This window comes from Bacillus sp. F19 (assembly GCA_023823795.1).
In the GTDB taxonomy this organism is placed as follows: Bacteria; Bacillota; Bacilli; order Bacillales; family Bacillaceae; genus Bacillus_P.
On sequence record CP085710.1, the window covers coordinates 1,384,115 to 1,441,785 of the forward strand.

A 57,671-nucleotide genomic window follows, 5' to 3' on the forward strand; every position below is an offset into this window, starting at 1 on the left:
TGCGTTTCCTCCTAAACTGACACTTGGCAATGAGCTTTTTGCAAATATCGGAAAGGTCCTTCTGAATGTGGACTTCTTTCAGGCTTTTTTAAACACCTTATTTGTGGCTTGCGCATCAACAGCTGGCATCTTATTCTTTTGTTCACTTGCAGGATTTACGTTCGCAAAGTTCGTGTTTCCCGGAAAAAGAATATTGTTCGGGGGCCTGCTGGTCACAATGATGATTCCTTCGCAGCTTTCATTTATTCCATCTTTTCTTATGGTTGCGGAAATTGGCTGGGCCAGTACGTTTAAAGCGCTGATCATCCCGGGCATCGCCAGTGCTTTTGGGATCTTTTGGATCAAGCAGTTTGCTGAGGAAGCTATACACGATAGTTTGCTTGATGCGGGAAGACTCGATGGCTGCAGTCCCTTCAGTCTATATTGGCACATTGCTCTGCCAATCTTGAGACCGGCGCTTGCATTTCTGGGTATTTTCTCTTTTATTGGCAGCTGGAATGACTATTTATGGCCGCTTGTGGCTTTAAATGATCCTGAGAAATTCACGCTTCAAGTTGCTTTATCGCAGTTAAATGGGATATACACAACAGATTACGGGATGGTTATGGCAGGTACATTAATGGCCACTCTACCATTAATCATCTTCTTCCTTTTTGTAAGCCGTCAATTTATCTCTGGCATAACAGCTGGTGCCCTAAAAGATTAATAGAATTGCCTTAAAGGAGGTGGGGCCTTCACTAAATGATTATTTGGAAGCTCCAGTAAAGGATGAAACCAATTAATAAGGAGGCTATTTTTATGACGTTAAAAATTGGATTTATAGGTACAGGCGGTATTGCAAAATTCCACATAAATAATCTTGCCAAGATAAATGATGTACAAGTATCAGCCTTATGCGATGTTCAAGTGGAAAGAGCGCAGGCGGAAGCACAGCAATGGTCTGATGCAAGGGCTTATGCAAATGTAAACGATATGCTTGACGATCGGAATTTAGATGCCGTTTACATATGTGTTCCGCCTATGGTGCATGGTGAAGCAGAAAAAGCTGTTATCGAGAGAGGCATTCCTTTTCTTGTGGAAAAGCCGCTTGGCATTGATCATAAACAGCCGGATGACATTTTAAAGCTTGTAGAAGCAAATAAATTGATCACATCGGTAGGTTATCATTGGCGCTATCAGGAAGGAGTTCAAAGAGCACTTTCAATGCTCACTGAACGTAAGGCGGGTATGGCGCTGGGCTACTGGATGGGAGGCATGCCCATGGTGCCATGGTGGAGACTTCAGGAAGGTTCAGGAGGACAATTTGTTGAGCAAACAACCCATATCGTTGATTTATTGCGCTATCTTTGCGGAGAGGTGAAAGAGGTTTATGCCTCCTATGGTAAACGTGTGATGCATGAAAAAGTAAAAGGAACTACCGTTGCTGATGTTGGGACTGTTACATTGACTCTCCATAACGGAATGGTTGCAACAATATCCAATACATGTATGTCTCCTGTTGGACATAAGGTTGGCCTTGACATTTATACAGAACAGGGAGTTTTGGAAATTACAGGATCAGGACTGAAAGAGATTTCTCCAGACCGTACTTTTGACTATCATGATAGGAAGAACCCTTATCTTTTGGAAGATGAGGCTTTTATTCAGGCTGTACAAACAGGTGATCCATCCAGTGTTTTATCAGATTATAGAGATGCTGTCAAAACGCACAAGGTAACATTGGCAGCGAATGAATCGGCTGAGTCTGGGAAACCGGTTTCACTTAAGGAGTTGTCAAGAATATGAAGTTTTCTCTTTGTATAGGTGCTTATAAAGGGAAGGATGCTATTTACCATTTGGAGAAGATTAAAGAACATGGCTTTCAAGGTTTGGAGTATTACAGCTGGTGGGACCTTGATCTGGAAAAGATCTCAAAGGAACAGGAACGGATTGGTGCAGGCATTATTGCTACCTGCACACGCTATTTTAATTTAGTTGATTCAAGCAGGCGTGCTGAATATTTAGCAGGTTTGAAAGAAACCATTGAAGCTTGTAAAATTCTTGGAACTCCATCTATTATTACTCAAACCGGCAATGTTCAGGATGGTGTATCCCGGGAAGTTCAGCAGCAGGCAATGATTGAAACATTAAAACAGTGTGCTGTTATGTGTGAGGATGCCGATGTCATTCTTGAAGTTGAACCTTTGAATGGACTTGTTGATCATCAGGGACATTTCCTCCAATATTCAGATGAGGCTGTGTCAATTATTGATAAAGTCGACAGTCCGAATGTTAAATTAGTATTTGATGTGTACCATCAGCAGATTACAGAGGGGAATGTCATTCGAAACGCAACGAACTATGCAGATCGAATCAACCATTACCATATTGCTGATAATCCTGGGCGGAATCAGCCTGGTTCTGGAGAACTGAATTATGTCAATATCCTTAAGGCCATTAAAGAAACGGGGTACAATGGTTTTGTAGGGTTAGAGTGCGGTTATACAAAAAATACAGATGAAGCTCTAGAAGAATTTTCACAAACCATTATTAAAAATGTATTTCCATCTGAAGCGGGTGCTAGATAACTGCATTTCTCATTCATAAAGAGTTGCTTATGTTTGTTCTGAGCTCTTTTGTGCTGCAAAATTGGTTAAAAAAAGCCGAGATGGATGAAAAAGGAATCCATCTCAATAAAGGTCTGTAAAGTAGAAGATATCTAAAAAGGCTTTGTTTATATTGTAAGTTTTATATAACACTAGTAAGTCTCTCCCGTATAAGGGAGGGGCTTTTTCTTTATTTTTGACGGTATTTTCAGCTTGAATGTAAAAATAGTATGAACATCATAACAAATTTCACTGAACCTTTACATAAAACTAAAACTCTTTTACATTGCCTTAACGATCCCAACTTGTTAATAAGGTACATTTAAACCAGTGAGTAAAGTCAGAAAGGAGAAAACAGAATGAGGGTTCAGGATGAAGCCGTTTTGCATCTGCAGATCGCAGAATCGATGATTGAAAAAATCCGCAATGGCCACTATAGGGAAAGTGAAAAAATCCCTTCGGAAAATGAGCTTTGCCGCCAATTTCATGTGAATCGGCATGTAGTAAGACAAGCCATTGCAAGAATGACCAACCTTGGCTGGGTCACACCGGTTCAGGGAAAGGGCTGCTATATTAACCGAATCATGAAGCCTGTTCAATATGTTCTGTCCTCTCAAACAAGATTCTCTGAAAATATGACAAATCAAGGCGTTCCGCATAAAAGCAAGCTGCTTCATTGGGAAGCAGGACTGCCGTCAGAAGAAGAGCGGGAGCATCTGCAGATTCAGCAGAATGAGAAAGTGTACCGTTTAGAGATTTTAAGATATGTGGATGAAATGCCGATGTCCGTCACGACAACCGTTTTTCCAGAAGCAGAGGTTCCAGGGCTTGAAAATTATTTTGAGGATTTTCATTCCTTATATGGGCTGCTAGAAAAACACTATCAGTTTCGCCCTGTGCGATGCAAATCCATTTTTCACGCAAGTCTTCCGTTTTTGAAAGATGCAAAGGTATTGCTGATTCCTGAGAGCGTGCCGATTGTGCAAATTGAAAGTCTGATGAATCATCCTGGGGGTTCCCCGGTTGAATACAGCATTGCAAGAGTCAGAAGCGACATGCATCGCTGCCTGATCGAATTTTAAGGGGGTGTTGTCTGCATTTCTTAAAGCTTTGCGTTTTCTGAATTCGATATCCACCAAACTAAAACAAGTTAAAAGGAGAATTTTCGATGAAAAAATGGTTTGTTCTTATGTTCCTGTTTAGTTTTGCTGCAATTTTGTCTGCCTGTTCATCTGAAGCACAAAGCGGAAGCGGAGGCAGTGATGATACGCTGACGATTGCCTGGTATCCTAATGAATCCGGGGCTGATTTAAAAGGTGCACGCGAGGAAATCGGTAAAGTGGTTGAAGAAGCAACTGGCAAAAAGGTTGAGCACAAAACGACGACAGATTACATTATTGCGATCGAATCGATTGCAAATGGAAATGCAGATATCGCCTTTATGGGAGCGCAAGGCTACATCGAAGCTAATGCTAAAAACGAAAAAGTACAGCCGCTGGTTGTTCCAAGCGGTGCATCAGGTACAATCGACGATGCTGTTTATCACAGCTGGCTTGCTGTACAAAAAGAAAATGCAGAGTCATATAAAGACGGCGAAGAATTCAAGATTGATGAAATCAAAGATAAAAAGTTTTCATTTGTCTCAAACAGCTCTACTTCTGGCTTTAAAGTACCTTCAGACGGCATTGTTTCCTATTTCAGCAAAATGGACGAGTACAAAGATCTTAAAGCAGAAGACTTGCTAGAAGGCGGAAAGTTTTTCAGCGAGGTTCAATATGGCGGTTCCCACCAGGGATCTGCAGTGAACTTACTGGCAGGTAAATCAGATGCAGCAGCGTTTTGTGATACTTGTGTTCAAAACTATGTTGAGCTATCTGAAGGTGATGAGAATACTGCAGGAGCGGTTTACAAAGTAAAAGAGGATGCTGCGGAGCCATTTAATACAGTCCCTGGTAAAGAGTTCACGTTAATTTCTGTCACACCGGTATTGAATGCACCATTTACAGTCAATACAGAAACAGTCAGTGAAGAAGATATTAAATCTCTTAAAGAAGCCTTTACTTCTGATGAAATGGCAAGCAATGAGAATATTTTCATTCCGGAAGATTCAGAGACTTCAGGCTTGTTCTACAAAACGGACAAAGAACGATTCCTTGAAGTAGAAGATGCATGGTTTGATCCGATCAGAGAATTATCTAAATAAATCATGAAGAAGAGGGAGATAACAATGAAAGCGTTGCTTCAGGTAACCGGAGTATCTAAGCAGTATGGGAAAGATACGAAGGCGTTATCAGATGTTACTTTCTCTGTAAACGAAGGAGAGTTTGTTTCCATTATCGGTCCATCTGGAGCGGGGAAATCAACGCTCCTTCGCTGCATCAACAGAATGATTGATGCAACAGACGGAGAAATACTATTTGATCAGACGAATTTGAATTCTTTGGGAAAGCGGGATTTACGAAAAGCGAGAACGAAAATCGGCATGATTTTTCAGCACTATAATCTTGTGAACCGTTTAAGTGTGATTGAAAATGTGCTGCATGGACGGCTTGGCTATAAGTCTGTTTTCGCTGGGATGTTTGGCATATACAAGGAAGAAGAGAAGCAGGAAGCATTAAAAATCCTTCAAGCATTGGGACTTGGCGATCAAATTTATAAGAGATGTGATCAGCTGAGCGGAGGACAGAAACAGCGCGTCGGCATTGCAAGAGCCTTGATTCAAGATCCAAGACTGCTGCTTTGTGATGAACCGATAGCGTCTCTGGATCCGAATGCATCAAAAATTATTATGGATCATTTGAAAACAATCTCGAAATCAATGGGAATTACGGTCCTTGTCAATTTGCATCAAGTAGATGTGGCTTTAGCCTATTCCGATCGCATCATTGGTGTCAGCAAGGGAAAGGTTGTATACGATGGCCCGCCGAAAAATATAACAAATGAACAAATACACAGTATTTATGGCTCAGAAGCAGGAGAATTGATTATGGATGCAGGTGGCCGCAATGCAGGGTAACTTCTTTTTTAAAAAACGTATTCAATCTGCGGTGGTTTTGGCTATTCTTTTATCAGTCACATATGGGGCCATGCTGATCACCCAGTTTAATTTGCAGGAAGGGTTTGCTTCTATCCCAAAAGCAATTGTCTGGGGATTTTCAAATTTCTATCCCACGGCTGAATCATTGGAAAATCTGCCTTCCATTTTTGATAAATTGATTGAAACATTGCTTATTTCCATTGCAGCAGCATCTGTAGCAGCAGTACTTGCTGTTTTCTTTGCCATTGCCGGTTCAAAAACAACGAAAGTAAACGGTTTGTTTGCAGGTTTGAGCAGAGGAATTGCGACCTTGTTCAGGAATATCGATGTTGCTGCCTGGGCCATGATTTTGCTTTTTTCCTTTGGCCAAAGCTCGCTGACAGGATATTTTGCTTTATTTTTTGTGTCCTTTGGTTTTTTGACAAGAGCATTCATGGAAACGATTGATGAAGTCGGTTATGGCGCGGTTGAAGCATTGCAGGCAACAGGCGCCGGTTATTTTACGGTGATTATTCACTCCGTCATTCCGGCGTGTCTTCCTCAAATGATCAGCTGGGTGCTTTTTATGATTGAGACGAATATCAGAAGTGCGACGCTCGTAGGAATTCTGACAGGGACAGGAATTGGATTTTCTTTTGACCTTTATTATAAAAGTCTTAATTACTCTTCAGCGAGTTTAGTCGTTCTTCTGATCGTTGTGTCCATTTTGCTGATTGAAGCGGCCTCAAATTACGTGAGGAGGGTGATTTTATAATGAGAATAGAAGGCTTTTCCATACCCCCGAATGCGGCAGGAAAACGGATTAAAGTAAAGCCCTTTACTAAACAGTCATTCATCATCCAGCTGACGATGACTGCTCTTGCCATTTTGACGGTTTATGGGTTCATAAGCTTTGATTATAAGGATATTACTTTGTTAGGCGGACTTGCTGCTGCTTTTGAAAATTTCAAAATAATGTTCACAGAGGCTCATTTTGTTCATTTCACTTTTTCTGAAGCGATTTATCAGGTTTTAATTACAATCAGCCTGGCAGCTCTTACGACATTGTTTGGAGCTGTAATCGCCTTATTTCTTGGTCTATTTGCAGCGCGGAATTTATCGAATGAGAAGGTTTCAGCTGTTATCAAAGGAGCAGTTGCCTTTATTCGAGCTGTTCCTACGGTGCTATGGGTGTTAATTTTTGCTGTTGCTGCTGGACTTGGCAGCGTAGCCGCTGTAATCGGGATGACGTTTCACTCTGTCGGATATTTAATTAAAGCTTACTCGGAATCCTTCGAGGAGATGGATGAAGGAGTCATTGAAGCCCTGCGGGGAAGCGGGGCAAGCTTCTGGCAAATTGTGTTTCAGGCTGTCATGCCTTCAACGATTACCTATTTGATTTCATGGACGTTTCTGCGATTTGAAATAAACTTCGGGGTAGCTGTAGCGATGGGTGCGGCTGCAGGTGCGGGCGGAATCGGATTTGATTTGTTTATGGCAAGCGGATTCTATTTTGACTTGAGAGAAGTTGGAATGATCACATATTTCATTTTAACGTTTGCTATTTTGCTTGAGATTCTGGCTATTCGAATTAAATCAGGTCTTCATGCCCGCTAATAAAACGCCGATGCTTCGGCGTTTTTTGTTTCGCCATGGATTTAAGACAACAGGTGCCATTATTTAGACCTAATCCTGATACGTGTTACAGATTAAAGTGTTCTTTTTCTAAAAAAAGCCATTCCTATTCACAAATGGAGTGCCCTTCTTAGTTAATTCCGAGACTTTCAACCATTTTCCCGAGACTTTTTCATTTAATTCCGATACTTTCAAAAATAATCCCGAGACTTTCCGAATGAATTCCGTATAAATGTGAACAAAATGAACCAGAGATATATAGTCTCACTTAACTTTACTCATTCTTTACCTTTTTTTACATTCCCTTAACCTTTGAAACTTGGCGACAAGTTAGATTGTAAGTAAGGAAAAGATGAAACGCCATTCATCTTCAAACAAACTGTTTATGAGAGGAGAACCAATGAAAAAATCTAGGTTATCAAAGATTTTAATAGAAGGAAATCCAAATCTGCTTAAGAAATTATCAGCCCAAGTTGAGGAAGCTCACACAGTTAAAGTGAACCGTTCACCAAGTACTGGTCTTGTCATGATGAAAACGCGTGATTCGGTTTCCAGGCAGCCATTTTATATGGGTGAAGTTCTCATTACAGACTGCGCCGTTGAAGTTCATGGCTCGCAAGGAGTTGGCGTGCTGATGGGCGAAGAGCCAGACCGGGCATATTCGCTTGCCGTTGTGGATGCCGCCTTTAATGCAAAGCTCCCGATTGCTGGGATTTGGCTTCATGAACTTGAAGAGGAAGAAAGGAACATAGCAAAGCTAAAGCAAAAAGAAATGTCAATACTTGCCCGTTCACAAGTAAGTTTTGACACGATGGAGGATTACAATGACAAAAGTTGAGCCGTTTGATGCTGTGAACAATACACAGCAAATTTACCGCAAGCTTCTGGATTGCATGGCAAGACCGGGTAAAGTGAATTCCATTGAGCCTTATTTATTCCAAGATGATCATGAGAGTTTATTTTCTAAGCCCCTGCTTAGTCTTGCTTATACGCTTGTCGATCGGGAAGTGAGTTTTCACGTGATATCTGATCTTAAAGAAAAGGCTGAACAATATATATATTGGCAGACTTTCAGCCAAACTGCCGAGCTGCATGAAGCCCATTATGTTTTTATCGGGAAACAGCTGAGTGATGCAGAGATTCAAAGTGTAATGAATGAAGTAAAGGCTGGAACTCTGGAAGATCCTCATTTAAGCGCAACGATTCTGATTCAAGTGAATACATTGACAGACGGTCCTGGAGATGGCATGAAGCTAAAGTTAACTGGCCCTGGCATTCAAGGCGCAAGAAAGGTATATGCAGATGGACTGCCTTCTGCCTGGATAGCCGAGAGAAAGAAAATAAACAGTGAATTTCCGCTCGGAGTTGACATGATTCTGACAACCTCTTCTGGTGAAATCATGGCGATTCCACGTACTACAGTGATTGAAAGGGAGGAGATCTGAGTGGGGTATGTAGCAGTAACTGGAGGGCAAAAAGCAATTGAGCATGCAAGTCGTCTAGTTGATTATTTTCGCTTAAAGGATAGGGGAGAAACCTTAAAAACGAATCAAATTGAAAGTCAAATGCGCCTTTTGATCGACCGGGTGATGGGAGAAGGCGGCTTATATGCACCTGAATATGCAGCTCTTGCCCTCAAGCAATCAGAAGGAGATCCTGCTGAAGCGGCATTTTTATTAAGAGCCTATCGATCTACTCTTCCAAGAAACTATTATTCTCTCACCGCCGAACCGGGGGACATGAGAGTGGTCAGAAGAATTTCCTCTTCATTTAAAGATATCCCTGGCGGACAGCTGCTTGGTCCAACCTATGATTATACCCATCGCTTATTAAATTTTCATTTAAGAAATGAAGATGAACAAGAAATTCAATCATTTTTGGAATCTATGAATCTAGGTGCAGAAGACATCAAGTTTGAACACACTTTTCAAAAGGTTGCAGACTTGCTGAGAGATCAGGGTTTTCTTTCAAACCGGGAGAAGAATGAAGAGGAGCCTTTTGATATTACCCGGGAAAAAATAACGTTTCCGGCTTCACGATCTGCTAGGCTTCAATCTCTTGCAAGGGGTGAAACTGGAGCCATGACGGCGATGGCTTACAGCAGTATGAGAGGGTATGGAGTTGTTCATCCGACAATTGGAGAATTGCGGGTTGGACACACAGATGTTCATATTCCATATCCGTTTGGAGATGAGGATGACAGTCTCTATATTGGAGAAGTGCTGCTGACTGAAGTTGAAACCATCAACTCTTTTACACAGAACGATGAGGGAGACGTCGAGTTTATGCTCGGTTACGGACTGACATTTGGTCAAAACGAAGTAAAGGCGATCGCTATGGCCATTTTGGAAAGAAGCTTGGAGACTAAGGGGACATCCCCTGCACAGGATGAAGAGTTTGTGCTGCTGCATATAGACAGCATTGAATCAAATGGCTTTGTCTCCCATTTGAAATTGCCTCATTATATTACCTTTCAATCCACTTTGGATCGAATCCGGCAGGCTCAAGCAGAAACAGCTTCTAAAACAGCCCAATTCGAAAGAGAAGGATCGTTCAGTCATACATAATTCCAGAGAGAAAGGAGTGTTAATCATGAAAAAGCAGCTAAAGCAAGCATACAATTATGCTTTTTTAGACGAAGGATCAAAAATGGAAATTCGCCGTTCCACACTGAAAGCCATTGCCATTCCAGGCTATCAGGTCCCTTTTGCATCAAGAGAGCTGCCAATCGGCAGAGGCTGGGGAACAGGTGGACTGCAGCTTACACTATCATTGATCGGAGAGAGGGACTGTGTGAAGGTTATCGATCAAGGTCATGATGACAGTGTGAATGCGGTCAGCATTAAAAAGTTGATTGAATCTTGCTCAAACGTCATAACTACCAATGATTCTGAGGAAGCCACGATAATTCAAACCAGACACAGAGTACCTGAAACACCACTGCGCGAAGATCAAATATTAGTTTTGCAGGTGCCCCTGCCTGAACCGCTGAGAAGAGTAGAAGCAAAGGAGCAGGAAACGAAAAAACTGCATGCTGAAATGGACTACAGCTCAATGTGGCTTAGATTATATGAAGATATTGTGCACTATGGAAAAATTACGATAGGCGCTGATTACCCAAGCTTGGTGAATGGCCGCTACATTTTTAATCCAAGTCCAATCCCGCGCTATGATTTGCTGAAGCTTCATCAGGCAGAAGGCCTCTATCTTTTCGGAGCAGGAAGAGAAAAGAAGATTTATGCCATTCCTCCTTATACGAATGTCGCTCCGCTTGAATTTGAGGATTATCCTTTTGAAACAGAACGGTTTGAAGGTCTTTCATGTCATATATGCGGCAGCGAAGACACGTTCCTTGATGAAATATACAACAGCGAAACAGGAGAGAAAGTGCATCAATGTTCAGATACCGGCCATTGTACAAAGGTTCAGGGAGAAAAGAGGTTAGAAGTATGATTCAGACAACGGCGGACACCCCTCTATTAAAAGTAAGAAATATGAATAAACGATTTGGGAAAGGATGCACTCATTGTCATTCACCGCAGGACCTTAAAAGCAATGACAACCGTTGTCCAAAATGCGGCAGTGTCTGGGCATGCATTGATGTGAATGTGGATTTGTATCAGGGAGAAATTTTAGGGATCGTCGGCGAAAGCGGTTCAGGGAAAAGCTCCTTCGTTAAGAGCCTCTATTTTGATGATGCTGTCACTTCAGGGGAAGCAACCATCTCCACATACCATGACGGAAAAGCTAATATTTTTTCAGTCTCTGCCCAGCAGAAACGGTATATCCGCAATTACATGATGGGAATGGTTTATCAAAATCCATGGCTCGGTCTTAAAATGTCGTTTTCAAGCGGAGGAAACATTGCAGAAAAATTAATCGCGTCAGGGAACTACCATGTCGGAAACATCCGTGAACGCGCATCAGAGCTGCTAGAGCATGTTGAAATTCCGGTCAGCCGGATGGATGAGCTTCCGAAGAATTTCAGCGGCGGCATGCAGCAGCGCGTGCAGATTTCAAAAGCGATGGCGAATAATCCTCCCATTCTTTTGCTTGATGAAGTGACAACTGGCCTGGATTTATCGGTACAGGCAAAAGTATTGGATCTTATCCGCTGTATTCAGCGTGAGTTTGGCGTATCCATGATTGTTGTTTCCCATGATCTTGGCGTGATTCGCATGCTTGCTGACCGGACGCTTGTGATGAAAAGCGGAAGAGTTGTCGAACAGGGATTAACCGACCAAATCTTAGAAGATCCAGAGCACCCTTATACTCAATTGCTTGTGCATTCTCTTTTATAAAAATTAGATGAGGTGACCTATGAAAATCTATCATGCAAAAATCGTAACGCCTGAAAACGTCATCGAGAATGGGACGATTGAAATTCTTGAAGGAAAAATCGCTTCTATTAATGAAGGAGAACCGAAAGCGATTGGATTTGAGGATATTGATGCAGCAGGAAGATGGGTTCTCCCAGGTTTGGTTGATTCCCACAGCGATGCAATTGAATTAGAGCTGGAACCTCGTCCAAGCAGTACTTTTCCAATAGAAATCTCATTTTTCGAGCTGGAAAAAAAGCTTGTTGGAGAAGGTATTACGACAATCTATCATTCTTTATCGCTTATGGAGGAAAATGCGAAAAAATGGATTCGTCAAAATGATACGGTGCTGCAGGTAATTGATGATATCAAACGGCTGTCTGCCGGAAAACAGCTGATCCGCCACAAAACACACTTAAGATATGAAATAACAAACACAGTCGCAGTTGAAGATGTGAAAAAAATGATGAAGGACGGGAAAATTGATCAGTTATCTTTTATGGATCACACGCCTGGACAAGGTCAATTTCGTGATTTAGAGGTTCATAAACGATTGTTAATGGAGCATCGTCATTTTACAGAGGAAGAAGCAAAGCAGGTCATTGAAGACAGCAAGCTGCTGCCGAAATTAAACGGTGAAATCTTAGCGGAGCTGTCAGAGCTTGCAGCAGAATATAACATCCCCCTTGCCTCTCATGATGACGATACACTTGAGAAAATTGACTTGGTTAAATCTTGGAACGCTGTCATCAGTGAGTTTCCGATTGAGCTTGATGTAGCTGTGAAGGCGAAGGAAGAAGGACTGTATGTTGTCATGGGAGCACCAAATGCCCTGCTTGGAAAATCACACAGCAATAATGTTTCTGCACTGGAAGCTGTTCAGAATGGTGCGGTTGATATTCTATGCTCTGACTATTATCCATCATCTTTATTGCATGCAGCTTTTAAATTGTATAAAGAAGGAATGCCAATCTATCAAGCTTTTAATATGGTGTCTTTAAATCCGGCGAAAGCGCTGGGCATGGAAATGGAAATAGGTTCGATTGAAGAAGGAAAGCTTGCCGATCTCATTATTATTAGTGAAGAAGGTGTGCGTCCGGTTCTTGAAATGGTGATGGTAAACGGCCAGGTTGTCTGTCAAATGAATTATCACTTCCCTGCGGCAGTCCCAATTCCAATGTAAAGGATGAAAAAAGAATGAAATTATCAGAAAAGCCAACCATTCATGAGGGTGCAAAGGTTCTTGACAGCACACTTGGCGCCTGGACAGAAATAGGAGCAAACTCCGTTATAGAAGAATCTATCATTGGTGATTACACCTATACTGCAGGAGATGCTCAAATTACGTATTCAGAGGTCGGGAAGTATTGTTCAATTGCCTCCCATGTGAGAATTCATCCGGTTAATCACCCAATGTGGAGAGTCACTCAGCATCACTTGACCTACCGCAGAGTTCAATATGACTTAGGTGAATATGACGACACGGAGTTTTTCGAATGGAGAAAAGACCATAAAGTAACGATTGGCCATGATGTCTGGATCGGCCATGGTGCCATTATCATGCCGGGTGTATCGATTGGGACAGGTGCAGTCATCGGTTCTGGGGCTGTTGTGACCAAAGACGTCCCTCCTTACATGATTGCAGCTGGAGTGCCGGCAAAGCCAATTAAAGAGCGCTTTCCAAAAGAAATCGCGGAAAAACTGCTGGAGATTGCATGGTGGAATTGGGATCGCCCTACATTGGAAGAACGCTTAGAAGAATTAAATGATGTCGAACTTTTTATCCGGAAATATGGAAAGTAATCTCCGCCCTAGAAGGAGGAAAACAATGAACGAATTATTGAAAGTAGAAAACTTGCAAAAAACGTTTAAAATGCATGAATTTAATGAAAAACAGATTATAGGCTGCAATGGCATCAGTTTTTTACTTAACGAAGGTGAATTTATCGGAATAACAGGCAAAAGCGGATCAGGAAAGTCAACTGTACTAAAAAGCATTTACCGGACGTATGCACCGACAGGCGGTTCTATGCATTACAAATCGGAGCAGTTTGGACCCATTGATTTGGTGAAAGCGACCGATCGGGAAATGATTGCCATCCGAAAACATGAGATAGGATATGTATCTCAATTTTTAAATGTTATGCCAAGGATTACAGCAATTGAGGTTGTTGCAGAAGCACTGATGGAAATGGGAAAAGGAAGCGAACATGCAGCGGCGGAGGCAAAATCAATATTGGCTCATTTCAACCTTCCATCTTCCTTATGGGATTCTTATCCCCGCACGTTCAGCGGCGGAGAAAAACTGCGGCTGAATTTGGCACAGGCCATGGTTAAACGCCCTAAATTATTGCTGCTCGATGAACCGACTGCCTCCCTTGATGATGCATCAAAGATTTCGGTAAAGGAAATGATTCTGCAGCTGAAAACAGAGGGAACGAGCATGATTGGCATTTTCCACGATCTTGATTTCATGGAGACAGTGGTGGATCGTGAATACAGCTTAATGCAAGGTGTATTAAAGGATGAAATGATCGTTTAAGAATGGAGCTGACAGAAAAAATGATCGATTTGCATTGTCATACAAAGATATCGGACTGTTCATTTACAACAGAAGAAGTTATTTCAATTGCTGAACAAAAAGGTGTTACGCATTTGGCTATCACAAATCATGACACAACTTCAGGGCTCAGTGAAGCAGCAGAAATCGGAAAGGCACTTGGCGTTTCCATTATTCCAGGCATAGAAATATCGGCATTTGATTTCACTCGAGGAAATCGTGCTCACATATTAGGACTGTATGTGACACCTGGACATGAAGCAATAAGTGAACTCTGTCAGCCTTTAATCGAACAAAGAAACAATGCATCCCAAAAGATGGTCAGGATATTAATTGAAGCAGGCTACGACCTGTCATGGAATGAAGTCGAGGAGCTTGCTGCAGGCGGAACAGGTGTCTATAAACAGCATATTATGCATGCATTATTGAAAAAGGGCTACACAACATCCATCTATGGCACGCTTTACAAAAAGCTGTTTTCAAAAGGAAGTACTGCAGAAGAGAGAGGAATGGCGTATATACCTATTGAATATGTTTCAGCAGAAGATGCGATTAAAGCCATTCGAAGGGCCGGCGGACTGCCTGTCCTTGCACACCCAGGCCAATTTCATAACTTTGATGCAGTCGAAGAATGGGCACAGCTTGGCTTAGAGGGAATTGAAGTCAACCATCCGCTGCATAATCAAACAGACAGAATGAAAGCTAGACATTTAGCAGAGCGCTTTAACTTGATTCAAACAGGAGGTTCCGATTTTCACGGGCTTTATAGTGATACACAATCTGAAATCGGGGCTTTTGCAGCAGATCAAGTGGAATTTGATAAATTGATCGCGAGAAAAGATAGTATGCTAAAGCTATGATGTGTGATAGATATCCAATGGGGTATCTTTTTTTCATAGCAGGAATAACTGTTTATTTGTAAAGCTATGTAACGAGTTGAAAAGGGTTTCTTTTTATTCAGAGGCCGGACCAAACTGAAAGAGCCGGCCTCTTACAAAGGAACTTAGCGGATAAAAAAAGGTTGTTCACAAAAAATGTTTTTAAGATTCCTCTAAATTCTACAATTTAAGGATTTTCCAATAAGTATCATTCACTTTTGAATTCCTCCTAAAATAGTTCTTATGAATTTTTGGCTTTCATCTAATAGATCGTAATTCTCTTCAAATAATAGCCAATCATATAGTGTTCCTCGCATGCAGCGAGTTATTAACATCGTTATTTCATTTGATGAAAGATCTTTTTTGATTTCACCAGCTTCCTGACCTTCTTTAACTAAAGTATAGACAATCTTATAGAGATTACGATCAGTATTGGAAAAGTAATTCACTTGCGCTGGAATTAAACCGCTCATATAAACTGTCCTCATAATATCTTTACCTAAAGAATCCCTAAGATAAATCATTTGGGATTGAGTAAACAGAAGTAATTTTTCATGAGAGGATATTCCGCTCGGGAGAGATTGAATAAAAGAAGCATAAAAGTCATCGATTTCCTTAAATTTTTCAAGGAAGATTTCGTATTTAGAATTAAAATGCACATAAAAAGCGCCTTTGGATGTTTCGCTTTTACTGACTATTTCATCAACAGTTACATGATCAAATCCCTTTTTACTAAAAAGCTCTAGTGCTGTTTCTAAAATTCTTTGTTTTGTTTGCAGAGCTTTCATTTTTCTTGGAGTCAAACGTGACATAATAATTCTCCTTTAGTTAACAAGGTAATAATATTAATAGATATTTTACCATTAAAAACTAGAATCTGATTAGTTGTAACCCTGCCATAAACATAATTTATTTTACATTTCTAAAAATTCAGAAAATAGAATTGACGATAGAAGGACGCTGCTCTACAATAAATGAAAGACTATAGTTTCTGACTGTGGTTCGTTAAATCGGATAAAATGAAAGCGTTTTAACCAGGAGGGGGTTTGTATGGATATTGTCGGGGATAAAAACTTGCGGGATTTATTTAATGAGAAAGTTGCCGCACATCGTGATAAAACGTTTCTTATTTTTGAAGATAAAGAGGTACGAAAGTATGGCTTTACTTATGGGGAATTTGCTGAGCGTGTATACCGATTGAGTCAAGTATTCGTCGATTTTGGTGTAGAAAAAGGCAATCATGTAGCATTGCACCTTCCTAATAGTTTGGATTTCATGACTTCATGGTTTGCTTTGGCCAGCATCGGAGCCATCATGGTTCCAACAAATCCTTTATCCACTTCAAACGAAATGGAATATATCTTAGAACATTCAGAATCAGTCCTAATTATTACTGAGAAGGAACACTTGGATAAAATAAATTGTATTCATAAAAACTTGCCGAAACTTAAAGAAATATTGTTGGCACGTTATGAAGGGGCGGATTTTGAAGGTCAAAATTTGAATAGGTTAATAGAGAATGCTAAACCTAATTATGAAACTGTCAAATTAGATTCAGAAGATACAGCAGCAATGTTATACACATCTGGAACGACTTCTAAACCTAAAGGGGTTCAGGTTACTCACGCAAATTACATCTTTACAGGTGAAGTGATGTCGAAGTCAATTCGGTTATCTCCGAATGATAGACAATTCATTGTTCTGCCTTTATTTCACGGAAATGCACAATACTATTCGGCAATGTCAGCCTTGGTGGTGGGAGCCAGTATTGCCATTACCGAGCGATTTAGCGCCTCTGGTTATTTCAAACAAGCAAGAAGGCTCAATGTGACAGTTGGTTCGCTGTTTGCTGCACCAATTAGGATGATTCTTGCACAAAATTACGATCCCAATGACATAAATCATTCATTAAGAATTATCTGGTTTGCTCAAATGGTCTCGGAGGAACAATTAAAGAAATTTGAAGAAAAATATAAGGTTTCATTATTACAGATGTATGGAATGACAGAAACAGTAGGAGTTCCATTAATGAATCCAATCGATGGAATACGCAAAAACATGAGTATGGGTAAACCGACGATCGGGTATGAGGTGAAAGTTGTAGATGATGATGGGAACGATGTACATATAAAGGAGACAGGTCAAATCATTGTTAAAGGAATTACAGGTCGCACGCTGATGAAAGGGTATTTTAAGAATCCTGAGGCAACTGCAGAAACAATGCGGGATGGCTGGCTATACACGGGGGATAATGCAAGGGTTGAAGATGACGGTTATTTTTATTTTGTTGATAGAAAAAAAGATATGATTAAACGGGCCGGAGAAAATGTTGCGGCCAATGAGGTTGAGAGTATTTTAGCTGAACATCAAAGTGTATACGAGGCTGCAGTAATTGGCATCCCCGATGACATTCGTGATGAAGCAATAAAAGCATATGTTATTTTAAAGGAAAATTACGAAGGATCTGAGCAAGAGTTATTATCTTACTGCCGTGAACGTTTAGCAAAATTCAAAGTTCCAGATTCAATAGAGTTTATCAAAGAATTTCCCAGAACAGCAGTTGGAAAAGTGCAAAAGCATATTTTAAGGCAAAGACATAAAGAAAGCGGGAAGGCGCACTTATAGATGTTTTCTTTTAAAACCTTATTTAAATTATCCGAATGTAAACGTTTTTGATTTGGGCAGGTAAACGTCATAAGGGGGAATTAGTATGAAAAAAAGCCGTGTTCTTTTTGCCAGCCTTGCTGGCTCGGTTATAGAGTGGTATGACTTCTATTTATATGGTACGGCAACTGGATTAGTTTTTTCAACTCTCTTTTTTCCAAATCAGGATCCCGCGATATCACTCCTTATCGCTTTTGCTACCTTTGGAGCTGGATATGCTGCACGCCCGATAGGAAGTATCATTTTTGGGCACATGGGTGATAAGATTGGGCGAAAGGCTACACTTATGCTAACACTTATCGGTATGGGAGGGAGTTCCTTTCTAATTGGTTTACTGCCAACCTATGCCCAGATCGGCTTACTCGCCCCTATCATGCTTGTGATCCTGAGGATTTTTCAAGGGATTGCCCTTGGCGGTGAATGGGGTGGAGCAGTCCTTTTGGCAACAGAGTATGCTCCTAAAGGGGTTCGCGGATTATACGGTTCCATTCCCCAATTAGGTGTTCCATTAGGATTGGTTGCGGGGTCCTTCAGTCTTACATTTATAAGTTCAATGACAACCGATGCTCAATTTTTAGCATGGGGATGGCGTATACCCTTCCTATTCAGCGCTGTGCTCATTGTTCTGGCACTGTGGATCAGGAGCGGTATAGATGAGACCCCGGCTTTTCAGCAGCAAAAAGAGCGTGGAGAACTGTCAAAGGTGCCAATTATAGAGACCTTCCGCAACAACTGGAAAAGCGTTTTTCATGTGATTGGACTTAAATTGGGTGACGGATTTTTTAATGTATTTCTCATGTCCTATGTCCTTGTCTTTGCAACGTCCTATTTGGGTTACTCACGCGATATAGCCCTAACCGCCCTGACAATAGGCTGTGCTACAATGATTATCACCATTCCTGCTGTTGGGTACCTATCTGACTTTATAGGTCGTAAAGTTATCTATATTGGCGGATTAATTCTAATGTTCCTCTTTGCGGTTCCATACTTTACGATGATCGGGGAAGGTGCCATCTGGCTCTACTATTTCCAGGCAGCAATGCTTGGCATCATCTGGGCGGCGATTTTTTCAACTCAAGGAACTTTTTTCTCTGAGTTATTCCCTGCAAAAGTTCGATACACCGGTTTGTCAGTTGGGTATCAGATTGCCGCCGCTATTGTAGGATTTGGACCAATGATTTGGACCTCAATGGCAGAATCATATGGGCCATCACCGTGGGTTTTTGGCGGATTCATGATGTCGGGGATAGCGATCTCCCTTGTCTTATGTATCTTTGCACCAGATACCAGGAAAATTTCCCGGTACGAAGATCGTGTGGATACGTTCAAATCAGACAAGACTCTTAATGTTTAATTTTATTCAGGAAACCCTAAAAAAAGGCCCGCTCTAAAACAGAGCCGGTTTTTTTCATCTAAATGGTCAAAACCAATTGAAATTGTATAGAATAAAAATAAATAACCGAACCCGTATCTTTTCATCCCTATTCATTCGTTTAAAAAGCAGAGAGGTTTAAAAGGAGTGAGATCATGCACGGTAACAGGCTGTCAGACATAAAAAAACAGGATTGGCAAGCGATTGAAATACTTGAGCACTACCCAAAATTACAGCAATATTGTCAGTTTCTGACCCAAAATAAACATGACGGGGAAGATGTAGCCCAGGATGTGATGCTAAAAGCGATTCTTAAATACGAGCAAGAAAAAATCAGTTCTGCCCTTTTGAATAAAATGGCGTATCATCATTGGGTCGATTTGATTCGAAAAAGGAAAAAAGAATCTCTTGGCGAGCTTCCTGAGCTGAGTGCAAGGGATCATGCATCACGAATGAATGAACTTTCAGAAATGATTGATCATTTAGTAGCGAAGTGTACCCCAAAGCAAGCAGTCCTTTTTCTCCTGAAAGAAGGATTTCAATATCAGGCCAAAGAGCTTGGAGAAATGCTTGAAACGTCCGAGACTTCGATTAAATCCGCTTTGTTCCGTGCAAAGAAACGATTAGCGAAGGATAAGGAAGAGGCTGATTCCTACTGGGACGAGGAAGAACGCGAGCTGCTTTCTGACTTGATGTATACCTCCCTGCAATTTCAGGACCCATCTCCCTTGCTTCAGGCATTGCCGAAAATTCTTACATTTGATGGTACTGACAGCCCTGCGCTCATGCTTACAAGTGTGCGCCATTTACCGAGCTTCTCTTCTTCGGCCTCTCTGTGCATGGCTGCATAGCCTGCTAAATCGAAACGAGGAGGAACTCCAATGAGTACGATTCCATATGTCATAGAACAGTCAGGGCGCGGAGAGCGTTCCTATGATATTTACTCCCGCCTATTGAAGGACCGCATTATCATGATCGGTGATGAAATTAATGATCATGTAGCAAACGTAGTTGTCGCCCAGCTCCTGTTTTTGGCGGCAGAAGATAACGAAAAAGACATATCCATTTATATAAACAGCCCTGGAGGATCAATTACGGCGGGGTTCGCAATTTTTGACACAATGCAATATATCAAGCCCGATGTCAGGACCATCTGCACCGGCATGGCCGCTTCATTTGGCGCGATGCTGCTACTAGCCGGAACAAAAGGAAAACGATTTGCGCTCCCAAACAGCGAAATTATGATCCATCAGCCGCTTGGCGGAGCACGCGGCCAGGCAACTGAAATTGAAATCTCCGCCCGCCGCATCCTGAAGCTTCGCGAACACATCAATGAAATCATCGCTGAACGTACAGGTCAATCCATTGAAAAAGTAGCAAAAGATTCTGACCGTGATTTTTACATGAGTGCTGCTGAAGCGAAAGAATACGGGATTATTGATGAGATTATTGTTTCGAGATGAGAAGAGAGATACATGATTGCCTGTGGGGCTCTCATGTATCTTTTTTTCCGTGTATAGATTGAACTTTACTATTGGCAATTGTAAATTAAAGATAAATCCATTTTATAGAGGTAATAACATGACGGTAAAAATAGTAAAAACAAACGGCAAGAATAGAGATTTCAGAATGCTGGTCAACCTATTAGATGCCGACCTCAACGAAAGGTATGGTGACCTGCAGCAGGAATACGACCACCAGCACAATAAACTCGGGTCATATCCATGATGTTATCGTCATTTACAAAAACGATGCTCCTGTGGCCTGCGGCGCCTTCAAAGAATACGATCGTGAAACGATTGAATTAAACGTATTTTCGCAGGAAAAGAGAGTAGAAGACTAGGGTTGTCAAAATTAATCATACGGGAGCTGGAAAAAGGGTATCCATACGCCGTGCTTGAAACGGGAACCAAGCAGCATGAGGCCATTCATTTATATAAAAATGCTGGATATTCTAAAATTCCAAATTACGCGCCTTATATAGGAAAAGAAAACAGTATTTGTATGAAAAAAACGTTATGAGGTTTTCAGCACAAAGTGGAGAAAGAGATTCTCCCTCTCTTCGCTTCTTTTAGCCAATCCATGAGAGAACTATTCGAAAAATATAATGATCAGGAGATTAAATTTCTTTTTGACTTTGTAGTCCGCAGCCGAGCTATACTTCACGAAGAGTCAAAGAAAGTAAGATAACGAGGAAATCATTCAATCGGTAACCTGACAGTTGAAGTTGGAGTAGGCATGCCATGATATGCATTTGGAAAGACATATGGGTAATCTAAAATAGCCAAAAACGATTTTCCACAATCGGGCCATATAGTAGAATAAGATTATTTTAAGTAAAGGGCAGAATTGTGGAAGAAGATATGTAGAATAGAGATTTTAATGGGTGAACTCAAAAATAAAAGGAAGTGCTATATATGGAAAACACTATACGTTATACAAGTGATCCCCCTGAAAATTTTAAGCAATTACTGTTCTTATACGAATCTTTAGGATGGAATTCACTTGAATTAACAGTTAATGATTTAAAACAAATGTGCAATCAAAGTTGGTATGCAATATATGCTTTTGACAAACAACAATTAGTGGGTATGGGACGAGTGATATCGGACGGTGTGGTTACTGGAATTATCTGCGGAGTCGGTGTGCTGCCAAAATATCAATCCAAGGGTATCGGCAAAGAAATGTTGAACCGAATCATTCAACATTGTGAGCAAAATCAAGTTATTCCTCAACTTATGTGTGTAGAAAATTTGGAGTCCTATTATGAATCTTTAGGATTTAAGAAATTTTCAATTGGAATGACAAGAAATATAAAACGATAAATGCTTAACGCCAATCTTGAGCTTCACTTAGTTAATATATAAAAGTTGTTGCTCAAAAACTCAATTTGACATTTTTAAACTATCATAGGCTTTAATTTTAGTAATCATTAACTGATATCGATCTTCAGCAATCGGGCGCGATTGAGGAATAAAAAGCAGTTGCTTTTTTACTAGGAAGATTCGAATTGTTCTATAAAAGATTGGATGTAAATATTAAGAAACCCAGCTAATCTTCTCATGTGGAGATAGATGGTTTTTTTAAAGTTGAATGTGCAAAATAACGCTTAAAACCAACGCAAATTATCATTCAAAGTGACGTCGTAAAAAATCGGGGTGCCTGAAAGATTCCCTTTATTTAAGATTTTAGGGAAGTACTCCTTATTCACCTTTTTCGGGGGATGTGCAAAAACACCCTAAATCGATTGTCGAAATTTGCTTAGCATATGTTTTCCGGATTTATCTTAACCAGTCATAATGGATGACTGGTTAAGATAACCGCATAATGTTGGTGAGACCCCATGCCCATCAACCTAAAAAATCAAAATCCCCCAATAACGAAAATTCTATCCATTGTTGACTACTGATAATGTTGCGTTATGTCAACCTGACGTGAATAGAGTATACAGCATACTTTTGCCTAATTAGACATATAAAATGGTAATAAAAAGATATTGGAGGGGTGTTATGAAACTAGTAGGGCAACAAATTTATCTTCGACTTTACAAAACTTCTGACGCCAGCGAGTTAGCTAACTTACATATTAGAAATCGCGAATTTTTTCAACGAGTTTGCCCATTAATCCCAGAAGCCTTTTATACAGAAGAACATCAAAAAATACGCATTGAACAGGCATTAAAAAAGACAGATGAAGGGCAAGTATATGCTTTTGGAATCTTTTTAAAAGCAACTGATAAACTTATCGGAGACATTTCATTAACTCAAATTGCTAGGGGAAACGTCCAAAGCTGTTATACGGGATTTACTTTAGATAAGGAGTATAATGCAAAGGGCTATACAACAGAAGCTCTTCAACTTGTTGTAGACTTTGCTTTTAGAGAATTAAAACTACATAGAATTGAAGCAGGAGCTATGCCTGACAATATAGCATCTATTCGTGTATTAGAAAAAGTAGGGTTTAAAAAAGAAGGTATAGCTAAAGAAAATGTAAAGATTAATGGCAAATGGACAGATCATCAAATATTAGCTATCATCAACAGCTTGGATATGTAAGCTCATTTCACTTCCAATAACGAAGATTATGTAAATATATAAAGGTAACAGAAATAATTATTAAACGGCTATATGAGGCACCGCTTAAACGGTTAAGTGGAATAAACGTATATATTACAAATCTTTCTGCAGAAAACGTTCCAACGGAACATATCCATGACCTCTATTCATTACGTTGGCAAATTGAAATTTTATTTAAAACATGGAAATCTTTCTTTCAAATTGACAAGTGCAAAGAAATCAAGAAAGAACGCTTAGAATACTACGTTTTTAAAAATGAACCTGATAAAAAAGGTCGAAGCATTATTAACCGAAAAAGCTAAAGAAGTGATCTTGTTTGAAGGCGATTCCGAGGTGAATTTTGAAGGAAGCAATGTTAACCTCCAATATTGAGAACTTGAAGCTTTATAAGGGTGATTCCACTGACAACCGAATACAGATTCTTGCTTCCTTCAGCAATGTTATTATGGCGAATGAGATTGCTAGCAAATCCCTCTCCTATGCAACACTTGATCTGCTTAAAGACGGCGGTACATGGAAAATTGACGATATAAACATTGCTCAATACTAATTAAGAATGATTGGTTATTTAGGGTGTTGGAGAAACGCTCTGTGTTACAATTAGAAATACATTTAATGAATAATGGTACTTAAATTGCAAGAAATAAAGAACAAAATTGTGAAAATGAAGGGTGAGTAATATGAAAAGAACAGGCATAGTCAGAAGAGCTGATGAACTTGGTAGAATTGTGATTCCGATGGAGCTTCGTAGAGTACTAGACATTGATGTAAAAGATGCTATGGAAATATTCGTTGATGAGGACTTAATCATTTTCAAGAAATATAATGCCAATATGGCTTGTGCAATTACTGGAAGGGTATTGCCTGAAAATAAAACATTTGGCAACAGTAAGATTGTTTTAAGTCCTGAAGGAGCTAAGTTATTGTTTCAGGAGTTACAAGATTATGTTGAAGTGAAAATCTAGTTGTTCGGATTTTACCAAAATAACAGCTGGCTGCAGGAACAAATTCGTCCAGGAATTTGTTTGAAAAGACGAACGTTTTTTCTTGTCCAGCTTTCCGGAATTGTTTTAAAGGCGAACAATCAAAAACCATGGACTCTGTCCAAACCTGCTTGGGAACTCTTCCCCAGACCCCCTTTAATCCAACTCCCTAACCCCTCAATCCTTGAGGGGCGCCCTCGCCGGTAGGCAGGAACAAACGGTTGTTTGTTCAATGCCAAGAGGGTTTGGGGTGTAGTGAACCTGTCAACTCCTTAAATTCCTTCTACTCCGTTTCAGTCAGACATTTACCGTTGACAGGGGCGTTTATTTGGCTCTCTAATGTATTTTAAGTGGTCCATGAATACGATATACAAAACTAGTTAACATAATTGATTGTTATCGGCACTGAAAAAGGATCTTCGGCTTGATATTATCCCCTTATAGTAGACAGTAAAAAGAAAGGATTGTACTGTCTTCTATGGGGGGATTTTTTCATGGGGAAAATTAGAACAACCTATACAAAAGAAATTAAGCTAAAAGCGATTAATTTATACCAAAAGAAAGATATGGGTATTAGATCAATTTCCAAAGAGTTAGGGATTGGATATACAACTATACAAAGATGGATAGCTCACTATAAAAGAGAAGGAATTCAGGGGTTAGAGGAAAAGAGAGGAACATCTTGTAGCCCACTTAAAGGTAGACCTAAAAAAGACTATGAAAGCGATACAGAAAAAATAAGTCGATTAGAAGCAGAGAATGCCTATTTAAAAAAGCTCTTAGATGCGAAAAGGAGGAGGATGCAGGAAAAGAAAAATCAATAGAATACAAAATCATTCATGAGCTTAAAAATCAATTTACTATCAGTATTTTATGTATAATTGCAGGCGTATCAAAGAGTGGCTATTACAAATGGCTAAAACGTCAGAGTAACCCTACTAAAAGGGATTTAGATGATCAATCGATTGTATCTAGAATTATTGAATGCCAACAAGACCCTGATATTAATTGGAGCTACGGTTATCCAAGAGTTCGAACTTGGCTAAAAAAAGAGTATGGACTGAAAGTCAACCATAAGAAAATTTATCGTTTAATGAAAACGAATGGTATTCAAGCAAAGATACGAAAAAAAAAGTGGAAGCACTTTGGGCGTAAAGAAAAATATGTCCTTTCCGATAATTACTTAAATAGAGAATTTTCAGCTAAACGCCCGAATGAAAAATGGGTAACAGATATAACCTACTTACTTTTTAATGGGAAAAAAATCTATTTATCTTCGATATTAGACCTTTATAACAATGAGATTGTCTCATATAAAATAAGTGAAAGAAATGACCTAAGGCTAGTAGCTGATACTGTAAAAGAGGCCATAAAAAAAAGAGACGTAAAAGGACTCCTATTACATAGCGATCAAGGATTCCAGTACACCTCAATAAGATATAACCAACTATTAAAAAGATACAATATTAAGCAAAGTATGTCTAGAAAAGGAAATTGTTTAGATAACGCATGTATGGAGAGTTTTTTTAGTCACTTTAAAACTGAATGTTTTTACCGATACCAATTTGAGACCTCGAAAGAGGTTAAGACAGCAGTAAAAAATTATATTAAGTTTTATAACAATAAACGTTTTCAAAAAAAATTAAATAACCTTAGCCCTACTGAATATAGGGCTAAGGCTGCCTAATAAGTGCACCTTTTAATTAAATGTCTACTTGACGGGGGTAAGACCAAGCCGAAGATCCTTTTTCAGTGCCGATAACCTTCATTATGTTAACTAGATTTGTATACAGCATTCATGTTTTCCTTAGAAACCTTGTTCAATTAAAGGGCCATTTTCTGGAATAAGGGGTACTACTTATAATTCTTTAATAGAGTAGGGATCAATAAAATCAGAAAACGGTAATGTGCATTTAATTGCTACTTCTTCTGTTTTTTCAGACATAGTACATCCTCCTTAGAATCCGAATCTATACTATATAGCAGAAGTTATTATCACCCAACAGTTTTGATATCATTTATAAATTAGAAAATTAGGTTGTTTCATTAAATTATGAATTCTTGAAACAGGTTGGCATTGGCACATTAACATAGAAATACATCTTGAAAAAGGAATTTAAAAAACATACTTGTTAGGAGAATCGAAGAGGTTAAATAAGGATAAAATAATTTTGTAGTTCAGAATTTCCTTAAAACTATCTTTATAATCCGAGGTGATAATAATGAATAAAAAAATCGTATTACTTTCAGGTGGATTAGATTCTACCGTTTTAATACATAAACTAAAAAATGATGGGAATGATATTCGGGCACTTTATATTAATTTTGGTTATTTATCTAGTTTAGGCGAATTACATTCAGTAAAATACACAACTAATACTCTTGGCATTCCCCTTGAAATTGTTAATCTTGAAGGTTTGGCTGATATGATTGCTGGTTTTTATCCACCTGATATAATTAGAAGTATAGAGTTGGATACAAAAGAACCAGAAGAACCGGGTGGTGATGATGATCCATCTTATGTGTCTGGATTTTATGTTTTAACATCAATCGCTAGTTTTTACGCTCAATTAACTGGTTATAGTTATCTTGATATAGGTGTTTTAAAAGAACAAAGTGAAAACAGAAGAAACATTATTGACTTTATTCAGCAATGGAGTAAATCAGTTAGCTCATACAGGGGGACAGTCAGGAAAATGCGGATTTACAACGTTAAGCAGATTTCAACATAAAAAAATCGCTTCCTTTACGTTTAGGAACCGATTTTTTAAATTTGGCTTATTAAGCCAAAGCACTAATTAGTGAAAGTAAAACTCTCTATTTCTTGTGACATTAAATCTATTAAGGTTATAACTCTCATTAAATGCTTTAACCTTCATTTTTTTGTTTCAAAAGTACAGCAATCACAATAACAGCGACTGCTCCAGATAAATATTTTACGGCATAAATTATCTTGTCTATAATTTCTTTTCGATTATTTGACTTAATATAATCTTTTAATGCTTCAGCTTTTATTTCGTCATCTTTGAGATCCTTGACAACCTTTATAATTTCCAGTGCTTTTTCCTTTTCATTCTTTGAAATTTCCTTATCTAAGTCAGTAAAATGTTTTAAAAAATTGAGGTGTTCATAGGTTACTTTTGCTGTTTCACTAACTTTACTTCCTATCTCAGAGGCTTTTTCGCCCACCTTATTACCAAATTGAACTATTTTACTCTTTTCTTGTTTTTCCTCCATTTACTTCACCTCTATATTTTTTCATCGTATTTATGAATAATTCTATCAAAATATTCCAAAAAAATCCTTGATAATATATTTAGTAAGGGCTTCTTCAACAAATCTTCCCAGTTAATTTAAGTGTACCACTTCACAATCTCAATAGAGTAAAGGCTATTGAGACACAGATTCATTCCACAAAAAAATAGTTTTCATAGCGTCCCATAAGACTTGTATCAAAAGTGTTAGCGTTGTAAATCCGCATTTTCCTGACTGTACCCCTACGATGGCTAGTAAATAGCCAATCGTAATCCATTGTACCATTCCTAAGTTGGTGTGAAAAAATTTTGGAGAGATGTGGAAGTGAAACATTCACAACTCCAGCTGTAAAATGGGAAATAAACGCACCCATACATATAGACACCATCATGAAGAATGGCTTGTTTTTAGTGAAAATCGATGTGATATTCATGGGATAGGCCCATCCTTTATAAATTAGTAATTAAACTAAATGAGCATTCCTCTACTACATACACAATCGGAATGCTCGATCATGAAACTAAGAAACCGGGTAGTATGGTTAAACTATTAGTTGTTTCTCTTTTCGACACGTACCCGAATCCCATTTTTTGGTCGTAGCGTGATCGAAGGTTCTGGAACCACATCATGTTGATGATCGAGTTCCATATGAATCATTTGCATAATCGAAGCGAGCAATAAAGTGGCCTCCATGATCGCGAAATTATTTCCAATACAGACACGTGGCCCTGCGCCAAACGGAAAATAGACATAGGAAGGTAAGCTTTTTTCAAATTCACGGAACCAACGTTCGGGAACAAAAGAATCGGGTTTTGAAAAATAATCCGGGTGCCGATGCATCACCCACTGACTAACGGCAACTTCACATCCTGCTGGTAAACAATATTCATCGATCCATATATCCTCAAGTGGTTCACGAGAAATAAACCAAACGGGCGGATAGAGACGCATCGATTCATTGATGATTGCTTGCGTATAGGGGAGATGTGGAATATCGGATAAAGAAGGAAGTCTTCCTTGTAGCACATTTTTTAACTCTGTAACTAACTTTTCTTCCGCATCTGCATGTTGAGCAAGTAGATAGATAGTCCACGATAAAACATTAGCCGTTGTTTCATGACCAGCAAGAAATAACGTCATCACTTCATCCCTTAATTGTGTAGAAGTCATCCCTTTTCCATCATCATCTTGTGCTGCAATCAGCATAGAAAGAAGATCACCCCGATCCCGATTCTCTTTTTTTCGGTGCTCAATGATCTCATAGATTACCTGATCCAATTGGCGAATACCTTCCTTTAGTCGTTTATTTCCAGGAGTAGGTAGAGAAAAAGGGAGCATTTCAAGCAACATACGAGTAATGCTTGTATACTGATTAACATATTCGTGAAAAACTTGATCAAGCGCTTTACCAACTTGATTTGACCCCTGATGCTCGGCTTCTTGCAGATCTATATCAAAAAGTGTTTTAGCAACAATTTCCATGGTACATTGCATCATCTCTTTATGAAGATCAAGCATTTGGCCATTTTCCCAGTTACGAAGCATTCGGCTAGCATAGTGAGTCATAGTGTCCGCATATTTCTCAATACGATGTTTATGAAACGCTGGCTGCGATAATCTCCGTTGTCTGAGCCAGAAATCTCCTTCGCTCGTGACCAGACCATTGCCTAGCACCATACTAAGAATCCGATCCCGGTGATACCCTTTTGCAAATAACTTCTGTGAATTTTTAAGGACATACTGAATATCCTGTGGACGACTTAACAGATACGTATCGCGGTCTTTTTCCAACCGTACACGAACAACCGGACCATACTTTTCTACACAAGTTTTAAAAAATTCATGCGGCTTTGAACCTACTTCCAGCAGATTACCGATAAAAGGGATCTCTTTAGGTCCAGGGACTGTTTTTCCCATTTTTCTCATCTCCATTTGTCTATACCTCCAGTATTTTTTCATCCAATGTGACCATGTCTCTTAAATCAGAAAATAAATCAGTAGGTTGGAACAGCTCTTCCATATGAAATACACCAGGTGGATGTTGCCCTGCATAGATATTTTTCGCCACATAGACCGCAACTTTTCCTGTTGCAACAAACTCTTTTTCTCCGTGAATCGAACCTTGATAGCGTACATTCTGACCGTTCAACTGCCCTGTAACATCTACCTTTGCTACATATACTTGTGATCCCCATTGCGATTTTTCAAAGAGATCCACTACCTTTTCTCGGATCAAGGGTTGCTCTAGCCACCGTACAATCCCTGTACGCTTTAAACTCACTATTAAACTTGTCATCATCGCTGAATCAAAACATAGACGAGTGGAAACAGAGGGAATACCCAACGTCTGAGGTAAAACGTGTTGGTCAGAAAAGTTGAACCGATAAGCTGTTTTTTTTCCTAATCTCGCTGGAAAATTCATCTTCTTTCCATCAGAGAAACTGGTCACTTGTTTTCTGCTTCCTTGGTGGATGACAGAATAATCAGCACTCAGATTATCCACTGTCCATTCAATCGCTGCACGTCCATGTGCCTCCCCTAAACCTAACAAAATATAAATATCTGCAGAATCGAGCTGATCCAATTGATTCTTTCCTTGTTTCACTAGCATGTTGGTTATTCCAGGTGCCAACCCGACACTTAGGACAACTGTCGATTCCGTAGGACGAATCTCTTGAATTTTTGACATCACAGAATAATCAGCCGTAATATCAATATAATCAACCTGATGCTTTACACACGCTTGAACAAAGTTGGTATTTTGTAAGTCCAAGCACATGACAACCATGGAAACATCACGGAAAAAATCGCCAGCTATCGGTTCATTCACGTCAAGTTGTAGAGGTAAAACTTTCCTCCCTGTATGATTCGAGAACTGTTCTGCCTTCTGGAAGTTACGTCCAGCAGCGTACACCTTATATGGATAAATCTTTCCTAATTCATCGCAGATCACTTTGCCAACCTGACCATACCCACCGACCACAATGATTTTTTCTCTCAATCAAATCCCACCTAACTTCTATTAGTGCCTATCTTTACATCGCTAATTTATTTAGAAACTAAACTAAAAAGGTAAAAAATTACTTTCGTAAATGGGTACACAGCTTCTCTATGCACTTCTCAAAAATCTCGATCTCCTGCTCATTTAATTGCGAACGTAACTCTCGATAGAAATGTAAGTGCACCTCTTCATGGGCTCGAAAGGCACTTTTGCCTTTTTTGGTCAAAGATACAATCACACTTCTTGAATCGGTTGGATTTGGAGTTCGTTCCACTAAGTTCTTGTCTTCCAAACGGATAATAATTTGCGTAACGGCTCCCTTGGTTACCTGAAGGCGATTGGCGAGTTCACTCATTAGCACACCTCTTTCCACGCCAATCGCATCAATAGTATGAATCTCAGTCGGTGTCAAAGGACCCGCCTCTCCAAACGTATGTGGATGTTTTTCTAAACGTTGGAGCAGCATAATTAATTGGCCTAGATGTTGGCTACCTGACTTTGTACGATCTACTTTTTTCTGTTTCATAATTCGGACACTCCAATCAAAAAAACAATGTTTATGACAAAATAATTGTAACCACCTTCAAAAATGCCAATCCAGGCAATTGAAACAACACCTGTAACGACCAAAAAGATGGAAATCAATTTTTGTAAATAAAGTATTAAGCCATTTGCGGCAAACAACAAGTACCACAAGCTATAAATAATCAAGACGATACTCACTTGGACAACATGAAGTCTCCAAGGTGATTGACAAATAGTGGGCGCACAGTAATGATGAATAGCTGATAGAATCATTTACATAACGGAATACAGAATCATTCTGGTCAAATTTCTAGATGGTATCTTCATTTCCCCATCTCCATTTTGTTTAATAACTAAACTAAATAACCAAAAAAATTTAGCCCTGTCATTCGTCTAAGCGCATTTTTAGTTTAGATAATAAACTTTCTGGAGTCAAGTTAAAAATAGTTACCAACGATTTTAAATGGACTTGTCGTATTTTATTAAAGATTATGATGAATTATGGTATTTTGGGTGATTAACTCATGGAATTCTAGTCATAATCAAATGAATGGAAAATGAAGGAGTTATGACTACCTGGTCAAAAAGGATAAGCCACTCTACCATTAATCAACATCAATCATCCATAAATCGATTCTATCGTTAGTTTATGAACTTTACCTCGGCAGCTTCTTTTATCAATAAAGAAGAAATTAGGTTAAGTTTGTGAATTATCGAACTTAAACTAACGGGTGCTTTAGTTGCACAAGAGTAAATAAAAAAGTCGATTCCTTGAGAAGATGGAAATGGGCTTTTTTTAATGAACCGAAACTTCCTTAACGTAGGTCAAAACCTAAACCTTGGGCTTTGCCCAAACCCACTGGGAAACTTTTCCCCAGACCCCCTTTATCGAACTCCCCAACCCCTCAATCCTTGAGGGGCTCCCTCGCCGGGAGGCAGGAACAAACGTGGTTTGTTCAATGCCAAGAGGGTTTGGGTGTAGTAAACCTGTCAACTCCTTAAATTCCTTCCACTCCGTTTCAGTCAGACATTTACCGTTGACAGGGACGTTTATTTGGCTCTCTAATGTTTTTTAAGTGGTCCATGAATACTATATACAAAACTAAAGATTACGAGTAAAAGTAATCAAAAATAAAAAGCCCTTTCAGGCTTTTATTTATTTTATAGGTTGGCTTCTAGGGTGAGGTTTAGTTAAATCCCAAAACGTAACCTTTACCCCGTAATCGGTCAACTCTTGGACAGAATATAGTTTTCTTCCTTTGTTCTCCATAGTCTTTAGTCTATTGAGGACTCTATCTTGCAGGGCAACTCCTACATGCTTATGTTTGTATTCTGGTAAAAGCGAATCTGGAAGAACTGAAAAAGCAGCATCAAAGTAAGAATTGTATAGTCTGATCTCTACTAGCTTACCGTTTGTATCTGTAGTGCCATGAATTGTATAGAAATTTCCATACTCATCTGTTACCAAATCAAAATGAAGCGTATCCTCTGTTGTTAAAAACTCTTTTGTCATTTTAAATACCCCCTATTATCTATCAAGCAATATCAATTATATAGCAAAAAAGGAAGTAAATAACACATCAAAGATTTCTAACCTCTTAAAATCTTTTTGTAAACTGGGGTCCCACCAATCAAAGTATTATAGCCAAAGCTCCTAAAAGACTAAATACGATAAGCGCATCGATCTCTCCATCAGTAAACCATCGATCTTTAATTAAATAAGAGTTATAACTACCCTGAATTTTTATAACTTTTCTTGGTCTATCCAATCTTGATGGTAATTCCTCCTTTATTTCTGATGATTCGTTCGGAAGAAACCTGCCTTTCTCGTCTCGTAATCTGTGGCTCACATCTATTTCCTTGCTCTTGGCATTCGGATGGTCCTGTAACTGATTTAGCAGTTCTTTCAATTTCATTTGTTGTTCGAATGTTAACATTGACGTCCTTACCTCCCTTTTGTTTCGGTGGGTTCCTATCCAACCAGAATCCATGTTGGTCAGCATTCCATTTAGGAGGAGGAAGAGAGACGTCTGCCTTTTTATATTGTTTCAGTAGTAATTCAAAGTTTGGAGAAAAGGCAGCTGCAAATAGTGCTGCCCTCATAATTTGATTACGATCTAATGTAGTTGCATGGAATAGATCGTTTACGTAATCCTTAAATTCATCTGCATAACGAACAGTAGGACGATACACCATTATTTGGATATTCCCTTTACCATTTCTTCCAGAAGCTTTTTCCCTTCCTCTGTGAGATAGACGTCCTTACCTTCAAGCAGTGAAATAGCCAATTCTTTTGTCATTGTAATTCCTCCTTATGTAACGCCATCTGACGTCCTTGATATAAGGTATTAAGGGCTACTTGTCCCATATGCACTATTTTTTCAAATTCAAATGTATAAAATTGTGCTTCGTGACCAAACTGTTTAAAAAACGCTATGGAGGTCTTTAGAATGTGGGGAATTGGAAAACCACGAAGTAAATTAGGTAAGTGGCTTGATAAACGAGGTCTAGAACAAAAAGACTTAGCCAAAGCTTCAAAAGTGAGTCGCAATACAATTTCTAAGGCTTGCAATGAAAAGGATTATATACCGAGCCAAAGTGTTATGAAGAAAATCTTGTCAGCTGTAAGGAAAATAGATTCCAACGCTAAAATGAATGATTTTTGGGATATGTAATTGATGGTTTTGTTTTTCCCCTTCTTTTTAGGGTGTGAGGCTGTCGCTCTTTGCGTATCTGAATAACGAAAAAAACCCTATTCTGAACGGTGGGCAGTGACTTCCTTTTCACTTTCAAAGGTAAAAGCGAAGCTGTCGAGAAACTCTTAATACCCTTACAAAAACAATTCAAGGGAGATCAAACGGGATAGCTGTGATTTACTAAGCTCGATGAACCTCTTTTACATGTATCTGTGCATAGAACGCTTAAACCCTTTCTATTAATAGTGTATGTTAATATCATTTTTACTTCGTTTTTACTAAATATTTACATGTTTTTAATACAGCTAATATACTATAATCCTAAAATATAAATTGTGTTAAAAGAAAAATAATTCAAAAAAAGGAGTGGAAACATTGAGGTTCATTCGAAAAGGTATTTTTCTTTCTCTGTTTTTATTTTTATTCTTCACCACTGTTGCATCTTCATGGGCAAAATCTGTTGATCATTCTCCCCACAAGAATTCAGAACATGTGATCTTGATCGATTGGGACGGTTTTGATCCCGAATTCCTCAAAAGAGCAAATACACCTAATATTGATTTCCTAGTCAAACATGGTGTCCTTACAACAGCACAAAGCACCTATAAATCAATATCTAATTCTGCACGTGCATCTTTAGTGACTGGAGCCTATCCAGAAGTTCATGGCAACACATCTACTTATTATGATATAGAAAAAAATCAAGCGATGGGGCAGAGTCGTTATCTTGCAGCAGAGACGATTGCAGAGAGTATGGCTTCTGAAGGAAAAACGGTCGCCTCTGTCCAGTGGTACATGTTACATAATTATGGAACATCTTACGGGGACCCTGAACATCTTTATGTTCAGCCAGGAGGATCTTTTGATAAACGTGTTGATGCTACCATTGATATTTTGAATCAGCGCCCTGTCAATTCTGGCGGACAAATGGTAACCGTTCCTAAAATTCCCGACTTTTTAGCGATTTACGGAAGCGAACTTGACAGTCTTGCCCATGAAGAAGGTCCGGATAGCCCCAATATTGGCCCCCTTATGGCTGAACTCGATCGTCAAGTGGGACGTATAATTCAGGCGACAAAAGATGTAGGAATTTATAATAAGACCACGTTTATCCTGACCGGTGATCACGGTTTGACTACCTGGAATCCTTCTTTAGCTCAGTTTCTTTTGAACGAGCTCACCGAAGCGGGTTTTACCCCGGAAATTGTACCTGCTGGCCGAACAGCTGCAGCGGAGACAGATGTGATTATAGTACAGGGTGTACGGATCGCAGATATCACATTAAGGGGAAATGCGGCAACGTCCGAAGGTTATCAACGGGTAAGACAGGCACTTGAACGGGTACCACACGTTGCCCGGATACTTGACAATGAGGACTTAAAAGCACTGCATACCAGTGAAAAAGTCGGTGATTTTGTTCTAGAAGCAGAAGCACCTTGGAGCTTCTCACTACTTAATGACGGAAAAGATCGAGGTTCTCATGGAAGCTTGGACGAAATGGATGTGCCTCTTGTTCTTTCAGGATACAAAATTCGTTATGGCGTCTTACCAAGTGATCCCAAACTCATTGATATCGCACCCACCATTTCTAAATTGCTTGGCACTCGTCCACCGAAAGACGCACAAGGCAGGGTGCTGAGCGAGTCATTAACTATTCCCGATTCAAAATAATAGGGATGAGAATGGTGAAAAAGCATTAGCAAGATTAGCTACTTTTACGAAAGATTTAATAGAAGTAACTCGATAAAAAAAGCATCTGCTTAAGCAGATGCTCAGGCTGTCGAGAAACCCTAGGCAGCCTTTATATTTCTCACTTTACTTCATTTATTCACCGCGTTTATATGGCATAATTTATATATCATAAAAAGGTTGGTGAGCTCTATGTTTAATACGCGTGGCTACACACAAAACGAAGCAGAGTTTGTGCTTCTTGACGAACTCGTCTCTGCTAATCATCTAGTGCCTGCGATACGACAGATTGTGGATGCTGCTCCAATGTTTTGCCGATGAGCTGCAGTTGACGGGTAGTTCTGGCGAACTTGTTCTAAAAATGTGCGTGCAATGCCGGCGTCCGAAAAAGACTGTGGATTTAAAATAAAGTCACGATGTTTAAAATAAAGTCGCGACGTTCATAAAAATGTTGCGATGCTCTACCCCTTTAGATGGTTATCTAAAGGGGTGTTTTTATAGTGAAAAGGAAAAGAACATCTGAATTGAAAGGTCGATTAAGGGACTGTTGAGTGACAATAAGTTTTTCCGTTAAAGGGCCATTTAATTGAGTAAGAGTTGTATAAAAACCACTTTCTCGTGGGTTTCTAATTACAAGTCAAGGCTTCCGGGATGATCGGAAGCCTTACTGATTGGTTCTCTGTCTATTAACTACTACTCTCCTATTCTACAATTATTCAGGTGGTACTCGATGTTTTTAACACACAATTAATAATTATATGATTATAGATTTACAAATTCCTATTAAAGTTGTTCATAGGAATAATAGAAAAGTTTTATCAAAAATAATAATGGTAGGAAGTGGACAAAGTGACAAAATTTAATGAAGAACAAAAAAACAAAGAAGATTTGGACAAAGGAATGGATCGCCGTACCTTTATCCAAAGAACAACAAAGGTTGCCGGGGTTACTATTGGCCTATCACTGATTAACCCTCTTGCAAGTATTCAAACTGTGGCGGCATTCACAGACAATAATTCCAACACCCTTTCGGGTAAGAAGCCTAGTTTCCAGTTTGGGCTCATAGCGGACGCACAATATGCCGATATTGAACCAAATGGTACCCGCTTTTATCGTGCTTCACTTGAAAAAGTTGCAGAAGCTGTCAAAACCTTTAACGAAAAGGGTGTAGTTTTCACTGTTCACCTAGGTGACTTCATCGACCGAGACGCATCCAGTTTTTCTAATATCCTTCCTATTTTCAACCAGGTAAACGGTCCGAAGTACCACTTACTAGGTAATCATGACTATGCTATGGACGCCAAAACGGTTGCCAACACGCTAGGCATGCCAAACTTCTACTACGATTTCAGCTACGCTGGCTGGCGCTTTGTAGTGCTTGATACGAACGATCTAAGTACCTATGCGAATCCCGTAGGTTCTGAAAAATACCAAAAAGCTATAACAACCTACGATGTTTTAAAGTGGAGCGGTGCAAATAACGCCCAGACATGGAACGGTGGTGTAGATTCTGAGCAAATGGTTTGGCTGAAAAATGTACTTACTAATTCTGCCAAAGCAGGAGAAAAGGTAGTTGTACTAGGGCACATGCCACTTTCTCCAATGAATGCGCACAACGCTTGGAATGACGAAGCTCTGATAAAAGTGTTCGAGTCCTCAGGTAATGTGGTTGCTTATTTTAACGGTCACAATCATGCCGGAAACTATGTGGAGAAGAATGGTATCCACTACGTGAACTTCAAGGGTATGGTAGAAACTGCCGATACAAATGCATATTCAATCGTTCGTGTTTACCCTGACAGAATAGAGATTAAAGGGTTTGGTCGGGAGCAGAACCGTGTATTAAAAGCTAAAACAAATAAAAATAGCAACCTCCAAAACACTTAAGATAGGCTGTTTAATCCCATTATTATCAAGGTTATATTCAATTACCTTTTTTCTAATATTGACTGAATATTGTTAAAAAAATAATATTAAATATTTAAATAATTTAAGGTGTGTTACTGGTTATGCAGGCAAGACCTATCTTGAGTAGTATGTTTCATGCTGCTCAAGTTAGGTCTTTTTATTTCAGCGTGCCCAGAAGCCGTTAATTGCTAGTCCAACCCAAGTAAGTGCCAAGACGCTTGGTAGCTGACAGGCAACTGGTGGAGAAATCCTAAGGTTGAAGCCCTGTGACAAAGTAACTCTTACAAAGAGTGCGAGCAAACTAACAGGTTGGGTGTTTTTGCACATCCCCTCGAAAAGGGGGAATAAGGAGAAGGCCTTGGTAACTGTCTACATCATGATATTTAACCTTGCTTGTTGATAGCTGGTTGAAAAGTCTCTTTGCACAGGCTATTTTTGCCTGTTCAATTGGGCGTAGATTCATGCTTTCCATTGTACCCTTTGTCTCAGCTATAAAATAAATATGTTTTACAGTACCTTCATTAAAAGCAATTGCCCAGTCAGGCGAGTAGTTACCAACAGGAGTTGGAATAGAAAAGCCTTTTGGTAGTTTTGCATACACGCAAACCTCATTAGCAATATCCATATCTTCTGCAAATCGACGCTCTACACTCTTTTCAGCAGAGCCGTCGGTAAATACATAATCGTAAGAATTGATAGAATGGTTTTAATTTTCAGTCTTTTCCCCAAGGTTAAAATGTATTGCATTCATAACTTGATAATTTATTACAAAATTTCACCCATCCACCTTTGAAAATATGCTATTTTCCACAGGTTTTCGTGCTTTATTGACATGTACTTAAAATATTTTTTAGTTGAATGGGTCAATGGAATCACATGGAAATCCCCCAATTTACACTGTTCTAAGGAGTAGGTATAATGAGAATTGTAATAATTTTCAGACAGAAGGGAAGGGGATGTGATTTAGAAGAAATAATATTCTCGGGCAAGATGGCTCTAATGCCAAATTGAAAAATGTAGTAGGAATTTTGTTGAAATCAAAATTGTTAAAGCGCACTTTCTCAGTTCTATCGCTTTTTACGCTTATGCTACAATAATTTCGTTACGATCTTTACAAATTCTTAGCAAGAAAGAGGGAGCCTATGAAAGAGAGAAAATATCGTTGGTATAGCAAAACATCGAAAACTTCAACTGCCATTGCTTTATCATTGGGTTTACTTTTCCCCTCCGTCCAGTTTGGGATCGGACCTGTTTCGGGTGCAACTGGTAAATCAGCAGAACAAATCTTAGCATCGCTCACCCCAGAACAACAAGCGGCCTTAAACCAACTCGAGATGACAGAAAACTATGGCTTGCAGGGATTTTCAGATGAAGATCTGAAATCAGACAAACACATTTCTGTTATCGTACAATTTAAGTCCAAGCCAGGAAAAGTAGCTGTATTAGAGGCCGCTCTGAAAGGCAAAAAAGTAACCAAACAAGAAGCCAACGAACAGGTAGATCAAGAACATTCCACATTCCAAAGTGATCTGGAAAAAATCTTACCTGCTGCCACTTCTTCTTCAGAAGTCAAAAGTGCAGAACCTTCTTATAAAATCACCCGTTCCTACAAAACTTCTTATAACGGGGTGGCTCTTACCCTTGCTGCGAACCAAGTAGAGACGTTGATGAAATCGGAAGTGGTCCAATCCGTACACAAAAATATCACCTTTACGGTAGAGCCCCCTTCCATCGCACAGGAAGAATCTAATAACGCTTCGACGCAAGCGGCTAGTGTTCCCCTTGTAGGAGTAGACAAGCTTCATGCGGAAGGAATCACAGGGAAAGGCGTAAAAGTAGGGGTAATCGATACAGGGGTCGACTACAATCATCCTGATCTAAAAGATGCCTTCAAAGGTGGCTATGACTTTGTCGATAATGACAACGATCCGATGGAAACCACCTACGCAGATTGGAAAAAGTCAGGTAACCCGGAATTCAATGGCTCCTCCTACTACACGGAGCATGGGACTCACGTATCTGGAATTATCGTCGGTCAAGCTAAAAACGATAGTGAAGTCTCTGTCAAAGGAGTCGCTCCAGATGCTGACCTCTATGTGTACCGTGTCCTTGGACCATATGGTAGCGGTACTTCGGAAGCCGTAATGGCGGGGATCGACCGAGCCGTTGCCGATGGCATGGATGTCATTAACATTTCCTTGGGAGCAGGAATTAACGATCCATACTTTCCAACGAGTACAGCCGTGAACTATGCGGTATTAAGTGATGTCACTGCCGTGGTGGCTGCGGGTAACTCAGGACTTAACTCTTACACTCTCGGCTCTCCTGGAACTGCTGCACTCGCTCTCACCGTTGGAGCCAGTGATGTATCCATTTCTCATTCGTCCATGAAAGGGGCGATCGGAACACTCAGTGGGCTGGAACTGCGTAACATGGCAAAATCCTTCACTGATAACCTATCTACTCTAGAAGGGAAAAGTTTAGAACTAGTAAACGTAGGTCTTGGTGGTAACGCGAATTACACGGGCAAAGATGTGAATGGCAAAATCGCTTTCGTTGCTCGGGGAACATATGCATTAGCTGATAAAGTGAAGTTTGCGAAACAACATGGCGCGGCGGCTGTCTTAATGTATAACAACGAACCTGGCCATATTCCTGCTTACTTGGGAGAAAATCAAAACTTTATTCCTACTTTCTCTCTTACTCAAGAGGATGGACTCAAGGTGAAGGAGCAACTAACTGCAGGAAATAAATCCTTCACATTTAGTAATTTAACTGTAACCAAAACACAAGGGGACACCCTAGCTGACTTCAGTTCTCGTGGACCAGCCAAAAGAACCTATGACATCAAGCCAGAAGTCACCGCTCCTGGAGTCAGTGTGTTGTCTTCTGTACCCGCTTACATCGGGAACCATGACGCACCAACCGATTACAAATATGCGTATGCTCGTCTCTCAGGTACTTCCATGGCAACGCCAAATGCGGCTGGTGTAGCAGCACTCTTATTACAAGTCAATCCAACGTTACAGCCTGAAGATGTAAAAACAATAATGATGAACACCGCTGATCCACTGAATGGTTCCTACAGTGTATTTGAAGTGGGAGCAGGACGCGTGGATCCTTATCAAGCCGTCCATACGGGGATGAAGATTCAAGTACAGGATACGACCCTAGTTCCTAACGCTGATGTAATCACTACTATCAAAGAAAAAACAGGTGGCATTGCGTTTGGCACTCATTATGCAGGTGAAGATCTTAGCGTTACCAAAAAGTTGAAATTTCAAAACCTAACTGATAAAGTAAAGAATTTCAATTTGAACGTTCAGTTCCAAGCGGTGAAAGGTAGCCTAGATGCCGTAGCCAACCAGGTACAAGTGAAATTCCACCCAACCTTAACAGTGGATCCAGCTTCTACCGAAAGTCTACATGTTACCATCGAAGTACCTAAAGCTGCTGCTGAAGGAATTTACGAAGGTTACCTCTTAGTGACCAACCAAGAGGATCAAACCGAGCAATATCGGATTCCATTTAGTGTTCGTACAGCGGAAGACAACTTCAAAACACTGGATATCGGAGGTAGTAATATATTTTCCCCAGCCTACTATCGCTATGATCACTATGGCGAATTTAATAGACATTCTTTGGTATCTGCGCAAATGAACTTGAAAACACCGATGAAAACCATGGACATGATCTTAGTAGACCGGAAATCGGGGCAAGAGCTTGGTTTCGTTGGACGACACAATCTGGTTGGAAAAAACGTCGATACAAACTATTTTCTAGTTATGTTTAATGGAAACTACTATCCGTTTACAGCCGATGGAATCTCTACAGAAACAGCACAAGCAAAACCGGGGCAATACCAACTGAAAACGATTACGACTACTGAGGCTGACAAAGTTCTTACCAAATCCTTCGATCTATTAGTAGATATTGATCTACCTACTTTTACAAGCTCATTGGATCAAGAGTCTCCGATCCTTGAGTACAAACCAGGTCAAACTACTTATCCATTTGAAGTGCAAATCTATGACAAAGAAATTGAAGCGGCAAAACAAGCAGGGATGGCAGTCGACCAATCGAAAAACTGGCTCTTGTGGTACTTCAACAGTCCATTACCTAGCTCTGTCCGTATGGACACAGCGGGAAAATGGAAAGAAGAAATACCGATGGATGAAAAAACTCCGGTCCTAAGCTTTAAGATGGATGGATTTGATGGAGGTGGGAACATAGGTGGAAGGAAAGCCTACTACTTTGTTAAAGAAGGTACTCCATTTGCTTATGGAACCAGTAAACAAAAATCGATCGCATTAGGGGAAACGATTACCACTACCCTCACACTGGACAATGTACAAAAATTAAAGTCAGCCACTTGGAATTTGTTAGACTATGACTATTATGGTCCTAAATTTGGCACTCAACTAGAAGTGGTTGAGGCAAAACCCAATGCAGCATTAAGTGAGTTTGGTGAAGGAACAGTAACCGTTACCTATACGAATGGAAAACCATCGATCAAACTAGATGTAGCGTCTACGAAAGAAGTTTCTGGCAAAATCCCTGCTGTAGACGTAACTATTAAGGTGAAAGATACTGCTTACACTACAGTAGCAGGATTTAATGCAAAGGTTTCTTATGTGAATGAAGCGGGCACATCAACCAATCTCTTCTTTGCACCATTTTCTTGGAACGTCACCCCTACGTTCTCTGAAGCATTTGGCTACCTTACAGCAGAAGGTTTTAGAAAGTATGCATCTGGTCAAGTTATCGCATGGTATAAAAAAGATTGGGTTCAAGCTGGGGCTAAAGTAATCTTTTCCGATGCTATGGGTAAAGTCTACGATGCAACTATAGATAGCAGATTCCAACCAGAGTTCCTTGTGACTAAGCTTCCGTTAACCGATCAACTATTTACCAAAGAAGTACACCTACCCGGGCACTTTATTACGATACAAAAAAATCAAAAAGTTGGCTTCTTACGCAACGGTGTGTGGTATGGGCAATATATGTACATTGACAACAAAGAAGCAGTAGCAGGTGATGTAAACCAAGACCAAGTAATCGACATTTACGATGCACTGGCGATTCAAGAAGCTTGGGGCACAAATAAACGCGAAGCAGATATTAACTTTGATGGTATTGTTAATGCAACAGACATCGGATTTGTCAAAACCAACTACTTAAAAGTAAATCCAGATGTAGAAAACACGCCAAAACCTGCAGATAATGTGAAGAGTAAAAGATTAGATGATATTTTAAGAGAACTTGGAGTTACACCTTAATTCAATTTGCTTTGGGAGTCCTGATCAGATCGGGGACTCTTTTTTTTTTATCATTTTAGCTCTTATTTGGACTGATAGCATGGTCCACAATAAATTCTGCCATAGGCTTCAAACGTTTCATTAGACTCTAAACGTTGACCGCAATCTGAACAACTCTCCCTATACACATTTGGGTCATATGTATAGGCAGAAATATAACGCATGAGCATTTCTTCTAATCCACGCTCCATACTGTTATGTCTGGCAATCATAAACGGAGTCGTATCTCCATTTTGTCGTTGGCGATCCATCCACCATCTTACTTGCTCATGAATGAATTGTGGCTCTGCACCTACATCCGACATCACTATATAGTCATATTTTTCAATATTCCCCCGGAAGTGGTCCTTTTGCAGCCTTTGCTGAATTTGAACGTAATCTCATTCAGGAACGTTCAGCAGCTGGTCGTGCTGCAGCAAGAGCCAGAGGGCGCTTAGGAGGAAGACCGGAAAAATTAGATAAGAAAGAATTAGAAATGTTAAAGACATTGGTGGCAAGTGGAACACCTATTACAGATATTGCTCAAATGTGGGGAGTTTCTAGAACAACTGTTTATCGGTATCTAGAAAAGAAATAAAATCTTTACTTGCAAAGGGATGGCAAAAATATGGCATCAAGAGGAAAAGAGTTACTGACAGCAGATCAAAGAGCAGAATTTGTACAAATACCGGCTGATATGACAGAACTCGAACTAGAAACCTATTATACTTTTTCGCAATATGACTTGGAAATTATTAAACGGCACAGAAGAGATCATAATCGTTTAGGATTTGCTGTCCAACTATGTGTTTTGTGCTTTCCGGGGTGGTCCCTTTCAGATGTTGAACCTATTCCAGATTATATAATCATGATTCATGTTTATAAAAAGGAGGAAGAATAATGAACTCACATCTAAAAGAACATTTAAAAGAATTAGAGAAAAGCCATACAAGTTTAGAAGTGCGGGAAAGCTGTGAAGAACTGGACAAGATACTTGCAGATGATTTCTTTGAAATAGGAAGTTCGGGTTATATGTTTGATAAAAAAGAATGTCTGGAAAGCGGAGTAGTATTGACAGAGATGACCTTACATAATTACGAAATTTATCCTTTAGCTTCGGATGTTGTATTATCCACCTATTTTATAAACGATAAAACCAGAAAGCGAAATACACTTCGCAGCTCAATCTGGAAATTGATCGATGGCAGGTGGCAATTGTTTTTCCATCAAGGTACCATAACTGATTTGCAGGTAAATGATGTTGAAAAAGAATAACTGATTAAATCCTTTTAAAATGTGCACTAGGAATCGCCGATTTTGATCCTGGCAAAATAATAACCTTATAAAGGAAAAAAGCTAGAATCGGTGGCTCAGATAGATATAATGCATTGTTTTGACCGCTCGCCCCTCAGCGGCTTGTGACCTTTCAGACCATTATTTTAATAAAATAAGTCAAAAGCTTAGGACCGTTTCCCTATACCGACTTTAATCAAAAATGACCAATAGTCAAATCTTAAAATTTCTTTAAAAAATCTTAAGAAAAAGTTTCCTTTCAACATGTGATAAGCTGAAATATAATCATGACATGGGAAGTTAATTTAACGAGAATACTAGAAAGACGGGTGAGTCATTCATGCCCTCAGCAGCTATAGTATGTAAAAAGGCTACTTTTAATGATATTTATCAAACTTATTATACGGTGATTTACCGGATTGCACTGCGGATCACAAAGGATCCCCATTTGGCTGAGGATATTGCCCAGGAAACCTTTCTTAAGGCTTTTTTGAAGATGGATACAATATTTGAAAAAGAGAAGCTGAAAAATTGGCTCTCCGCCATTGCGAGGAGAACGGCAATCGACTTGTTTTTAAGAAAGAAGAGAAACGAGATCTCGATTGAGGAGCAGCTGATAGCGGACGGCAGGGAACGGATAGAGGATACGATTGACTATACGCTGTTAAAAGAGAAGACGAAGCTTCTTATTTCTGCACTTAAATCCGATTACAGGGAAATTATGACGCTAAAACTTTTTTTGGAAATGAAAGATCAGGAGATTGCAGAGTATCTTTCATTGAACCTATCGACTGTTAAAACAAAAATACACAGAGCGCGAAAAGAATTGAAGGCTGCGCTGTAAAAGAGGATGAAAACTCATGGGAGTTCATCCTCTTTTTATTTCCGAAGTGTTAGGGTCTAGTTCAATTTCAAGAACATAATCTAAAAATAATTGGAAATATTTATCGGAAAAATGAAACTTTAACATGGTTGAACAGTATTAGCAGTTATAAGGGGGGAAAAGATATGGTCTATTTTTTTACACTTATCCTTTACGCTGTCACACTCGGTTTCATTGGACTTGGTATCTTTATGCTATTCATTGGTTATGAAAAAAAGAAAACAATCATTGTTCTAACCATCGCCCTCATTTTAGTCATTGCGGGACTATCCATTAATAAACTTATTCCTGTCTCAGAAAGTGAAAGAACGATAAATGTAGACAATAAAGCAGTTTCTGAAATAGATGGCGTTTTCCATTGTGTTTTGAAAGACGACTATCTGGAAATGGATTTCAGCTATGAAAATAGTGATAAAATCAAAGCTGAAACCTTCTGTTCACAATTTAATCAAGGTGAAAAGTATACGATAAAATACGTTCGGGAAAATGGTGTTTATCATATACAGGAAGTGATCAATTAACCTTCTCGATCTATATCAAAATGCAAAAAGGGTGTTTCATAAACATCCTTTTTTAGTGATTTTCTTTACAAAACCCGAACAAAAATTTACAAAAACCTGATAGTTTCCGACATGGTTTTCACGCTACTCTTAATTTATAGGTCGTAAGAATGATAGAAAACCATGTTCAGGGGGAAAATCATGAAAAACACATGTCTGTATCGTAAATTCGGCCCATTGTTTTTAGCAGGTCTATTACTTGCTTCGAATTTTCCGGCAAGTTTTCATTCGGCAAAAGCTGAAAAGGTATCTCAGTCGAAACTGATCATCAATGAGGTATACGGCGGCGGGGGCAAGGCTTCTAAGGTTTCTTTTAAAAATGATTTTATTGAGCTTTATAATCCAACGAATGAAGATCTTTCACTTGAAGGATATCTTCTTACTTATACAAACAGCACCGGGGATACAGTGCAAACGTACGAATTTAATGAGAATCATGTGGTAAAAGCAAATGATTATTTCCTTCTTCGAGGCGAAGCAGCGATTGGAAATGAAGGCGATAAAGGTTACGGTAAGATTTTTGAAGCGGACGTATATTTTGATGCTCCTGAAGCAGGAATCGGGATGAGCGATGAGAAAGGCAATGTTGAGCTGAAAAAAGGGGAAGATGTGATTGATGCAGTAAGCTATGGAGAGCCAAAAATGGTTAAAGGGGAAGGTACTCCTGTCAAGGGCTTAACGTTTGAAACAGCAGCAAGAAGAATTGCTTTTAAAGATACGAACGATAACCGCACAGACTTTGAAGCCGCCGCTCCCTCCCCTACAATATCAGGTAAAAAGGAAGGCGACGTTTCACTGATTGACACTATGAAAATTACTGATGTGAAATCAGAAATAGAGATTGCAGGTAAACTAGTTACTGTAGAAGGTACGGTGTCTGCTGCAAACGTAAAGGTCAATGCAGATGCCATGCCGGTCACATATATTCAGGATGCGACCGGAGGAATAGCAGCTGCAGGTCTTGATGCAAAGAAAGGGCAGCGTGTCCGTGTAACAGGGATGGTTCAAGAAGATAATGGAACTCGTAGATTATTAACACAGGAAACTGTACTTTTGGATGAAAAAGAATCAGATGTTGCTGAGATGCCGGTTTCTGCAAAGGATGCCTCATCTAATGAAGGCTCTCTTGTCAGCGTGACTGGGGAAATCACAGCCAAAACAGATGATACACTGACGATTGACGATATTTTGACTGTCTATGTTGATGCTTCGATTGGAACAGCACAGGATTATAAAACAGGAGATTTCATTACCGCATCTGGAATCATCGCTTTAGATGAACAAAAGCAGCCGCGCCTGATTGTAAGCAGCCTTGGAAATATTATGATTAATGAGGCGAAGCTGCCAGATACGCTTCAGCTTAAAAAGATAGCCGGATTCAGCACAGGTGTGACGGACGAAGATGGCGGAGTGGCAGAGATTGTGAAATACAATCCTGATAACAAGAAGTTTTACGTCATTAATGGGAAGAGCCAAACGATCGATATTGTCCTTTTAGATGGCTTAACTTCTGAAGAAGGCCAAGAGCTGAAAAAGGAAAAATCACTTAATATTGCGGATGCCGTGAACACGGATTCCTTTAAGTACGGCGATGTAACAAGTATTGATATTAATACTGAACAGAAGGTGATAGCTGCCGCTGTCCAAGAGGCAGACTATACCAAAGCCGGCAAAATAGCCGTAATGGATTATGACGGAAATATTTTAAAAACGTTTGATGCCGGAATTCAGCCAGATGGGTGAAGATATCTGAGGATGGACGCTGCATTTTGTCAGCTGATGAGGGTGAACCTAGAGCAGGACTGGAAAACGGAGTGGATCCAGAAGGCTCAGTAACCATTATAAATGTTGAAACTGATAAAGTGAAAAAGGTAAGGTTCAATGATTCAAGTGTGATTGATAGCGATGTTCACATCCGCAATAACGGCAAAAAGAAGATGCCGTTCGCGACTTGGAGCCTGAATATATTGCCTTGTCTAAAGACGGAAGCAAAGAGTATGTTTCTCTTCAAGAAAACAATGCCATTGCTTCGATTGATGTGGCCACAGGCAAAGTGATATCGGTTAAATCTCTTGGTTATAAGGATCATTCACTTTCTGGGAATGAGCTTGATGCAGCACGAAATGACAAAATTGAGATTGAAAGACTTCCGGTCTTAGGTGCTTATATGCCTGATTCTATTACACAAGTAGAAATCGGAGGTATTAGCTATCTCGTTACGGCAAATGAAGGTGATGCAACAGAGTGGGAAGAGTTTGAAAACATCGCCGACTTTTCAGATGTGAAAGAAAGCATCTCCCTTAAATCTAATCTTTTTAAAGGAATGTCACCCGAGGAAGCAGAATCGGCTTTTGATAAAATGAAGAACTCAGGAGATTACGATAAGCTTGAAGTTCTTACTGATCGAGGCACCGACGCGATCTATACACTCGGCGGAAGATCATTCTCCATTTGGAAGGCAGACACGATGGAGCTTGTTTACGACAGCGGAAGCGATTTTGAAAAAATAACGGCACAGCGCTATCCTGAGGTTTTTAACTGGTCAAACGATGATTCGGCGTTTGAGAAACGCAGTGCGAAAAAAGGACCTGAGCCAGAGGATGTCAAAATCGGCATGATCGGAAATGAAGTATTTGCATTTGTAGGCCTTGAGAGGATCGGCGGAATGATGGCGTACAACATTTCAAATCCTGAAAGCTCTCAATTTGCGAATTACATCAATACTAGAGACTTTTCAAAGGCAATTGCCGGCGACGTTGCCCATGAAGGTCTGGAATTTGTACCTGCAGAGAAGAGTCCGACAGGCCGACCGCTTGTTCTATATCGGTAATGAAGTCAGCGGGACCGCAGCAATCAATGAAGTGCAAGTAGATCCGGTCATAGGAATTGAAGGGACCCTCGCTTACTCAATCTGAAGCAGCCCTTGAAGCGGGTGAAACAATCGTACTCCAAGCTTCCATTCAGCCTGAGAATACTACGGAAAATAAAAAGCTAAGCTGGACAAGCTCTGATGAAAAGATTACGGCTGTCAGCGATGAAGGTATTGTTACAGCAGCAGCCTCAGGAACAGCTGTCATTACTGTTCATACAGCGGAAAGTGCACATCGTGCAGAAGCGGTGACTGCAGTCAATCAAAAGCCTGCTCTGCCTGAAAAAGATCCTGACGATGAGGAAACAGCTGAAAATGAGGATCCACCAGCCAATGAAGCAACAGACGTGGAAGATTCAAAAGATAACCATGATTCTTCTGAGAAAAACACAGCGGAATTTCTCTCCCGTCGACAGCAACAGCGAACTGCCAATTGATCCTTTGGGGTACGATTATTGCCGCAGCAGGAGGAATTTTATATTTGGTTTATAAACGCAGAACAATTGAAGTATAAAAAAAGCAGAAGCTTTAGGCCGCTCGGCTGGAGTTTCTGCTTTTTTATTTAGATTTTTACGAAATGGTTCATTTTTCCTGAAAAAAGTGAAACTTCTTGTCTAGTGACTCGTAGCTATAGTACAGTTCTAAAAATTTGACTCATACATATGGGAATCAGAAATGTGCGGTCGGGTCGGCAGAACTGAATGATCGATTTTTCAGGGGGAAATGAGAATGTCATTAGAGGCAAAAGCGTATTCATGCAATGGAAGAAGTTCATGGTCAGGAAGTACACGTTCAGAAACAGAAGGGTATCAATGGATAATCAATACTTCGGACAAAGGCTATGTCAAATCTGGAGTATCCATTTACGGAGTAGTCCTGAGCAACACAGTTATTGATTTCAGCACTTCCTTTATCGTCAAAAATGGCTATTCAGGCAACAAATCATCTAATGTAGCAAGCATTCAAAGAACGCTTGCATGCCTTGGCTATTCACCGGGCGCTGCTGATGGGATCTTCGGAAGCCAGACAGAACGGGCAGTGAAGGAATTTCAGGCTGACAAAGGCCTTCCTGCTGACGGAATTGTGGGCAAGGATACATATTATTGCTTATCAACTGCCAGATACTAAAAAAAGCGTGTTATCCTTCACTGTGAAGGATAACACGCTTTTTTATTGGATATTTATAAAAAAAACAAAAACATAGTTCACTTATCGGATTAATATATTATAAAATACAGACAATTAAAAAAGTTTATTTGCTAATCGGAAAACCGAAGGCTCCAGGTCTTGCTTCAAAGCGGGAATTGGAGCCTTTATGCTTATCAGGGAAAGGGTGGTAAAACATGAGTTAAAAAGTCTAACTTTTGGCCACCCGGGCAGACTGGCAGCATATTTCCGCCTTGATAGAAATAACTAGAATAAAGACCAATAACCACTTAAATCATTCAAAGAAAAAAGCTGACTCAGGAAGTGTCGTTTTTAAAACGGCCTTTTGAGTCAGCCTTTTTAACAGGTTTGAATCGATATATTATGAATCTTTACTGCTCAATCCTTCATCTGTTTCCTCAATCGGACTATTGAACTCTTCAATGATTTCTGCACCTTCAGGTGGTTCAAGATCAAATAATCCATGATTTTTATTATATTCCTTTACTTCAAACTGGATGACTTTTGGCTGATCATCGATTGCTTTCCCGTCATCCACAAGCATTTCTTTCACCACATATCCTGTTTCCTTATCAAACCAGAACTCAACGATCCAATCATCACTATAGGTAATTTGATAACGCTCTGCCTTTCTTCCCGCAATAGTCGTTTCCCCTAAACTCTTTATCTGATCAGGACCTAATTCTTTTAGAATGTCTTGTGTAACTTGAGATGCTGTTAAAAGCAGTTCAGTAATAGTAAATATGTTCTTTTCTTTATCGTAACTTTTCTGGAATTTTCCATTTACAACTGCCACATTCCCATTTTCATATTCCCGTCTTTCTTTTCTTCCTGAAACATACTGCTTACTCTTATCGTCAAAAACAATATAAATAATCAGCTCTGTTTCCTTCTTCTTCTTTTTATCCTCATCCATATACTCCAGCGGTTTGTCCATTTCTAAAAACTTTTCTCCGATTAATTCATTGAGCGCCCTTTCTATCGCTGCTTTGACAGGAGGGGTGTTCCAGGCTGCAAAACACAGGATGAAGAGGGATGCACAAATGAGTGCTGCGCGTTTTAAGTATTTATATGGATTTGGCTTTTTCTTTTGAGGAAGCATGACCTCTTTATCTTCGAGAATGATGTCCAAAGCTTCTTCAAGCTGCAGAAATTGTTCAAAGGCTTCTGAGCATTCTTCGCATTCTTCAATATGCTCAAGCAGGGCATCCTGTTCCGTCTCTGACAGCTGATCAAAGAAAAGAATTTTTTCCTGGCATTTTTCGCAGTTCATTTATAGCACCCCCTTACTTTTAAGAGCGTCCATTAATTTTTTGCGGCCCCTAAATACTCTTGTCTTTACCTTTGCAAGGGAAATTTTTAGGCTTGCGGCTATTTCTTCGTATGAACGGCCTTGATTTCTTAAGATGAGAATATTCTTTGTTTCCTGATCAAGTGTCTGAAAAACTTCTTTAACCTCGCCGATCATTTCTTTCGACAAAAATGCCCGTTCAGGAGTTTCTGTGCTTATGCTGATGTGGTGCTTGTATTCTTCACTCACATGCTGTACAGTGTCCTGATTTCGTTTCATTTTTCGTAAATGGTCATAGGTTGTGTTTTTTGACAGAATCGTAATCCAAGCTTCGATATTTTCAGGATATTCTTTCTCTTTGTCTGAAAAGTACCGAAAGATTTTAATTGAAGCATCTTGAAGGATGTCATCGACTAGAGAAGGATTCTTGATTAACTTCCTGATGGTCCTCTCCATTCTGGGACGGTGTGCTTCAATCAGTTGTTCAACATTCACTGTTTCCAATCTCCCCACCCTTTTTCCTTACTGAATTGACGTCGCGTAATGCCATTAGTTTCAAAAAAATGTAAAATAAATCATAAAAATCCAAACCTCTGTCATTATAACAAAGGAAAGCGTGTCCAAATGAAATTATTTTATGATAATGGAAACTTTTTCCCGTCTGCTTCGTATTACAAATGGATACATAAATCGATAGGAAGAAATGAGGTTTCAAACATGACGCAGTATGCACTTGAAGTGCAGTCTCTGACAAAGAAGATCGGCAAAAAAACAATCGTGGATGATGTCAGCTTTCAAGTAGAAAAAGGAGAGATTTTTGGCCTGCTTGGCCCTAATGGAGCCGGAAAAACAACGATCATCCGAATGATTGTCAATTTGATTAACCGCACTGGCGGGAATGTCATCATCAATGGCCATAATCTCGATGATTCCTTCAAGGAAGCGATGAGCGAGATTGGCGCAATCGTTGAGAACCCGGAGTTTTACAAATATATGAGCGGATTAAAAAACATCCGTCATTATGAACGAATGGCTGTAAAAGATATTTCGGAAAAACGCAGAAACGAAGTCATTGAACTTGTAGGACTTCAGCATGCGATGCATCAAAAGGTAAAAACATATTCACTTGGCATGCGCCAGCGTCTCGGAGTTGCGCAGTCTTTATTACATAATCCCTCTGTTTTAATTTTTGACGAGCCCACAAATGGCCTTGATCCCCAGGGAATCAGAGAGTTCAGAGATTATTTGCGCAAACTTGCAGACGATGGGATTTCTGTACTTGTCTCTTCTCATCTGCTTTCTGAGATGCAGCTGATGTGCGACCGGTTTGCGATTATTGAAAAAGGAAAATTGATTCATATCTCATCCATGCATGATTCAATGGAAGAGAGCAAAGAAATGACGCGAGAAGTTGTTTTTGAAGTAAGCGACAGCTCTGAGGCGGCCATTCTCATTAAAGAAAAAGGCTTATATGAAGGTGTGATTGAAGCAAATGGCGATCAGCTTAAGCTTCATTTGGATAAGGAAAAGACGATGGTCATCAACCAGCTGCTCGTTCAAAACGGAATCGGCGTTTACGGAATCGTGAGCCATAAAGCTACACTTGAAGACCGCTTTTTAGAGCTGACGAACAAAGAGAAAAAGGAGCAAATGCAATGATTGGACTAATACAAAATGAATGGATGAAAATCTTTTCGAAAGTGTCCAGCTGGATTTATCTTATATTAATAGTCATGATCGTATCAAGCGCTGCTTTTATTGATTATAAGTTTACAGAAAAACCAAGCGAAGACTGGCGTCAGGATGTTCAGGCAGAAATCACTCAGCTGCAGCAGGAAATGAAAGAGCTGCCTGAAGAAGAACGGGAATGGCAGCAAATGCAAATCAGCGAAAAGCAGCTGTATTTGCAGGAAGATATAAATCCCAACGCCAAGAGCACGTGGCATTTTCTAAATAATATTGTCTTTATGATCACTTCTGTCGTTACATTGTTTGCGGTTATTGTGTGCAGTGCCAACGTTGCTTCTGAATTTTCGGATGGCACCATCAAACAGCTGCTGATCAGGCCGCATAGAAGATGGAAGGTATTGCTTTCAAAATACATCGCAGCGACGCTTTATTCGCTTCTTCTTTTGCTCGTGCTGCTGACTGCCGGTTATTTAGCAGGTCTAATCATGTTTGGCGCAGGCGACTATAGTGAAAGAATGTTTGAGATTTCGATGGATGGTCAAATGAATCCTGAAAATATCGTCGCTGTAGGCGATCAAGCTGTGCTGAAGCTGCTTTATTTCCTGCCAAGTTTATTCATTGTGACTGCCATTGCTTTTATGCTGTCGACTTTATTTAAAAGTCAGGCGCTTGCCGTTGGCATCGGAATCTTTGTTCTCTTTTTCTCTTCGACAATCGGAGGCGTCATTCTTTTCGTAGCTAAAAAATACACATGGACGAAATTTTTAATTTTTCCTCACATGGATTTGACCGTTTATGCTTATCAGGATAAAATCCTTGATACAATTACGCTGCCAATCTCCTTGCTGATTTTGGCCATCTATTATGCGGTATTTATGACGGTGACATTTGTTTATTTCCAGAAAAGAGATATTAGCATATAATTTTCCACCAAAAAGAATCAATTCGTTTGGTTCTTTTTTGGTTTGTGGAGTAAAATAGAGGACAGATAGTGAAGAAATCAGGAGGAAAAACATCGTGCACAGAAACCAGAAATTCTATAATTATTTGCAGCAGCGTGCGCATCATTTAACAGAAGAGTGGTATGAGTCCCTCGATAAATCGAAAACAGGCGGAGTGTACACATCGAATGATCCTGAAGTCATTAAAGAGCTGAAGGCGCAAAACCAGGAATTTCATCAGAGATTTATTCAGGTATTTGCCGAGGAAGACATAAATTTTATGGAGCTCTTTGAAGAATGGATCGAGAAAATCGCTAAGGACGGTGAGCATTTAAATACACCGATCCAGTTTATTATTAAAGAATTTATGAGAACGCGAAGCCAGTATTTAGATGAAGTATGTACATTTGCGGGTCTCTATCCTGATGAATACTCACAAGAGCAGTTTAATGCCTGGAAGGATTTAATCGTCAGAGCACATGACAGAGTCATCTTTCATTACGTTGAAGAAACACAAAAAACGGCTGACCGCCAATTAAAAGCTCAACAGGAAATGATTTATGAGCTCAGTTCGCCTGTTATCAAACTTCAAGATGATACAGCCTTGCTTCCGCTTGTTGGAGATATTGACACAGCACGAGCTAAAATGGTTCTTGAAAATACGTTAAAACAATGTTCCGAAAAAAGAGTTTCTCATTTGTTTATTGATCTATCAGGAGTAGTTATGATTGATACAATGGTAGCGCATCAAATTTTTCAATTGATTGATGCGTTGAATATGATCGGAATTAAGACAACATTGTCAGGCATACGCCCTGAAATCGCGCTCACTTCCATGCAGCTTGGTCTGTCGTTTGACAATATTTCAATTAAATCAACGTTATCTCAAGCTCTTGCTTCTAAGCCTGATAAATAATATATGTAGAGGTCCACAGATTTAAGGACATAAAATGTAACCATCAACGAAGAGCGTTAGGGCGGCTTTATATTGATAAAAGCCCATTAAGGGGTAATGAACGTTGAATCAAAAAATTATGCAGTTTACAAGAGAATTACAGCTTCATCTGGCGGTCATATTTTTTATTATTTTCATGATGAAAAACGGTATATTAAAAATACGGTTTCCTATATTCTTGCAGGCATTGAACAAGGGGACTGTGTTCTTATCATTGAAAATGAAAGAATATTTCCTTCTGTATACAAGAAAATTCAACGTCTTTTGACAGAAGAACAGCTTACTATGATCCATTATATAAATAATTTTGATTTCTGCTGTTTGAATGGTGATTTCCATTCTGAAACAATACTAGATTATGTTTCTTCTATTTTAGATCCATATATTACAAAAAATATTTCTATCCGGACTTAGGCACATGTAGAATGGGGAAATATAGCAGAAATAACGGATGTCATCGGAGAATTTGAAAATCAGGCGAATACAGCAGTGTCTTCACTGGAACTAATCTCAGTGTGTGCCTATGATGCAGACAGAGTGCCTGACTCGCTTAAGGAATCATTATTGAGGTCTCACGGATATCTAATGACAGATGAAGAATTCAAGAAGCAGACTATTGAACAAGATAAATAAAATCGCTTTATGTAAGAGCGAAGAAAAATCTCCGCTCTTATTTTTTGTATTCAACTGCAGCCGTTTCAATTTTAGCTAAAATCGTTGTTATTTTTCCGTTCAGCTCTTTTTCTTTGACGGGTATCACTCGCCACCCTTTTTGATCGAGGTACTTCCTTTTTTTAAAATCCTCAATTTTGTCGGTTTCGCAGACGCAGCGCAGGGCAATCCGATAATATGGGAGAACTAAATCCAGCGTATACGGTCCGCATTTTTCTTTAACCCTTACATAGTAGCCATTGTTGTGGAGCGTATCATAAAGCCTGCGCTGCATCCTGTTTTCACATTTTTGAGCTTGATTCAGAAAGATAGCAGGGTCAAAACTTACATGAAGATAAAAGAGGACAATTAATAATGGCAGCCATAAAAAGAATAAGAATAAAAGTGTAACCTGTGTCATGCTTATCACCTCTGCCCATTAGCTTTTGCAAATCAGGCATGAACCATTCTTTTTATGGTTAGTGGAAAATAATGTAAGCATTCATGGTAAAATGATAATAAAGCGGCTGCCAAACTTTATTTTTAGGGTTAGTGGAAAATAATGCAAGCATTCATGGTAAAATGATAATAAAGCGGCTGCCAAAGCTTGTAAATGAAAGCGCAGACCTTCTTTTCTTATAGTAAAAGCAGGAAAGCAGAAGCAAGAAAGCTTCAATTTTAAGCAGTCAAGCGTGTAAAATAGAAGCATCAAAATCCAGAAAGAAGTGGAAGGTTTGAAGCTGAGTATTCTAGATCAGGCGCCGATTGCAAGCGGTGCAACCCCGCAGAACGCGCTGCAGGAATCATTGAAGCTTGCACAGCTCGCTGAAAAAACGGGTTATACCCGTTATTGGATAGCCGAGCATCATGATATGTCCGGGCTGGCATGTCCTGCGCCGGAAGTGATGCTGAGCTATATTGGTGCCGGGACAAGCACAATCCGGATCGGGGCTGGTGCGATCTTACTGCCGCATTACAAACCATACAAAGTGGCGGAAACGTTTCATTTGCTTGCCTCTCTTTTTCCGGGAAGAATTGATCTGGGAATTGGACGGGCCCCGGGCGGGTCAGCTGAAGCAACGATGGCGCTGTCCGATAATTTCCTTGAAAACGTACGGACAATGCCGCAAAAATTGAAAGAGCTGCTTCGCTTTTTACATAACGATTTTCCAGATGAGAATATGTTCTCTAAAATTAAGGCTTCGCCCATTCCAGCAGAGCCTCCTGAAGTTTGGCTTCTCGGCACAAGTGAAAAGAGCGGCAAGCTTGCTGCTCAGATAGGAATAGCATACGCATTCGGCCAGTTTATGAGTGATAAGGACGGGGCGGAAATGCTGAAGGGATACCATACTCACTTTCAGCCGAAATATGAACTAAAGCAGCCCAAATCCATTCTGACCGTAAATGCCGTTTGTGCAGAAACAACAGAAAAAGCAAAAGAAATGGCATTGAGTGCTCATCTTTGGAGAATTCAGCAATTCCAAGGGATAACAACCGGCATTCCATCTGTCGATGAGGCAAAAGCTTACAAATACAGACCCGAAGAACGGGAAATGATTGTGGCAGCGGAAAAAAAGATGGTGATAGGAAATCCGTCTGAAGTTCGGAAGCAGCTTATGGACATCGAAAGAAACTACAATGCGGACGAGCTGATGATTGTTACAATTACCCACAGCTACGATGACCGCCTCAAATCTTACGAATTAATCGCACAGGAAATGGGAGAGATGATGAAATGAAGAAATTAGGTTTTGTATTAATGACGCTGCTTTTACTACTAATGGCAGCTTGCGGTAATGAAGCTGATGATCAAAGTTCTGATAAACCGTCAAAGAAGGTTGAAAAAAATCCAGTTGTTACAATTACAATGGAAAACGGTAAGGAAATCAAAGTTGAGCTGTATCCGGAGATTGCACCCAACACTGTGGCTAACTTCGTTTCGCTAATCAACGATAAATTTTATGACGGACTGATTTTCCACCGTGTGATACCTGAATTCATGATCCAGGGCGGTGATCCTGAAGGAACCGGGACAGGGGGGCCAGACTACGCTATTAAAGGGGAATTTAGTTCAAACGGATTTGAAAATCCGCTCAAGCATGAACGCGGAGTCATCTCAATGGCACGTTCGCAGGCTCCTGACAGTGCAGGCTCACAATTTTTCATCATGGTCGCTGACTACCCAAGCTTAGACGGCGAATATGCCGCTTTCGGAAAAGTAACAGAAGGCATGGATGTAGTAGATGAAATCGTAAGCGCAGAAACAAATGGAGAAAAGCCAGTTAAAGATCAAAAAATGAAAACTGTAACCGTCGATACATTTGGCGAGGAGTACGGGAAGCCCGAGAAGGTGGAGTAGAGGAAAGCAGCGGGAATCCGCTGCTTTTATTTTGCCTTTTTATGTTCATACGGAGCTTTGTGTGGGTGGTTTTTTACTTTATTGATTCAAAAATTTCACACAAACCGGATCCGGAACCGTTACATCAGATTGAAGCAAAGTCAGCGTGCCTGTTTCTTGATTTCTTTCAAATAAAACAAGGTTGCTGCTTTCCTGGTTTGAGGCAATCAGAAATTTTTCAGTCGGATCAAGAGCGAAGTCACGAGGCCAGTGACCTTCTGTTGATGTGCGTTCAACAAATGTCAGCTCTCCGCTGTCGCTGTTTGTGCTGAATACGGCAATGCTGTCATGGCCGCGGTTGGCTGCATAAACGAACCTTCCGTCAGAAGAAATGTGGATCGCACTGCCCTGATTATTTTCAGTGAAATCATCGGGAATTGTTGAGATGTACTGTAATTCAGTAAAGCTGCCATCTTCTTGATTGTAAGCAAGAACGACAACTTCATTGCTCAGCTCCGTCATTAAATAAGCAATTTTTCCGTTCGGATGGAACGTCATATGTCTTGGGCCGCTTC

The 57,671-nt window shown here is 39.8% G+C and carries 62 protein-coding genes and 4 pseudogenes (2 of these 66 running past the window's edge); 51 read left to right on the forward strand and 15 right to left on the reverse strand.

Features of this window, described 5'->3' with window-relative positions:
* From LIT25_06995 to LIT25_07075, 17 genes are all read left to right on the forward strand, one after another.
* Positions 1-706, forward strand: the 3' portion of a protein-coding gene (locus LIT25_06995; protein ID USK35071.1) for a carbohydrate ABC transporter permease. It extends 128 nt beyond the left edge of the window; 706 of the gene's 834 nt are visible here — the last part of the coding sequence; its start codon lies beyond the left edge, outside the window; it ends in the stop codon at positions 704-706.
* 92 nt (positions 707-798) lie between these two features.
* A complete protein-coding gene (locus LIT25_07000) occupies positions 799-1,785 on the forward strand; it encodes a Gfo/Idh/MocA family oxidoreductase (GenBank protein ID USK35072.1) in 987 nt (328 codons plus the stop codon).
* On the forward strand, positions 1,782-2,567 hold the full coding sequence (locus LIT25_07005; GenBank protein ID USK35073.1) for a TIM barrel protein: 786 nt from the start codon (positions 1,782-1,784) through the stop codon (positions 2,565-2,567). Before LIT25_07000 ends, LIT25_07005 begins: the two co-directional genes overlap by 4 nt.
* 377 nt (positions 2,568-2,944) lie before the next feature.
* The gene (gene phnF, locus LIT25_07010; GenBank protein ID USK35074.1) at positions 2,945-3,667 is read left to right on the forward strand and encodes a phosphonate metabolism transcriptional regulator PhnF; all 723 of its coding nucleotides are present in this window, start codon (positions 2,945-2,947) and stop codon (positions 3,665-3,667) included.
* Between the two features lie 86 nt (positions 3,668-3,753).
* Positions 3,754-4,788: a PhnD/SsuA/transferrin family substrate-binding protein gene (locus LIT25_07015; GenBank protein ID USK35075.1), complete on the forward strand. Its 1,035-nt coding sequence runs from the start codon at positions 3,754-3,756 to the stop codon at positions 4,786-4,788.
* 24 nt (positions 4,789-4,812) lie between these two features.
* Positions 4,813-5,601: a phosphonate ABC transporter ATP-binding protein gene (gene phnC, locus LIT25_07020; protein ID USK35076.1), complete on the forward strand. Its 789-nt coding sequence runs from the start codon at positions 4,813-4,815 to the stop codon at positions 5,599-5,601.
* Positions 5,591-6,376, forward strand: coding sequence for an ABC transporter permease subunit (locus tag LIT25_07025; GenBank protein ID USK36187.1), 786 nt, complete (start codon positions 5,591-5,593; stop codon positions 6,374-6,376). The genes phnC and LIT25_07025 overlap by 11 nt, the downstream gene beginning before the upstream one ends.
* Complete coding sequence (locus tag LIT25_07030) at positions 6,376-7,218, forward strand: ABC transporter permease subunit (GenBank protein ID USK35077.1); 843 nt, start codon at positions 6,376-6,378, stop codon at positions 7,216-7,218. The genes LIT25_07025 and LIT25_07030 overlap by 1 nt, the downstream gene beginning before the upstream one ends.
* A gap of 418 nt (positions 7,219-7,636) precedes the next feature.
* A complete protein-coding gene (phnG, locus tag LIT25_07035) occupies positions 7,637-8,074 on the forward strand; it encodes a phosphonate C-P lyase system protein PhnG (GenBank protein USK35078.1) in 438 nt (145 codons plus the stop codon).
* Positions 8,061-8,681 carry a phosphonate C-P lyase system protein PhnH gene (gene phnH / locus LIT25_07040; protein USK35079.1) on the forward strand — a complete coding sequence of 207 codons (621 nt, stop codon included), beginning with the start codon at positions 8,061-8,063 and terminating at the stop codon, positions 8,679-8,681. The genes phnG and phnH overlap by 14 nt, the downstream gene beginning before the upstream one ends.
* The gene (locus LIT25_07045; protein USK35080.1) at positions 8,682-9,803 is read left to right on the forward strand and encodes a carbon-phosphorus lyase complex subunit PhnI; all 1,122 of its coding nucleotides are present in this window, start codon (positions 8,682-8,684) and stop codon (positions 9,801-9,803) included.
* Positions 9,804-9,828: 25 nt separating this feature from the next.
* Positions 9,829-10,689, forward strand: coding sequence for an alpha-D-ribose 1-methylphosphonate 5-phosphate C-P-lyase PhnJ (locus LIT25_07050; protein USK35081.1), 861 nt, complete (start codon positions 9,829-9,831; stop codon positions 10,687-10,689).
* Positions 10,686-11,537 (forward strand): ATP-binding cassette domain-containing protein, encoded by an 852-nt coding sequence (locus LIT25_07055; GenBank protein USK35082.1) that lies wholly within the window; start codon positions 10,686-10,688, stop codon positions 11,535-11,537. The genes LIT25_07050 and LIT25_07055 overlap by 4 nt, the downstream gene beginning before the upstream one ends.
* 19 nt (positions 11,538-11,556) lie before the next feature.
* Positions 11,557-12,738 (forward strand): alpha-D-ribose 1-methylphosphonate 5-triphosphate diphosphatase, encoded by a 1,182-nt coding sequence (locus LIT25_07060; protein ID USK35083.1) that lies wholly within the window; start codon positions 11,557-11,559, stop codon positions 12,736-12,738.
* Positions 12,739-12,752: 14 nt separating this feature from the next.
* Positions 12,753-13,358: an acetyltransferase gene (locus LIT25_07065; GenBank protein ID USK35084.1), complete on the forward strand. Its 606-nt coding sequence runs from the start codon at positions 12,753-12,755 to the stop codon at positions 13,356-13,358.
* A gap of 25 nt (positions 13,359-13,383) precedes the next feature.
* Positions 13,384-14,097: a phosphonate C-P lyase system protein PhnL gene (gene phnL, locus LIT25_07070; GenBank protein USK35085.1), complete on the forward strand. Its 714-nt coding sequence runs from the start codon at positions 13,384-13,386 to the stop codon at positions 14,095-14,097.
* Between the two features lie 20 nt (positions 14,098-14,117).
* On the forward strand, positions 14,118-14,975 hold the full coding sequence (locus LIT25_07075) for a PHP domain-containing protein (protein ID USK35086.1): 858 nt from the start codon (positions 14,118-14,120) through the stop codon (positions 14,973-14,975).
* A 230-nt stretch (positions 14,976-15,205) separates the two neighbouring features.
* Here LIT25_07075 and LIT25_07080 read toward each other — a convergent pair whose 3' ends face one another.
* On the reverse strand, positions 15,206-15,805 hold the full coding sequence (locus LIT25_07080; GenBank protein USK35087.1) for a TetR/AcrR family transcriptional regulator: 600 nt from the start codon (positions 15,803-15,805) through the stop codon (positions 15,206-15,208).
* A gap of 238 nt (positions 15,806-16,043) precedes the next feature.
* Between LIT25_07080 and LIT25_07085 the strand changes: the two genes are divergently transcribed.
* From LIT25_07085 to LIT25_07150, 14 genes and pseudogenes are all read left to right on the forward strand, one after another.
* A complete protein-coding gene (locus tag LIT25_07085; GenBank protein ID USK35088.1) occupies positions 16,044-17,618 on the forward strand; it encodes an AMP-binding protein in 1,575 nt (524 codons plus the stop codon).
* A gap of 85 nt (positions 17,619-17,703) precedes the next feature.
* Positions 17,704-19,011: an MHS family MFS transporter gene (locus LIT25_07090; protein ID USK35089.1), complete on the forward strand. Its 1,308-nt coding sequence runs from the start codon at positions 17,704-17,706 to the stop codon at positions 19,009-19,011.
* Positions 19,012-19,184: 173 nt separating this feature from the next.
* Positions 19,185-19,880: a sigma-70 family RNA polymerase sigma factor gene (locus tag LIT25_07095; protein ID USK35090.1), complete on the forward strand. Its 696-nt coding sequence runs from the start codon at positions 19,185-19,187 to the stop codon at positions 19,878-19,880.
* A 30-nt stretch (positions 19,881-19,910) separates the two neighbouring features.
* On the forward strand, positions 19,911-20,492 hold the full coding sequence (gene clpP, locus LIT25_07100) for an ATP-dependent Clp endopeptidase proteolytic subunit ClpP (GenBank protein USK35091.1): 582 nt from the start codon (positions 19,911-19,913) through the stop codon (positions 20,490-20,492).
* A gap of 185 nt (positions 20,493-20,677) precedes the next feature.
* Positions 20,678-20,872, forward strand: a complete 195-nt coding sequence (locus LIT25_07105) for a hypothetical protein (GenBank protein USK35092.1) — start codon at positions 20,678-20,680, stop codon at positions 20,870-20,872.
* Between the two features lie 2 nt (positions 20,873-20,874).
* On the forward strand, positions 20,875-21,051 hold the full coding sequence (locus tag LIT25_07110) for a hypothetical protein (protein ID USK35093.1): 177 nt from the start codon (positions 20,875-20,877) through the stop codon (positions 21,049-21,051).
* A 395-nt stretch (positions 21,052-21,446) separates the two neighbouring features.
* Positions 21,447-21,854 carry a GNAT family N-acetyltransferase gene (locus LIT25_07115; protein USK35094.1) on the forward strand — a complete coding sequence of 136 codons (408 nt, stop codon included), beginning with the start codon at positions 21,447-21,449 and terminating at the stop codon, positions 21,852-21,854.
* Positions 21,855-22,538: 684 nt separating this feature from the next.
* Positions 22,539-23,084: a GNAT family N-acetyltransferase gene (locus LIT25_07120; protein ID USK35095.1), complete on the forward strand. Its 546-nt coding sequence runs from the start codon at positions 22,539-22,541 to the stop codon at positions 23,082-23,084.
* 86 nt (positions 23,085-23,170) lie between these two features.
* Positions 23,171-23,356 (forward strand): annotated as a pseudogene (locus LIT25_07125) (transposase).
* A gap of 89 nt (positions 23,357-23,445) precedes the next feature.
* Entirely contained in the window at positions 23,446-23,655 is a 210-nt protein-coding gene (locus LIT25_07130; GenBank protein ID USK35096.1) for a hypothetical protein, read from the forward strand.
* Between the two features lie 130 nt (positions 23,656-23,785).
* A complete protein-coding gene (locus LIT25_07135; protein USK35097.1) occupies positions 23,786-24,070 on the forward strand; it encodes an AbrB/MazE/SpoVT family DNA-binding domain-containing protein in 285 nt (94 codons plus the stop codon).
* A 512-nt stretch (positions 24,071-24,582) separates the two neighbouring features.
* The gene (locus LIT25_07140; GenBank protein USK35098.1) at positions 24,583-24,912 is read left to right on the forward strand and encodes a helix-turn-helix domain-containing protein; all 330 of its coding nucleotides are present in this window, start codon (positions 24,583-24,585) and stop codon (positions 24,910-24,912) included.
* On the forward strand, positions 24,834-25,775 hold the full coding sequence (locus LIT25_07145; GenBank protein USK36188.1) for an IS3 family transposase: 942 nt from the start codon (positions 24,834-24,836) through the stop codon (positions 25,773-25,775). The genes LIT25_07140 and LIT25_07145 overlap by 79 nt, the downstream gene beginning before the upstream one ends.
* 535 nt (positions 25,776-26,310) lie before the next feature.
* A complete protein-coding gene (locus LIT25_07150) occupies positions 26,311-26,820 on the forward strand; it encodes a 7-cyano-7-deazaguanine synthase (protein USK35099.1) in 510 nt (169 codons plus the stop codon).
* Between the two features lie 136 nt (positions 26,821-26,956).
* Here LIT25_07150 and LIT25_07155 read toward each other — a convergent pair whose 3' ends face one another.
* The 7 genes and pseudogenes from LIT25_07155 to LIT25_07185 form a co-directional block, all read right to left on the reverse strand.
* A complete protein-coding gene (locus tag LIT25_07155) occupies positions 26,957-27,325 on the reverse strand; it encodes a hypothetical protein (GenBank protein ID USK35100.1) in 369 nt (122 codons plus the stop codon).
* A 264-nt stretch (positions 27,326-27,589) separates the two neighbouring features.
* A pseudogene (locus LIT25_07160) lies at positions 27,590-27,734 on the reverse strand (MFS transporter).
* Positions 27,735-27,892: 158 nt separating this feature from the next.
* Positions 27,893-29,275: a cytochrome P450 gene (locus LIT25_07165; protein ID USK35101.1), complete on the reverse strand. Its 1,383-nt coding sequence runs from the start codon at positions 29,273-29,275 to the stop codon at positions 27,893-27,895.
* Between the two features lie 4 nt (positions 29,276-29,279).
* Positions 29,280-30,344: a saccharopine dehydrogenase NADP-binding domain-containing protein gene (locus LIT25_07170; protein USK35102.1), complete on the reverse strand. Its 1,065-nt coding sequence runs from the start codon at positions 30,342-30,344 to the stop codon at positions 29,280-29,282.
* Between the two features lie 79 nt (positions 30,345-30,423).
* A complete protein-coding gene (locus LIT25_07175; protein ID USK35103.1) occupies positions 30,424-30,870 on the reverse strand; it encodes a MarR family transcriptional regulator in 447 nt (148 codons plus the stop codon).
* A gap of 1,155 nt (positions 30,871-32,025) precedes the next feature.
* Positions 32,026-32,382, reverse strand: a complete 357-nt coding sequence (locus LIT25_07180) for a hypothetical protein (GenBank protein ID USK35104.1) — start codon at positions 32,380-32,382, stop codon at positions 32,026-32,028.
* A gap of 118 nt (positions 32,383-32,500) precedes the next feature.
* Positions 32,501-32,806: a hypothetical protein gene (locus LIT25_07185; protein USK35105.1), complete on the reverse strand. Its 306-nt coding sequence runs from the start codon at positions 32,804-32,806 to the stop codon at positions 32,501-32,503.
* Positions 32,807-33,319: 513 nt separating this feature from the next.
* Between LIT25_07185 and LIT25_07190 the strand changes: the two genes are divergently transcribed.
* The 3 genes from LIT25_07190 (at position 33,320) to LIT25_07200 (ending at position 37,141) form a co-directional block, all read left to right on the forward strand.
* Positions 33,320-33,544, forward strand: a complete 225-nt coding sequence (locus tag LIT25_07190; GenBank protein USK35106.1) for a helix-turn-helix transcriptional regulator — start codon at positions 33,320-33,322, stop codon at positions 33,542-33,544.
* Between the two features lie 396 nt (positions 33,545-33,940).
* The gene (locus LIT25_07195; GenBank protein USK35107.1) at positions 33,941-35,236 is read left to right on the forward strand and encodes an alkaline phosphatase family protein; all 1,296 of its coding nucleotides are present in this window, start codon (positions 33,941-33,943) and stop codon (positions 35,234-35,236) included.
* An 867-nt stretch (positions 35,237-36,103) separates the two neighbouring features.
* The gene (locus LIT25_07200; protein USK35108.1) at positions 36,104-37,141 is read left to right on the forward strand and encodes a metallophosphoesterase; all 1,038 of its coding nucleotides are present in this window, start codon (positions 36,104-36,106) and stop codon (positions 37,139-37,141) included.
* A 322-nt stretch (positions 37,142-37,463) separates the two neighbouring features.
* Here LIT25_07200 and LIT25_07205 read toward each other — a convergent pair whose 3' ends face one another.
* Positions 37,464-37,859, reverse strand: coding sequence for a hypothetical protein (locus tag LIT25_07205; GenBank protein ID USK36189.1), 396 nt, complete (start codon positions 37,857-37,859; stop codon positions 37,464-37,466).
* 445 nt (positions 37,860-38,304) lie between these two features.
* Between LIT25_07205 and LIT25_07210 the strand changes: the two genes are divergently transcribed.
* Entirely contained in the window at positions 38,305-42,441 is a 4,137-nt protein-coding gene (locus LIT25_07210; protein USK35109.1) for a S8 family serine peptidase, read from the forward strand.
* 62 nt (positions 42,442-42,503) lie between these two features.
* On the opposite strand, the gene LIT25_07215 is transcribed toward LIT25_07210, so the two are convergent.
* Positions 42,504-42,731 (reverse strand): hypothetical protein, encoded by a 228-nt coding sequence (locus LIT25_07215; GenBank protein USK35110.1) that lies wholly within the window; start codon positions 42,729-42,731, stop codon positions 42,504-42,506.
* 98 nt (positions 42,732-42,829) lie between these two features.
* Here LIT25_07215 and LIT25_07220 point away from each other — a divergent pair.
* The 8 genes and pseudogenes from LIT25_07220 to LIT25_07255 all read left to right on the forward strand — a co-directional run bounded on the left by LIT25_07220 (position 42,830) and on the right by LIT25_07255 (position 48,285).
* A pseudogene (locus LIT25_07220) lies at positions 42,830-43,057 on the forward strand (helix-turn-helix domain-containing protein).
* Between the two features lie 30 nt (positions 43,058-43,087).
* The gene (locus LIT25_07225; protein USK35111.1) at positions 43,088-43,360 is read left to right on the forward strand and encodes a DUF4158 domain-containing protein; all 273 of its coding nucleotides are present in this window, start codon (positions 43,088-43,090) and stop codon (positions 43,358-43,360) included.
* Positions 43,360-43,734, forward strand: a complete 375-nt coding sequence (locus LIT25_07230) for a DUF4440 domain-containing protein (protein USK35112.1) — start codon at positions 43,360-43,362, stop codon at positions 43,732-43,734. The genes LIT25_07225 and LIT25_07230 overlap by 1 nt, the downstream gene beginning before the upstream one ends.
* Before the next feature lie 358 nt (positions 43,735-44,092).
* Complete coding sequence (locus tag LIT25_07235) at positions 44,093-44,596, forward strand: RNA polymerase sigma factor (GenBank protein ID USK35113.1); 504 nt, start codon at positions 44,093-44,095, stop codon at positions 44,594-44,596.
* Between the two features lie 164 nt (positions 44,597-44,760).
* Positions 44,761-45,156, forward strand: coding sequence for a hypothetical protein (locus LIT25_07240; protein ID USK35114.1), 396 nt, complete (start codon positions 44,761-44,763; stop codon positions 45,154-45,156).
* Between the two features lie 180 nt (positions 45,157-45,336).
* Entirely contained in the window at positions 45,337-46,938 is a 1,602-nt protein-coding gene (locus LIT25_07245) for a lamin tail domain-containing protein (protein ID USK35115.1), read from the forward strand.
* Positions 46,939-47,146: 208 nt separating this feature from the next.
* Positions 47,147-48,025, forward strand: a complete 879-nt coding sequence (locus LIT25_07250; GenBank protein ID USK35116.1) for a choice-of-anchor I family protein — start codon at positions 47,147-47,149, stop codon at positions 48,023-48,025.
* A 56-nt stretch (positions 48,026-48,081) separates the two neighbouring features.
* A pseudogene (locus tag LIT25_07255) lies at positions 48,082-48,285 on the forward strand (Ig-like domain-containing protein).
* On the opposite strand, the gene LIT25_07260 reads toward LIT25_07255, so the two are convergent.
* Positions 48,256-48,330 (reverse strand): hypothetical protein, encoded by a 75-nt coding sequence (locus LIT25_07260; protein USK36190.1) that lies wholly within the window; start codon positions 48,328-48,330, stop codon positions 48,256-48,258. The pseudogene LIT25_07255 and the gene LIT25_07260 overlap by 30 nt on opposite strands.
* Before the next feature lie 463 nt (positions 48,331-48,793).
* Between LIT25_07260 and LIT25_07265 the strand changes: the two genes are divergently transcribed.
* Entirely contained in the window at positions 48,794-49,192 is a 399-nt protein-coding gene (locus LIT25_07265) for a peptidoglycan-binding protein (protein ID USK35117.1), read from the forward strand.
* Positions 49,193-49,592: 400 nt separating this feature from the next.
* Here the strand turns inward: LIT25_07265 and LIT25_07270 are convergent, their stop codons facing one another.
* Both LIT25_07270 and LIT25_07275 read right to left on the reverse strand, forming a co-directional pair.
* A complete protein-coding gene (locus LIT25_07270; GenBank protein ID USK35118.1) occupies positions 49,593-50,504 on the reverse strand; it encodes a hypothetical protein in 912 nt (303 codons plus the stop codon).
* On the reverse strand, positions 50,505-51,017 hold the full coding sequence (locus tag LIT25_07275) for a sigma-70 family RNA polymerase sigma factor (protein USK35119.1): 513 nt from the start codon (positions 51,015-51,017) through the stop codon (positions 50,505-50,507).
* A 222-nt stretch (positions 51,018-51,239) separates the two neighbouring features.
* On the opposite strand from LIT25_07275, the gene LIT25_07280 reads away from it, so the two are divergent.
* From LIT25_07280 to LIT25_07300, 5 genes are all read left to right on the forward strand, one after another.
* Complete coding sequence (locus tag LIT25_07280; protein ID USK35120.1) at positions 51,240-52,181, forward strand: ABC transporter ATP-binding protein; 942 nt, start codon at positions 51,240-51,242, stop codon at positions 52,179-52,181.
* On the forward strand, positions 52,178-53,134 hold the full coding sequence (locus LIT25_07285) for an ABC transporter permease (protein USK35121.1): 957 nt from the start codon (positions 52,178-52,180) through the stop codon (positions 53,132-53,134). The genes LIT25_07280 and LIT25_07285 overlap by 4 nt, the downstream gene beginning before the upstream one ends.
* A 94-nt stretch (positions 53,135-53,228) precedes the next feature.
* A complete protein-coding gene (locus LIT25_07290; protein ID USK35122.1) occupies positions 53,229-54,068 on the forward strand; it encodes an STAS domain-containing protein in 840 nt (279 codons plus the stop codon).
* Between the two features lie 96 nt (positions 54,069-54,164).
* Positions 54,165-54,521, forward strand: coding sequence for an MEDS domain-containing protein (locus LIT25_07295; GenBank protein USK35123.1), 357 nt, complete (start codon positions 54,165-54,167; stop codon positions 54,519-54,521).
* A 75-nt stretch (positions 54,522-54,596) separates the two neighbouring features.
* Entirely contained in the window at positions 54,597-54,740 is a 144-nt protein-coding gene (locus tag LIT25_07300; protein ID USK35124.1) for an MEDS domain-containing protein, read from the forward strand.
* 37 nt (positions 54,741-54,777) lie between these two features.
* On the opposite strand, the gene LIT25_07305 is transcribed toward LIT25_07300, so the two are convergent.
* The gene (locus LIT25_07305) at positions 54,778-55,179 is read right to left on the reverse strand and encodes a hypothetical protein (GenBank protein ID USK35125.1); all 402 of its coding nucleotides are present in this window, start codon (positions 55,177-55,179) and stop codon (positions 54,778-54,780) included.
* A gap of 313 nt (positions 55,180-55,492) precedes the next feature.
* Between LIT25_07305 and LIT25_07310 the strand changes: the two genes are divergently transcribed.
* Both LIT25_07310 and LIT25_07315 read left to right on the forward strand, forming a co-directional pair.
* On the forward strand, positions 55,493-56,497 hold the full coding sequence (locus LIT25_07310; protein USK35126.1) for an LLM class flavin-dependent oxidoreductase: 1,005 nt from the start codon (positions 55,493-55,495) through the stop codon (positions 56,495-56,497).
* Positions 56,494-57,117, forward strand: coding sequence for a peptidylprolyl isomerase (locus LIT25_07315; GenBank protein ID USK35127.1), 624 nt, complete (start codon positions 56,494-56,496; stop codon positions 57,115-57,117). Before LIT25_07310 ends, LIT25_07315 begins: the two co-directional genes overlap by 4 nt.
* Positions 57,118-57,195: 78 nt before the next feature.
* Here LIT25_07315 and LIT25_07320 read toward each other — a convergent pair whose 3' ends face one another.
* Positions 57,196-57,671, reverse strand: the final stretch of a protein-coding gene (locus LIT25_07320) for a lactonase family protein (GenBank protein USK35128.1). The gene runs 574 nt beyond the window's last position; the window shows 476 of its 1,050 coding nt (coding positions 575-1,050); its start codon lies off the right edge, out of view; its stop codon occupies positions 57,196-57,198.

Excerpts from the sequence above, each read along its gene's own strand:
- LIT25_07000 (USK35072.1), top strand. The coding sequence starts at position 799 with ATGACGTTAAAAATTGGATTTATAGGTACAGGCGGTATTGCAAAATTC.
- LIT25_07005 (USK35073.1), top strand. The coding sequence starts at position 1,782 with ATGAAGTTTTCTCTTTGTATAGGTGCTTATAAAGGGAAGGATGCTATT.
- phnF (USK35074.1), top strand. The coding sequence starts at position 2,945 with ATGAGGGTTCAGGATGAAGCCGTTTTGCATCTGCAGATCGCAGAATCG.
- LIT25_07015 (USK35075.1), top strand. The coding sequence starts at position 3,754 with ATGAAAAAATGGTTTGTTCTTATGTTCCTGTTTAGTTTTGCTGCAATT.
- phnC (USK35076.1), top strand. The coding sequence starts at position 4,813 with ATGAAAGCGTTGCTTCAGGTAACCGGAGTATCTAAGCAGTATGGGAAA.
- LIT25_07025 (USK36187.1), top strand. The coding sequence starts at position 5,591 with ATGCAGGGTAACTTCTTTTTTAAAAAACGTATTCAATCTGCGGTGGTT.
- LIT25_07030 (USK35077.1), top strand. The coding sequence starts at position 6,376 with ATGAGAATAGAAGGCTTTTCCATACCCCCGAATGCGGCAGGAAAACGG.
- phnG (USK35078.1), top strand. The coding sequence starts at position 7,637 with ATGAAAAAATCTAGGTTATCAAAGATTTTAATAGAAGGAAATCCAAAT.
- phnH (USK35079.1), top strand. The coding sequence starts at position 8,061 with ATGACAAAAGTTGAGCCGTTTGATGCTGTGAACAATACACAGCAAATT.
- LIT25_07050 (USK35081.1), top strand. The coding sequence starts at position 9,829 with ATGAAAAAGCAGCTAAAGCAAGCATACAATTATGCTTTTTTAGACGAA.
- LIT25_07055 (USK35082.1), top strand. The coding sequence starts at position 10,686 with ATGATTCAGACAACGGCGGACACCCCTCTATTAAAAGTAAGAAATATG.
- LIT25_07060 (USK35083.1), top strand. The coding sequence starts at position 11,557 with ATGAAAATCTATCATGCAAAAATCGTAACGCCTGAAAACGTCATCGAG.
- LIT25_07065 (USK35084.1), top strand. The coding sequence starts at position 12,753 with ATGAAATTATCAGAAAAGCCAACCATTCATGAGGGTGCAAAGGTTCTT.
- phnL (USK35085.1), top strand. The coding sequence starts at position 13,384 with ATGAACGAATTATTGAAAGTAGAAAACTTGCAAAAAACGTTTAAAATG.
- LIT25_07075 (USK35086.1), top strand. The coding sequence starts at position 14,118 with ATGATCGATTTGCATTGTCATACAAAGATATCGGACTGTTCATTTACA.
- LIT25_07080 (USK35087.1), bottom strand. The coding sequence starts at position 15,805 with ATGTCACGTTTGACTCCAAGAAAAATGAAAGCTCTGCAAACAAAACAA.
- LIT25_07085 (USK35088.1), top strand. The coding sequence starts at position 16,044 with ATGGATATTGTCGGGGATAAAAACTTGCGGGATTTATTTAATGAGAAA.
- LIT25_07090 (USK35089.1), top strand. The coding sequence starts at position 17,704 with ATGAAAAAAAGCCGTGTTCTTTTTGCCAGCCTTGCTGGCTCGGTTATA.
- LIT25_07095 (USK35090.1), top strand. The coding sequence starts at position 19,185 with ATGCACGGTAACAGGCTGTCAGACATAAAAAAACAGGATTGGCAAGCG.
- clpP (USK35091.1), top strand. The coding sequence starts at position 19,911 with ATGAGTACGATTCCATATGTCATAGAACAGTCAGGGCGCGGAGAGCGT.
- LIT25_07105 (USK35092.1), top strand. The coding sequence starts at position 20,678 with ATGCCGACCTCAACGAAAGGTATGGTGACCTGCAGCAGGAATACGACC.
- LIT25_07115 (USK35094.1), top strand. The coding sequence starts at position 21,447 with ATGGAAAACACTATACGTTATACAAGTGATCCCCCTGAAAATTTTAAG.
- LIT25_07120 (USK35095.1), top strand. The coding sequence starts at position 22,539 with ATGAAACTAGTAGGGCAACAAATTTATCTTCGACTTTACAAAACTTCT.
- LIT25_07135 (USK35097.1), top strand. The coding sequence starts at position 23,786 with ATGAAAAGAACAGGCATAGTCAGAAGAGCTGATGAACTTGGTAGAATT.
- LIT25_07140 (USK35098.1), top strand. The coding sequence starts at position 24,583 with ATGGGGAAAATTAGAACAACCTATACAAAAGAAATTAAGCTAAAAGCG.
- LIT25_07150 (USK35099.1), top strand. The coding sequence starts at position 26,311 with ATGAATAAAAAAATCGTATTACTTTCAGGTGGATTAGATTCTACCGTT.
- LIT25_07155 (USK35100.1), bottom strand. The coding sequence starts at position 27,325 with ATGGAGGAAAAACAAGAAAAGAGTAAAATAGTTCAATTTGGTAATAAG.
- LIT25_07165 (USK35101.1), bottom strand. The coding sequence starts at position 29,275 with ATGGAGATGAGAAAAATGGGAAAAACAGTCCCTGGACCTAAAGAGATC.
- LIT25_07175 (USK35103.1), bottom strand. The coding sequence starts at position 30,870 with ATGAAACAGAAAAAAGTAGATCGTACAAAGTCAGGTAGCCAACATCTA.
- LIT25_07180 (USK35104.1), bottom strand. The coding sequence starts at position 32,382 with ATGACAAAAGAGTTTTTAACAACAGAGGATACGCTTCATTTTGATTTG.
- LIT25_07185 (USK35105.1), bottom strand. The coding sequence starts at position 32,806 with ATGTTAACATTCGAACAACAAATGAAATTGAAAGAACTGCTAAATCAG.
- LIT25_07190 (USK35106.1), top strand. The coding sequence starts at position 33,320 with ATGTGGGGAATTGGAAAACCACGAAGTAAATTAGGTAAGTGGCTTGAT.
- LIT25_07210 (USK35109.1), top strand. The coding sequence starts at position 38,305 with ATGAAAGAGAGAAAATATCGTTGGTATAGCAAAACATCGAAAACTTCA.
- LIT25_07215 (USK35110.1), bottom strand. The coding sequence starts at position 42,731 with ATGGATCGCCAACGACAAAATGGAGATACGACTCCGTTTATGATTGCC.
- LIT25_07225 (USK35111.1), top strand. The coding sequence starts at position 43,088 with ATGGCATCAAGAGGAAAAGAGTTACTGACAGCAGATCAAAGAGCAGAA.
- LIT25_07230 (USK35112.1), top strand. The coding sequence starts at position 43,360 with ATGAACTCACATCTAAAAGAACATTTAAAAGAATTAGAGAAAAGCCAT.
- LIT25_07235 (USK35113.1), top strand. The coding sequence starts at position 44,093 with ATGCCCTCAGCAGCTATAGTATGTAAAAAGGCTACTTTTAATGATATT.
- LIT25_07240 (USK35114.1), top strand. The coding sequence starts at position 44,761 with ATGGTCTATTTTTTTACACTTATCCTTTACGCTGTCACACTCGGTTTC.
- LIT25_07245 (USK35115.1), top strand. The coding sequence starts at position 45,337 with ATGAAAAACACATGTCTGTATCGTAAATTCGGCCCATTGTTTTTAGCA.
- LIT25_07265 (USK35117.1), top strand. The coding sequence starts at position 48,794 with ATGTCATTAGAGGCAAAAGCGTATTCATGCAATGGAAGAAGTTCATGG.
- LIT25_07270 (USK35118.1), bottom strand. The coding sequence starts at position 50,504 with ATGAACTGCGAAAAATGCCAGGAAAAAATTCTTTTCTTTGATCAGCTG.
- LIT25_07280 (USK35120.1), top strand. The coding sequence starts at position 51,240 with ATGACGCAGTATGCACTTGAAGTGCAGTCTCTGACAAAGAAGATCGGC.
- LIT25_07285 (USK35121.1), top strand. The coding sequence starts at position 52,178 with ATGATTGGACTAATACAAAATGAATGGATGAAAATCTTTTCGAAAGTG.
- LIT25_07295 (USK35123.1), top strand. The coding sequence starts at position 54,165 with ATGAACGTTGAATCAAAAAATTATGCAGTTTACAAGAGAATTACAGCT.
- LIT25_07305 (USK35125.1), bottom strand. The coding sequence starts at position 55,179 with ATGACACAGGTTACACTTTTATTCTTATTCTTTTTATGGCTGCCATTA.
- LIT25_07315 (USK35127.1), top strand. The coding sequence starts at position 56,494 with ATGAAGAAATTAGGTTTTGTATTAATGACGCTGCTTTTACTACTAATG.